This is a genomic window from Lactobacillus sp. (genome assembly GCF_014803895.1).
Window position 1 is genome coordinate 1 of the sequence record NZ_JAAVAU010000014.1, and the last position, 45,983, is coordinate 45,983.

Below are 45,983 nucleotides of genomic sequence, written 5' to 3' on the forward strand. Positions count from 1 at the left end.
CTCTTTACGATTTTTTGATTTGTTATCTCAAATTTATTGCTTGCGAATTGACTTCGCTTCCGTTTGGGGTATTTTTTACCCCGCACACTTTGCGAAACTTTGTTCAGTTTTCAAGGTACGAAAATCGTCACAGACGACTTATTTATTTTACCATACTCTATTCTTCTTTGCAAGAATATTTTTGATATTTTTTATACCTGCCTTCTCTCTTATTGAAGACAGCTTATTTATTATATCATCACTTTTTTAGTATTGCAAGAAAAAGTTTTTCTTTTTCTTTACCTCCTCAAGCGACGTACATTACTTTACAGGATTTTTTTATTCTAGTCAACCTTTTTTGTAAAAAAATTATTTATTTGCTTTTTTAATTCGTCTTCACATATCTCAAAGCCTAATTTAGCACGCTTTGAAGTCCAAAAATGTAGATGCTTTTTTCTTGCTTCCTTTACAGGTGGGAGAACAGCTCGATGAGACAAACTAATTTGACCATTATATGGATCAATATCTAAAATCATAACTTTAATCTTTTCTCCCACTTTAAATTCATGACCAATATCTTCTACGTAACCACCATGAACTTCGGAAATATGAACCAGTCCTTCTTTTTCCGAATTAAGTTTTACAAAAATACCGTATTGTTGAATACCGTTTATTTTTCCCTCAACAATATCTCCAATTTTTAACGCCATTAATTTCCCTTCTTTAGTAGTCTTTATAAAAAATAACCTGAAATTGTGTAATAATAAATACAAATAAAACTGAGGAGCGATTTAATGAATAATTATGATCTTGCTATTATCGGCGCAGGACCTGTAGGTCTATTTGCCAGTTCATTTGCTAAATTACACGGTTTAAAAACAATAACCTTTGAAGCATTATCCAAAGTTGGGGGACAAGTTCAATGGCTTTATCCCCAAAAAAATATCCACGATATTGCCGGTTATAACACCATCACCGGCTCAAGCTTGATAGATAATCTTAACCAACAAGCTAGTGACGAAACTTTCATTACTAATCATAAAGTTAAAACTATTGAAAGAAAAGAAAATGATACTTTTTTAATCGACGACACTTATTTAGTAAAAAGTATTATCATAGCTTCTGGGCTTGGTGCTTTTCGTCCTAAAAAATTTCCACTTCAGCTAGATGAAAAGACTCAAAAACATTTTCACTACTTTATGACCAATCCAGATAATTTTTCTAATAAAAATATTGCAATATTTGGTGGTGGAGATTCTGCACTTGATTGGGCCATCCAACTTTCTAAAAAATCAAATGTCAGTATTATTCATCGGCGTGATAAATTCCGCGGATTAGAAACCAGTATCGAAAAGCTAAAAAGTTTAAAAAATATTGAATTTCTCATCCCTTACCTTCCAAAAGAAGCTGCTTTTGAGGATAATCAATTAGTATTAACCTTAAAAGCGGTAGGGGAAGACAAATTAGTTAAAAAAAGATTTGACGAAGCTTTAATTGCTTACGGGTTCCGATCAGATAATCTTCAACTCCGTAAGTGGGGATTGGAACTGGAAAATGGTTTATTAAAAGTTAATCGCACAATGCAAACCAATCTTAAAGGAATTTACGCAATCGGGGATACTACAACTTATCCTGGTCGTGTTCCAATGATTGCTTTAGGATTTGGTGAGGCCCAAATTGCTGTAACTAGTATTATGAATGATCTTTTTCCAGAAAAGAAAATGACTCTTCATTCTACAAGCATCTAAGAAAGGAAAATTAATTGAATTTAATAGATTTTATTTTACACATTGATAAGCATTTAGTAACAATTGTTAATACCTTTGGTAACTGGACCTATCTTATTCTCTTTTTAATTGTTTTTATAGAAACAGGATTAGTAGTATTTCCATTTTTACCTGGCGATTCATTAATTTTTGCAGCGTGCGCTATGGCTGCTATCCCTAAGTATGGACTTAATTTTTGGATATGCTATATTATTTTTCTTTTTGCAGCCGTACTAGGAGACACAATTAATTATGAAATAGGTAATTGGTCAGAACATAGTGGTTCCAAACATTCTTGGTTTAATAAGCTAATTAATGAAAATAAAAGAAAAGCCACAGAAAATTTCTTCGCTACTCATGGCGGAAAAACGATTGTCATTGGCCGATTCATTCCATTCATTAGAACATTCGTCCCATTCGTTTCTGGAGCAAGTAAAATGCACTATAGAACTTTTATTCTATATAATTTTATCGGTGGATTTTTATGGGTAAGTTTATTTGCCTTAGTTGGTTACTTCTTTGGTAATATTCCAGTTGTTCAAAATCACTTCTCATTTATCGTTTTAGGTATTATTTTAGTATCTGTTGTTCCAGTTCTCATTATTTGGTTACGTAAAAAAATTGTACAAAAAAAGGAGCTTTAAAGCTCCTTTTTATTTTGCCAAAATAAAATTGCAAAATATAATTCATAAATTATTGCAGCAGCCACAAAACAGCTAGCAAAAAAGTTTTCTGTTAAAACATTAATAATAGGATCAGTATTAGGATCAAACAACCAATTATTATTGTTAAAAAGTAAATGATGGAAAACAATAAAAAACTGATCAAAATTAGTCATTGCTAACGGCAAAAGCACCAATGGTAGCAACATAAAAATTACTATTTCAATTGACTTTAAGTGAAGATAAGATAACTTTTTGCGTCGATACAAAAAAAGAAAAATTATTATTCCCATTATAAAGGCAATCAAAGCCAAACTAAATAATAACTTGCATTCATAAAAATGCTGGGCTGCCTTAACTGACGTCGGAAAATTTGTCATTTTTAGGATTCTTTTAAACGGCCAAAGCAAATAAAACATCAATTGGTTATAATTTTTCATAATAGTACCTAAGGGTAACTTAACTACGGCATCTGTCTGCTCAAATTTAATCGAGAGAGCTAACAATGGCCAACTCAAAACAATAGCCCCTACTGCAGCCGAAGCAATAGCAAACAAAAAATTATAAATAATTGCAATAATTGATTTTTTTCCTAAACTAGCCATTTACCTAAATTTTCTAAAGTATATGTTGGCTGAGTTCGTTTATTTTTTATTTGTTCTAGTGTACTTACTCCTGTTAAAGTTAATAAAGTATCCATATGACAATTAATACCGGCCATAATATCCGTTTCATAGTTATCACCAACTATTAAAGCTCTATGTTTATCTAACTTCATTAATTCCAAAGCATAGTTCACAATAATTGATGAAGGCTTACCAATAAAAATTGGTTCCACCCCAGTAGCAGCAGCAATCATTGCACATTGGGACCCATTCCCAGGTAGTAGTTCATCTCCAGACGGCAAATTCATATCTTGATTAGTACCAATAAAAACTGCCCCATTTCTAATTGCTCGAGTGGCAATTTTTATTTTTTGATAAGTTAAATCAGTATCCATCCCTACAATTACATATCTTGGATTTCTTTCATCAAGGTAAAAATGATCATTCTGTAAAATTCCTTCTTTCAATCCAGTTTCACCAATAATATAGACAGGAATTTTGTCTACTCCTGGATTTTCCTCCAGTAAATATGAAATAGTAGCTAGTACTGGAGTATAGATATGGTCTATATCAGTCTCAATACCATGGTGTCTTAATTTATCAGCTACCATTTCACGTGTTCTAGTAGTGTTATTAGTCAAAAACAAATATGGTATTTCTTTTTCTTGCAAGCGATGTACAAAATTTACACCGGTTTGAATGGTTTTAGGTCCCCGATAAACCGTCCCATCTAAATCAATGAGATAGCCCTCATATTTATGATTCTTCATATTTAACCCTTTCTCTTCTTAATCACAAATCTTTGCTTACGTTGTCCCGGTTTTTTCTTTTTCATTGCAAAAGTATTCTTTTTGATACGAGAACGATGAACTTTCCGTTCCTTAAAGTGAGGCGTATAATTTTTCTTTTTATTTTTGTTAGAAATATTATTACGTTTTTTGCGATTTTGACGTCCTAGCACAATCTTTTTGACTTCATTTTGCCCTAATAAATGTAACACAAAATACGGACTACCTGGATTACAATATTCTTCCAAATAATCAACAATCGCATTAGCTTTTTTATCAATCGCAGCTCGATCTGTAGCATCATAAAATCCCTTTAATCGCAAATGATCGCTAGACACATCGCCGACTAAATAATCGTATTGATTTAAATAAGGATCATACTTTTCTCTCAAAATTTCAATATCTAAAGCTTCTTTTACATTGTCTAAAATTTCATACTGGCGATTATCAATGGTGACAATATTACCTTCACGATAAACTTTTGCAAGCGAATGATATAATTTCTTCTTATCTTCATCATTTTTTTTCGTATATCTTTTTTCTGTTTGTTTCTCCATACCATCATCAATCTAATTAGTCTAAAGGATATTTTCTTGCTAAGTAATCACCTACTACAGTGCGCAAATAATTTGGGAATAAAAACTCATTCTCACCCATAATTGAAATTGTCGGAAAAAATGGTATCAATACATAATGATCAAGCAAGGCCAAGACATATTCTTGAGTAGGATCAATCTCTTTACCATTAACATAAACGGTACGATTTTCTTTGTCGACAGTAATTCCTTTATAAATAATATCGCCAAAAATCTTACCTCTGAAACTCATCCCTTTAAGTGGGAATTTTCTTAAAAAATGTCGATTCTTCTCCATCTCCATGACCATTCGCCATAAATCGCTTCCTTTTAAGCGTGTTCTAACAACATGCATCGGATGAGGTAAAACATACTGTAACTCTGCTTCAGAAAGCACTCCCGGTTTAAATGAATCTAAAAATAAACCACTATTTAAAACGGCAATATCGGTTCCTGCAAAATTACTAGTTGCATCTAAAGCTGCCTGAATAGTTACCATTTTATCTTCAGCAAATTTTTGGGGTAATTTTGCTATTTTTCTACCTTTCAAAAGATTTGTACCTTGAGTACGCAATGTTTCAATAAAATTTTCATCCCCATAAACCGAAGGTAATTTATTTACAGCAACCGTTGAAGGGGTGATTTTTACAACTTGATGCTGATCATTGAGCTTAACTTGGATATCACCGATATAACGTCCCCATTTACCAGTTTGCGTTATCCAAGTATGGTTTACTTTTTCTCCATTGGGGATTAAATCATGGCTATGTCCGCCAATAATCAAATTAATTTCTGGATAATGCTCTGCCAAATAACGGTCCATTGTCAAACCAATATGACTAATAACCATTAACATATCATATTGCCCTTTTATTTCAGGCAAAACTTTTTCCATTGTCTCTGAAATTAATTTTACATGCCATTTATTTGGCCCATACGTCAGCGGATAAGCAGCTGTTAAACCAATAATAGCAATACGTGTTCCTTTATTTGTTTTAATAATTTTATAGGGTTTACACCAAGTAGGCATACTTTCGTCTTCTTCACGTAAGTTTGCCAATAATACTGGAAACTGTGCCTGATCAAATAACTTCTCTAATACCCAATGGGGATTAGAGATTCCTTCATTATTGCCAATCGTTATAGCATCATAATGAAATTCATTCATCAAAGCAATATTACTCTGTCCTTCTGTAGCATCTGACAAAGGATGGGACCGATCCATAAAATCTCCTGCATCAAATGTGAGTACTTGATCAACACTTTTATCAGCTTGTGCTTGTTTCAGATAACGTCCAATCTTAGGAAATTGTTCAAAATGTGAATGAAGATCATTAGTATGTAGTATTCTTAAATTTTCCATCCCTATTACCTCTCACATTAACCAATTCGATTAGCTTTTAAAATCATCTTATAGGCATCTAAAATTTTTCCTTTTGGTTTATCCCACTCAATCCAAGACGGATGGCGCCAATCATTTTCATCAGTTAAAGTTTCAAGATTGTAATTATCATTGATATATTTTTCATAAGTGATTAAAGCAGTTGTTCGCGGCAAATTTAATTGAAGAATCCGAACTCTTTTAATATCTCCACGATCAACAGCCAATTCCGCAATTCCATTTTGATCAATATTAGAAATCTCATAATATTTACTACCATCATTACGAGTTACTTCTTCAATTAAGTTTAATTGTTGATAAGCTTTTGCCATTTATATCACAACTCTTTCTACTTGATTATGACCTATAGAACTTCAAATATGCTTTTTAAATTACTTTACGTTATTCCCAGCCTTGAGCCAAAAATAGAACCTTGAGTTATTGTATCACAAAACTTTTGGCTTATTTATTAGCTCAGATTAAATAAACTAAATACGAATTTTTTAACTTTTAAGTCCAAAAATGCTGTAATATTTAATCAGATACAAAAAATAAAAAATTAAGGAGTTAATTATTTATGGAATTAGATTACAAAAAATTAGCCCAAGAAAAGAAAGAAGATATTCTTCATGATTTAGAAGAATTGATTGCAATTGATTCTTCCGAAGATTTAGAACATAAGAGTGAAAAGTATCCTGTAGGTCCAGGTGCTGCTAAAGCATTAGAAAAGTTCTTACACTTTGCTCAACGCGATGGATTTGATACTGAAAACTTTGACAACTATGCAGGCCGAATTAATTTTGGTAAAGGCAAGGAACGCTTAGGTATTATCGGTCACGTGGATGTTGTGCCTGGAGGCGATGGTTGGAATACTGATCCATTCAAAATGATCATCAAGGATGGTAAGATTTACGGCCGTGGTAGTGCAGATGATAAAGGTCCATCTCTTGCCGCATACTATGCAATGCTTATTTTGAAAGAAAATGGCTTTAAACCTAACAAGAAGATTGACTTTGTTTTAGGTACTAACGAAGAAACCAACTGGGTTGGGATTGAGTACTACTTAAAACATGAACCAACACCAGATATGGCTTTTTCACCTGATGCAGAATTTCCTATTATTAACGGTGAACAAGGAATTGTAACTTTAAAATTAGACTTCAAAGAAGACTTATCTGAAGGTGATGTAAAACTTTTCGCCTTCAATTCAGGAACTGCAGCTAATGTTATCCCTCATACAGCTCATGCTTTGATTGAAAGTGATAATTTAACTGATATTAAGAAGAAATACGAAGACTTTTTGAAAGACAACAAGCTTGAGGGTAAATTTGAAATGATCAGTGGTCAAGCTGAATTAAGTTTAACTGGTCACGGCGCTCACGCTTCTGCACCTGAAACTGGTAAAAATGCTGCTACTTATCTTGCTAGCTTCTTAGATACTTTGAGCTTTGATGGTCAAGCCAAGAACTTTATTCATTTCTTAGCTAGCGTTGAACACGAAGACTTTAAGGGTAAAAAATTAGGTATCTTCCATCATGATGACTTAATGGGTGATTTAGTAAGTTCTCCATCAGTATTTAAAGTTGATGCCCAAAATGCTTATATCTTAAATAATGTTCGCTTCCCACAAGGTACTAATGCTGAAAAGATGGTCAACCAAATTAATGAAAAGTTTGGTGATATTTTAGTTGCCAGAGTAGATGGTCGCGAAGAAGAACCTCACTATGTGCCTGGCGATGATCCAATTGTTAAAACTTTGCTATCAGTTTATGAAAAACAAACTGGCAAAAAAGGACACGAAACTGTTATTGGTGGCGGTACTTATGGTCGCCTCTTCGAACATGGTGTTGCCTTTGGTGCCCAACCTGAAGATGCACCTTTAGTAATGCACCAACCTAATGAATACATGAAGGTTGACGACTTAATTGATTCGATTGCTATCTATGCAGAAGCAATTTATGAACTCACTAAGTAAAATATTAATAATTTCGTAACAAGAGCAATCAAAAGATTGCTCTTTTTTCTGCTATAATTAATAGAAAAATAAATTTATTTCAAAAAAGGATCTGTATTTGTGCAAAAATTAAAAGAAAAAATACACAACTTTTTATTCTCTGGTCCTAAGGTTTCTAAATTAGAACAAGAGTCCCAAGAAAGTAAAATATCTTTTTATAGTAGTATTACCTATTTAACTTTACATCGTATTTTCCGCTACGTAATAGTTGGAATTGTATTTTTAGTCTTTATTTTAGTAGGCTTTGGTGGAGGTTATGCACTAGGTATTGTTCGTCAGCAATCTGTTCCGACAGTTAAGCAATTATCTCAACAAATAAATCACTCAGCTAGTTCAGCTACACTTTATTATGCAGATAATGAAAAAATTGCTACTGTCACTCCAGATACAAAGGTAACTAAGGCTACAAGTAGTGAATTAACGCCTTTAATTAAAAAGGCAGTTACTGCTACTGAAGATGAAACTTTTTATAAACACCATGGCGTGTTACCTAAGTCTATTGTTAGAGCAGTAATTTCGGAATTATTAGGAATTGGTGTTCAAACTGGTGGATCAACTTTGACTCAACAACTAGTTAAGATGCAGTTTTTGACTAGCCAAACTACTTGGCGGCGTAAAATCACAGAAATGCTTTATGCTCGAAAATTAGAAAATCATTTTTCTAAAGAACAAATCATTACTGCTTATTTAAATGCTGCACCTTATGGTAAAAATAATAGTGGTCAAAATATTACTGGTATCAAAACCGCAAGTGAAGGTATTTTTGGTAAATCACTCAAAGATTTAACTCTTCCCGAAGCAGCGTTTTTAGCTGGTTTACCACAAAGTCCATCCGTTTATACTCCTTATGATTCTAACGGTGAAGTAAAAAAAGATTTAAGTTTAGCTATGCGCCGAAAAGATATTGTTTTATTTAGAATGTATCGAAATGGCGATATTACTAAATCTCAATATCTGAAAGCGAAAAAGTATGATTTACGAAAAGACTTCTTAAAACCTACTGTAGCTCCTGAAGTCAAAAAACAAAGTAGTTATCTCTACAACCTTGCATTCAATAAGGGAATGGAAATATTAACTAACTACCTTATCAAGCAGGATAATCTTAAAGTAGCTGATGTCAAAAAAGATACTAACCGTTATAATCAATATCAAAATAATGCGTATGAACTCTTACACGAAAAGGGCTATAAAATTCATACCACTATTCGTAAGTCACTTTATACTGAATTAAATAAAGTCGTTAAGAATACTAACCTCGGAGAAGATCATACTAGTCGTGATTATAATTCCTCTACTAATAAATGGACTACTACTACAGAGCATGTCCAAAATGGTACTGTCGTCATTGATAACTCGACAGGTAAGGTTTTAGCCTTTAGCGGTGGTGTTGACTTTAATAGTTCTCAAACTAACCACGCTTTTGATACTTATCGTTCACCAGGATCTTCTATTAAGCCATATCTGGTATATGCTCCAGCAATTGAAAATCAAATTATTTCCACTCAAACTGCGCTTGCTGACTTCCCTACTCATTTTGGAAAATATATTCCAACCGATTATGATTCAACAACACAGAATAAATTTGTTTCAGCTCAAGAAGCATTAGCTAAGTCATATAATATTCCAGCTGTTAACCTTTATAGTAGATTACGATCTAGTAAAATTAATGTTAAATCTACTATGAAAAAGCTAGGTTTAAATTTATCTAATAACGAGTACAAGAGTCTGGGTATTGCCTTAGGTGGTACTGATTATGGATTCTCAGTAGCCGAGAATGCTAGTGCCTTTTCTAACTTCTATAACAATGGAAAACGTGCAGATGCATATTATATCGATAAGATTACTGATCCTTCTGGAAAAGTAATTTACAAACACAAGGAAAAGACACAACGTGTATACTCCTCAGGTACAGCTTATATTATGCAAAAGATGCTACGCCAGGTTGTTAAATCCGGTACTGCATCAAGCTTAAGTAGTATGCTTAATTTCGATTCTTCTACTTTAATTGGTAAAACTGGTACAAGTAATGACTATCGTGATATTTGGTTTAATGGTTCTACTCCAGGAATTACTATTTCTAGTTGGATCGGTTATGACAATTATTATGGTCATACATACAACCTTGACTCAAGCTCCAGCACTACTAACCTAACCCTTTGGGCTAATATTGCTAATGCTCTTTACAAGGTTGATCCAAGTATCTTTAAACTAGATGCAGTTAGTGCTCAGCCATCAACAGTTAAACGCTCTACAGTTTTAAAAGAAACTGGTACCCTACCTGGTACTGTTAGTTGGAACGGACAAGAAATCTCACTTGATGGTGATACTACAACTGCTTTAAGTTTGAAGTCAGCTTCCCCAGCAAGTGCAGAATTTGGTATCGGAGCTTCTAATAAAGATTACAACTTGTTCTATAATTACTACTTAGGTAAAAATACTAAGTACGGACAAATACTACTCTACACGGGTAAGACAATTTCTAAGAATACAAAGAATATCAGTAGTCTTTTTGTTAGTGCCAGCAGCTCAAAGAAGACATCTGAAGGATCTACTTCTAATAGCTCTAATAATACCAATACCGATAGTAGCAACCAGCGAACGTCTAGTGAAAACTCTACTAACAGTACAAGTAGTACAAATACTAATTCTCAATCACAGACGACACAAGGAACTAGTTCTACCACTGGCAACTAAAAAAAGTGATGTGCAATGCACATCACTTTTTTATTATCTAAAACTCTATTATTTGTTTAATGTGGTTTGACCATAACGGACAGTGTGACCTAATGATACATGTTTTTCATTAAGTTCTTCCTTATTCATTAACTTAGTTAACATTCTCATTGCTACTGCACCAATATCATAAAGTGGTTGCTGAATTGTAGTTAAATGCGGTCTCACAACTTTAGCAATATTTGTAGAAGAAGCTGAAATAACCTCAAATTCTTCAGGTATTTTTACTCCCTTTTCAGTCAAAGCATTAATTACACCAGCAGCTGGTAAATCTCTACTTACCATTATTCCATCAATATGATCTCTTACTAATCTATCAGCTAGTTCATATCCATCTTCATAACTTACAATATGTTCATATATATTAGCTGGGCCAAGATTATGATCTTGTAAAAACTCTTGATAAGAAACAATTCGATTACCCTTGTTAACAAAAGCATCTTTATCGCCAACTGCGAGAGCTAGCTTTCTTTTACCATCTTTGTAAAATAAATCAAAAACATCTTTTTCAGCTGCTTTATAATCAATTGAAACACTACCAAATTCATTAGTTTCATCAACTGTACCAGCTAAAACAACTGGTGTATTAGTTCTAGCAAATGCTTCCCGCGCTTTATCAGACATTCTGTTAGACATATAAATTACGCCATCAACTTGTTTATTCAAAAGTCCTTGAATAACTTTTTCTTCTGAAAGCAAATTATTCTCAACACTTGATAAAATGATATTATATTTATACATCGCAGCAATATCATCAATACCTTTAGCTAATTCTGTAAAGTGTAAATTTGTTAATCCAGCAACGATCAAACCAACTGTAGTAGTTTTCTTTGAAGCAAGTCCCTGAGCAACAGCATTAGGTTGATAATGCAAGCGCTCAATAACAGCAGAAACTTTTTGCCGAGTTTCTTCTCTAACATTAGTATTACCATTCACAACTCGAGAAACTGTTGCCATTGACACTCCCGCTTCACGAGCGACATCATAAATTGTTACTTCTTGTTTTTGCATGTTTTTATCACACCTTTGTAATTCTTATTATAACTTAACAAGAAAACAATTTTAGTGCAAGCGTTTGCGACTAAAATGGTATTTTCTTGAGCAAATATGTTATACTCACCTATAATTAATTAGATAAGGTTTTATTATACTAGAAAAAGGTGGATTTATGAATTTAGATAAATTAAGTCAATGGTTAATTGACACTGATACCGATGTTGCCTACATCTCTGATCCAATTAGTATTAACTACTTTACAGGTTACAGTATGGAACCTCATGAAAGAATTTTTGCTTTAATCGCTTTTAAGGACAAGCCAGCATTTATTTTTGCTCCAGAACTAAATGTTGAGGAAGCTAAAAATTCCGCTTGGAATGGTGAAGTTTATGGTTACCTTGACCACGAAGATCCATGGGCTAAAATTGCTGAATTAATAAAAAAACGGGTTGATCCTAAAAAAATTGCTGTCGAAAAAGAACATTTACCAGTTGTTCGTCTTGAATATTTACGTGAAGCTTTACCTGATTCTAATTTTAGTGGGAATGTGTCTCCATTCATCGCTAAAAGTCGTTTAATCAAAACAGATGAGGAAGTCGAACAACTAAAGAAAGCTGGTCAGGAAGCTGATTTTGCCTTTCAAATTGGGTTCGATACTTTGAGAACTGGTGTAACTGAACGTTACGTAGCTGGACAAATTGACTATCAATTAAAACTTCAAAAGGGTGTAATGAATACTAGCTTTGAAACTATTGTTCAAGCTGGTAAAAATGCTGCTAATCCTCACTTAGGCCCTACAATGAATACTATTCAACCAAATGAGTTAGTCCTATTTGATTTAGGAACCATGCATGAAGGATATGCTTCGGATTCAAGTAGAACAGTTGCATATGGAGAACCTACTGAAAAGGAAAAAGAAATTTACGAAGTTGATCGTGAAGCTCAACAAGCAGCAATTGAAGCTGCTAAACCTGGTATCACTGCTAGTGAATTAGATGCAGTTGCTCGTGATATTATCACTAAAGCAGGTTACGGTGAATACTTCATTCACCGTTTAGGCCATGGTATCGGAATGGATGTCCACGAATTTCCACAAATTATGGAAGGCAATGATGTAGTTTTAGAAGAAGGTATGTGTTTCTCTATTGAACCAGGGATCTATATTCCAAACGTTGCTGGTGTAAGAATCGAAGACTGTGGTGTAGTTACTAAAAACGGCTTTGAAACTTTCACTAAAACTAGCAAAGAACTTAAATATATTCCAGTTAAAGATTAAAAAACAATAAAAAAGGGAAGTAGGTCAACTACTCCCCTTTTTTTATAATTAATTTATCCAATTAATTATTATATATAAATTTAAATTTATTAATCAGCTGCAGTTTCTGAGCTCTTTAAATCATCAACTGCTTCTTGATTTTCTTTATCATCTTTACCAAGATCTTTATCAGTATCATCAATAACGATATCATCAAAGTCCTTAAGTTCAGAATCATCTTCAATATTATTTGGGAATGAAGATAATTGTGTCTTAATTGCTTCAGTCCCCTTATCATATTTCTTCTTTAAATCTTGAAGCTTATCGTTATCGCGAAGTTTTTCCTTAACTTCCTTAGTCTTTTCTTCAGGAATCAATAAAGATGCAGCAACTAAACCAGCACCTAAACCAATAATACTACCGAAAATAAAACTACCAGCTTTACTCATAATAATATCTTCCTTTCAATTCTTAATTAATCTTGCCCTCTACGGCGCTTACGTCTAGCAAAAAGACGACTAGCTAATGATGTAAAAATGCCAATGCCAGCATTAGTTACACCTAAACTAGAAACTCGACTAGCTACACGTTTTGATGAATCATTAATATCTGAGACAGTCTCACCAAGATCAGCTGCAGCTTTAACTACAGGATCTAATTCTGCAACCTTCTCATTAACATCTCCAAGCAAAACATTACTTTTAGCTAAAAGATCTTGTGTTTCATCCATTAAGACATTAGCCTGTTGAGTCATTAATTCAACAGTCTTGTTAGTGCTCTCAACAGTTGAGTCTAACTTTTTCATAGTCTTATTAGCGCTAATAAGTAGAGGGAGTGTAAACAATACTAAAATTAAGAACGCAATAGCCGCGATCAAGCCTGCTAACGCACCAATAGAAATAGTCATGTTTTTTCCTCCATTTTTACTCTCTTATATGAAGTCTAGCATTAATTATTTTTTCAAGCAATGAATAGCTTTCAATATTTTGGTATAATTTTCTATACAAAACCACGTAAGGAGGGCTTTTTTGAGCAGTATTTCATCAACTTTATTAAAAAATATTCAAAAAAAGAAAATTAAATCTATTGAAATTAATTGGGACGACATTACCCATAATATCGTAAATAAAAGTTTTCAACTTATTATTTTAAGCCTTATCTTTTATATTATTTGGCGACTAGGTCAACGATTAATTGATAAATATATCTTAAAAAATCCTCGCTATAATAAAAAAATTACAGGTAGAACAAGAACTATTTCTGAATTAGTGGTTAATTCTTTTAGATATACAATTTTATTTTTCTACCTCTACGAATTACTTAGTATTTTAGGTTTACCAGTTGGAACTTTATTAGCCAGTGCTGGAATCTTATCACTTGCTTTAGGTATGGGAGCACAAGGATTTGTTAGTGATTTAGTAACTGGTTTAACACTCTTAAGTGAAGGACAATATGACGTTGGTGATATTGTATCAATCAATGACTATACTGGTACTGTTATGGCCTTAGGTCTTAGAACTACTCGTCTAAAAGATTCCAATAATACAATCATTTATATCCCCAATCGACAGATTACTGTTGTCGAAAATATTACCCGTGGAGGAATTGGATTCAATATTGATTTAAAAATTTCTAGTGACACTGACCTTAAAAAGGTTGCCCAGGCGATTACTATCGCTAATCATTCTTTAAAAAATAAATTTGTTCATCAAATAAAAAAAGGCCCTGATATTATTGGATTAACTGAGCAAGATGGAGATAGTTTAACTTATCGAATCCATTTTCAAATTATTTCAGCTCACTCAGAAGCCTCAATAAAGAATGCCTACTTCTCTGCTTATATTAAAGAATTACAAAAATTAGAAGTTACACTTAGTTAAATAAAAAGGGAATGCTTGAGCATTCCCTTTTTATTTTTCAGCTTCCATTTTCTTCCACCAAGCTGGAAGTTCCGCAAGTAACATCCTTAAAGCTTGACCACGATGAGAAATAGCATTCTTTTCATCAACTGTCATCTCCGCAAAGGTCTTCCCTTTATCTGGAACAAAGAACAATGGATCATAACCAAAAGTTCCTTCACCACGAGGACTTGTCAAAATCTCGCCTTTGATTTCACCTTCAGTTACAAGATCTTGGTCAAAATGTCTTGGCCATGAAACTACCATTGTGCTATGAAATGTCGCAGTTCTCTTTTCCTTAGGCACACCGCCTAATTCTACTAACAATTTTGCATTATTTCTAGCGTCGTTGTGAGCTTCGCCACCATAACGAGCAGAATGGACACCAGGAGCGCCGTTTAATTTATCAACACAAAGTCCCGAGTCATCTGCCAAAGTCGGTAAATGGCTAAAATCTGCCATCTCATGAGCTTTTAATTTAGCATTTGCTAAAAAGGTTGTACCTGTTTCTAAAACATGAGGTGGATTATCTAAATCTTGGTTAGTAATAACCTTGATAGGAAAATTTATCTTCTTAAAGGATTCTTCCACTTCTTTAGCTTTATTTTTATTGTTAGTCGCAAATAATAATGTATCCATAATTTTACTTCCTAATCTACGTGTTCAACAGTTAGGGTTGAATCATCCATCCACTCACGCGCTAATTTTTCAAAATGAGCTGCATCCCCAGTAGTATAATACTCATGCTTAACGGGCCCATTACTAAATAGGTCATCTCGTTTTAATACATTATAAGTATATTGTGCTACTTGATCAGCTGGATCAACAATTTTTTTATCTTCACCAACAACCTTTATAATTTCTTTTTGAAGTAATGGATAATGTGTACACCCTAAAACCAAAGTATCATAATCCACTTCTTGTAAGGGAGCTAAACTTTCTGCAACAACTTTCTGCTTTATATCTTCACCTGGATCCTCTTCAGCTAAAGGTGCCAATGCAGGCTCACTAAATTCAGTAACGTCAATATTATTATCTCTAAATTTAATTTCATTTAAATACGCGTGACTTTCAACTGTTGCATGGGTACCAATTACAGCTACTTTAGCCGTTTCAGTAGTTCTAGCTGCTGCTAAAGCACCAGATTGAATGACACCGATAATCTGCATTGGTACTTCTTTTTGGATAACTGACATTGCAGCTGCTGTTGCAGTGTTACAGCCAAAAATAATCAATTTTACATCTTTACTCAATAAAAACTTTACACTATCACGTGTTAAAGAAATAATTTCTTCTTTACTTTTATCCCCATAAGGCATATTTGCCTGATCACCAATAAAAATTGTGGACTCTGTTGGAATTTTTTCAATTACTTTTTTTAAGACAGTCAAACCGCCGGAACCCGAGTCTAATACACCAATAGGACGATTATCCATGATATTCTCCTTCAATATAAAATTAGATTTTTTTAAATTCTCTTTTCTACTGTACTCATTTTAGGTTAAAATACAAAAGAACACAAAAGGAAATGAAAAGCATGACAGAATCAACAGAACATATTTACTTTATCAATTCACTATATCGAGATTTTCTTCTTCCCACAATTTTAGGAAAAGATGACAGTGAAATTCTATACTGGGCAGGGAAGCATATTAGCCGTAAATACGCTCTCTCAACAATTGAAGATCTAATCGACTTCTTCAATATGGCAGAGTTTGGCGAATTAGAATTAATTAAAGACAAGAAACATTATGCTCTCTTTAAATTAACAGGACAATCAGTCTCTGACCGCTTAGATAGTGATAGTCACGAATTCTCATTAGAAAGTGGTATTATCGCTGAATGTCTCCAACGCCACTCTGGTAAAATTACAGAAGCTTCGGCAACAGTGTATCCAAAAGAACATTATGTTGAAATCACTGCCCAATCAGATTAAAGAAAAAGGCTTAGCAAACGCTAAGCCTTTTTTATTACATTAATCAGTATATTGTTCTAAAATGCTTGCTAACTTTTCCTTTGGAGTAAAACCAGTTAGGCGATCAACAATCTTACCATCTTTCTTGATCAGTAAAGTTGGGATAGCCATAATGCCAAGTTCCTTAGCAGTTTCTTGATTCTTATCTACATCCATGGAAGTAAACTTAACGTCATCCATTTCTTCAGATAATTGTTCAACTACTGGAGTTTGCATCTTACATGGACCACACCAAACTGCCCAAAAATCAGTTAAAACAACGCCTTCGCTAGTTTCTTCTTCAAAAGTTGCATCTGTAATTTCATCAATCATAGTAATTACCTCTCAAAAACTCTATTTCAATGTTACCCATAGTTTAATGCTTATACTTACTTTTTGCAAGTAAATTGCTTAATTAAAATGAACAATCGTAGCTCCTGTACCACCTTCATTAGCTGGAGCAAAACCAAAATCTTTCACGTGTCGGTTACGCTTAAGATACTTTTGTACCCCAGTTCTAATGGCCCCAGTTCCAATACCGTGAATAATTGTCACCGTACTTAAACCTGCTAGCAAGGCTGCATCAATATAACGATCAAGATTTGTTAAGGCTTCTTCATAGCGTTGACCACGTAGATCTAATTCACTACGAACATTGTTAGAACGTAACCCACGGGATGAACGAACTGAAACTTGCTCTTTTTTAGGCTTGGCTACTGAAACTTTTTCAATATCACGATCCGAAACTTTAACTTTTAAAATTCCAATTTGAACTTCATAATCATGATCACTTAATTTTTTAGTAATTGTTCCCATTTGGCCATAAGAAAGAACCTTAACATCATCTCCTACTTTAACATTGTGACGACGTTTTTCACGTTGAAGTACTTTATTTTGAGTAAGGTTCTTATTTTCGCGTTCAAGTGCATTTAAGCCACCCTTAGCCTCAATTACCTTATTAGTACGAACTTGCCCTCCAGCGCGTCTTTGTTGCTCTAAGTCACTAATAATTTGATCGGCCTTTTTACGCTTTTTAGCTAACATTTCATCTACTTTTTGTTGAGAAAGTTCAAGTTGTTTTTTAACTTGTTGATTATACCAGTCAAGACCGTCTTGTAATTTCTTCTTTAAACTAGCACTACGATTTAGATTATTAATCATCTCTTGGCGATAATTTTCAGCATCTTTAGTTTGTTGACTCAAGCGTTCAATCATCTTATTGATATCGCTATCTTCATCTTTCATCAAACTCTCCGCATTTTTTACGACAGAATTATTCATCCCCAAGTGACGTACAATTGCAAAGGCATTACTTTGACCGGGAATACCAATATGTAACTTATACGTTGGAGATAAAGTTTTAATATCAAATTCCATTGAAGCATTTGTTGTTCTGGGGCGATTATAGCCATAAAGTTTCAGCTCTGGATAATGAGTCGTAATTGCTATTTTAGCGTCTGTATCGCGCAGATAATCAAGAATAGAGATAGCTAGGCTCGCACCCTCTTCGGGATCCGTACCAGCTCCTAATTCATCCAAAAGAACCAAATCTTGATTATTAACTTTTCTCATAATATTAATAATTTGATCCATATGAGAAGAAAAAGTACTTAATGATTGTTCAATTGACTGTTCATCACCAATATCAGCATAAATTTCGTTAAATACACTTAGCTGACTACCTTCTTGCGCTGTCACAAAAAGGCCAGATTGAGCCATTAATTGTAGCAAACCAAGAGTCTTTAAAGTAATAGTCTTACCACCTGTATTAGGTCCCGTAATCAACATCGTATCAAAATTTATACCAAGTTCAATATCATTAGCTACAACTTTATCGGGATCAATCAAGGGATGCCGAGCTTGAATCATTTTCACTTGATAATTTTCATTTAAAACTGGCTCAGTTGCCTTCATTGCCTTAGCTAATTTACTTTTGGCGCTCAAAAAATCTAACTCAGTCAAAGCTTGTGCATTAGCTAAAATTTCTCCTTGATACTCACGAGCTAAGTTAGATAAATTTTTTAAAATTTTTCGAATTTCTTGATGCTCTTGAGCCAATAAATTCTGCTGTCGATTATTTAAATTTAAGACAGCCTGTGGTTCAACAAATAATGTTTGTCCACTTGCACTTTGATCATGGACTACCCCACCAAATTTATTCTTATATTCCTGCTTAACAGGAATTACATAGCGACCATCTCTGATTGTCACTATATTTTCAGAAAGGTATTGACTTGAACCTCCTTTAACGTAGTTTTCCATTCGATTTTTAATTTCAATTTCATTAGCTTGCATATCATGACGAATTCTAACCAACTCTGATGATGCACTATCTAAAATAGTACCATCAAATTCAAGCGATCTAGTAAGTTGGCGGAGCAAATCTTCTGGTACATCAAGAGCTTCTAAAAACTTTTCAATAGGTTTTATTTCAATTTCACGCTCTTCTAAATCAGCTGTAAAATTACCCACGTCTTTGGCTAAACTCAAAATTAAGAATATATTGCCCAATTCCTTGGCATTCAGATCAGCTTCTACTTTCAAGCGTTTGATGCTTGGACGTACATCCTCAAAATCCGTTAAGGGTAATGGTCCTTTTATACGTAAAATATTTGATAATACCCTAGTCTGAGCTATTGATTGTTTTACAGTTTCATAATCACTACTTGGCATTAAATTAATCGACCGCTTTTTAGCAGGAGCAGTAATTGCATAATTACTAAGTTGTTTTGTAATATTTTTATATTCTAATTTTTCGATAATCTTTGAATTCATTATTTCTACCTTAACAAAAAGGTCCCGCATCCGGGACCTCTTTTTAAACTGATGTTATAAACAAATGTGTAAATAAGCTAGAGATTCCTGGAGAATAACGCAAAATACTATTTGCCAATAAAGAGTGGCCTAATGCATTTTGCAAAGGATCAGAAGGAATCGTTGCTAAAATAAATAATAATAAACATAGTGTAATGGCAGTAACAATTAATGCTACTAGCACACTACCCCACGTATTAATTGCTGGAGCCAAATCAACATATTTAAAGCTGTTAAATGCTGTCATAATTAAGCGCCATATTAAAAAGCAAAACAATAGTACTACAGTAAAGCCAACCGCTGCATAAAATGATTTATCTAAGGTCAAACCTGTTGTTTGATCAAAGAAAGCAAAAGTACTTTTGTCACTAGCAGATGGATATGGTACCCACATACTTAAAAAGTTACCTACGGGATGGTATAAAAAAACTGCAATAATAAAGCTTACTAAATAACCGGCAGCTGTCATTCCTTCATAAATTAAGCCACGTCGATATCCTACATAGCAGCAATAGATAAAAATTAATATTAAGAAAAAAGAAAACATAATTCATCCTTTACGCAAAAAAAGACCAGCTAAGCCAGTCTTTTTTGAAGGTTATTCACCACTCAAGCGATCATCTGACAAAAAAGTATTCAAGACACCTTGAACCATATTCCATTCATCATCATCTTCAATTTCATGCAAATCAGAGCTAGTTACTTCGCCATCTTCATCTGCATCATAACTGAAAGCTTGAACTTCAACATCTTCTCCTTCACCTACTGCATCAGGATAAAGTAAAACATAAGATTTACCATAATCATCAGAGGTAAAGGTAAACAAAATATCAAATAATTCTTCATTGCCATTTTCGTCAATCAAAGTAATTTGACGATCCATTTGATCTGCGTTCATCTTTTCGCTCATTTCTAATCCTTTCGTATTGTTTCTAAATAATTTTGCAAAATTAGCACTGCCGCCATTTGATCAATGACTTTTTTACGATCATGACGATCATGAATACCTGCTTGTTCAACTAAAATTCGATTTGCCTCAATAGTAGTTAATCGCTCATCACTATAATGTACAGGCAACCCAAACTTATCTTCTAAGCGTTTACCATAATCGCGACTTCGTTGAACCGAATGACCATCACTGCCATCCATATTCTTAGGTAGTCCCAATACAAAACCATCTATGCCATATTTTCGAACTAGTTGTCGAATGCGACGCATTCCAAAATTAAACTTTGATTCATCAATTGGAATCGTTTCGACTTCCTGGGCAGTAATACCTAAAGGATCACTCATTGCTACTCCTACAGTCTTACTACCAATATCTAAACCTAATAGTCGCATTACTTATCTTTTCCTAAATAGCTTTTTACTAATTCTTCAATAATCTCATCACGTTCATGCTTCAAGATCAAATTGCGGGCATCATTATGACGAGGAATATATGCTGGGTCGCCGGAAAGTAAGTAGCCAACAATTTGGTTAATTGGGTTATACCCCTTTTCTTCCAATGCGGCATATACATCCTGCAGAGTATCGTATACATTCTTATCCTTATTTTGATTAAAGTCAAAGTGCATTGTCTTATCTAGCGAACTCATAAAAAATTCCTCCTATCCACTTAATTTTACTTGAATTACAAACTTAACTCAATTAATTTTGTTTATCTTCTACTTCTTGTAACACTTTTGCAACAGCATCAGCTAAGCCGGCTGGATTTTTACCACCTGCTTGAGCCATATTTGGACGGCCACCACCGCCACCACCAAAGATAGGAGCAGCAATCTTAATTAAGTCACCTGCTTTAAGACCAGCCTTAACTGCCTTATCATCTAAGCTAATGATCATGTTCGCTTTATCACCAATCTTGGCACCTAAAACTAAAACATCTGACTTATTAGAACTCTTCCAATTATCTGAAAGTTCACGTAAGTCATTCATACCTTCAACATCAGCAATCTTAGCAATTACAGTCAAGTCTTTAACTTGCTTAACATCATTAAACAAGTCACCCGCTTTAGCCTGGTTGATTTGAGCCTTTAATTGTTCAACTTCCTTTTGACTTGCACGTAAATCAGCTTCAATTGAATTAATCTTAGACTCAACATCTTCGACCTTAGTTGCCTTAACGTCTTCTTGAATATCTTTTAAGATATTATCACGTTCAGTTACATAATTATAAGCTTCTGGACCAGTTACTGCAATAATTCTACGTGTACCAGCACCAACAGCTGATTCAGAAACAATCTTTAACATACCGATTTGGTCAGTATTCTCACAGTGAGTACCACCACAAAATTCAGTTGAGAAGTCATCAATTTGAACTACACGCACGCTATCGCCGTACTTTTCACCAAATAAAGCTAAAGCACCCATCTTTAAACCAGTATCTGGGTCAGTTACTGTAGTCTTAACTGGGATTTCTTCCCAAATTTTTTCATTAACGAGTTTTTCAACAGCTGCTATTTCCTTCTTAGTCATTGGCTCCAAACTAGTAAAGTCAAATCTTAAATAGTCAGGTTCAACTAAAGAACCTGCCTGGTGAGTATGAGTACCTAAAACTTCACGAAGAGCAGCATGAAGTAAGTGAGTAGCGGTATGGTTGTGTTTTAAGCCACGACGACGTTTTTGATCAACCTTAAGAATGTATTCTTCACCTTTTTTAAGAGGTAAAACAACATCTACAAAATGTAAGTTTTGATCATTTGGTGCATGTTGCACATCAGTTACGCGCGCAACCAATTCACCATTTTGATTCAAAATTTCACCATGATCTGCTACTTGTCCACCACGTTCTGCATAAAATGGTGTCTTATCAAACACTAAAGTTGCATTTTCACCATCAGCTGTATCAACTAACTTGTCATCAACAACAATATCAATTAATTTAGCATGCTTTTCTTCTAACACACCATATTCAAATTCACTTTTATCTTTGATATTCATCAAAGTTACATCTTGTGAACCCATTGATTGTAAGTTACCGCGAGCATTACGTGCGCGTTCTTTTTGAGCTTTCATTTCTTCATCAAAGCCCTTCTTATCAACCTTTAAACCTGCATCTTGAGCAGCTTCAAAAGTTAATTCATAAGGGAAACCATAAGTATCAAATAACTTAAAGGCATCTTTACCAGAAATTATTTTTTCATCGCTCTTCTTAGCTTCGGCAATTAAGTTATCAAGTAAGTTTAATCCAGATGAAAGAGTAACTTGGAATCTTTCTTCTTCATTCTTAATTACTTTTTGAATAAATGATTGTTGATCAGTAACTTCTGGATAATGACTTTGCATAATTTCACCAACTACTGGTACAAGCTTGTATAAGAATGAACCCTTAATACCCAAGCGTTGACCATTTAAGTCAGCACGTCTAATTAAACGACGAAGAACATACCCACGACCAGAGTTAGATGGTAAAGCTCCATCAGCAATTGCAAAACTTACAGCACGAACATGGTCGGCAATAATCTTAAAGGCAATATCATCTTCTTTATTCTGACCATAAACTTTACCGTCACTCAACTTTTCAGTTGCGCGAATAATTGGCATGAATAAGTCAGTTTCAAAGTTGGTTGGCGCATCTTGAATAATTGAAACAACACGTTCTAAGCCCATACCAGTATCGATATTCTTATGTGGTTGATCAACATATTTACCATTTGGCAAGTGGTTAAATTGTGAGAAAACAATATTCCAAATTTCAAGGTAACGAGCATTTTCTCCACCTGGGAAGTTTTCAGGATCATCCTCAGCCACATCATTATTCTCTTGACCACGATCATAGAAAATTTCTGAATCGGGACCACATGGGCCTTCACCAATATCCCAGAAATTATCTTCTAACTTCACAATATGATCATCTGGTAATCCTACAACATCATGCCACATGTGGTAAGCATCAGTATCCTTTGGATATACAGTTACATAAAGTTTATCTGGATCTAAGCCTAACCATTTTGGACTAGTTAAAAATTCCCATGCCCAAGGGATAACTTCTTTTTTGAAGTAATCACCAACAGAAAAGTTACCAAGCATTTCAAAGAAAGTTTGGTGACGAGCAGTCTTACCAACATTTTCAATATCATTAGTTCTAATTGATTTTTGAGAAGAAGTAATACGATGGTTCTTAGGAACAACTGAACCATCAAAATATTTCTTCATAGTCGCAACACCTGAATTGATCCAAAGTAAAGTTGGGTCATCTTGTGGTATTAAGGATGCACTTTGCATTACCATATGACCTTTTTCTTTAAAAAAGTCTAAAAACATTTGACGAACTTGTGAGCTAGTCAATTTTTTCATTACAATACTCCTAAATAAAATATAAAAAACACCATTGCTAAAACAAGGACGCTTTATGCGCGGTACCACCTTGATTGCAACAGTGTTTGTTACCTCTTAATAATTTATCTCGTTATTTAAGGTTTAGGGAGCATCTTTAAACTAAAACTAGACCTTCTCACCTGTAAGTCCTCTCTTTGAAGTTTTATTATTAAAGACATATCCTAAGCTTCGTTTATTTTACTACAAAAATTTTATTTTTAAAAGTTATTCACTTTCACGAGCACGATCACGTTCACGCTTACGTTTTCGTTTAGCCTTACGCATCTGATGACGTTCTTCAAGCTTACGCTTTTGTTGACGATCTTTTTGAATAGCTTGCTTAATTTTCTTTTTATAGCCTGGCTTACGTTTCTTTTTGGCTTTTTTAACCATACCAACTAAGCGATTATCTAACTTTTGACTACGTACTCGACGATTGTCACGACGGTGATAGTGTGTTCTTTCCACTAATTCACCATTTCTTAACTCTTTAAAGTCAAAATGAATGCCTAATTTTTCCAAGTCTTCAATATCTGACATTTCGTCATCATAAATTAAAGTAATCGCATGTCCTGGTAAATTATTTCTACCAGTTCTACCAATACGGTGGATAACAAATTCTAAATCCTTAGGAATTTCATAGTTAATTACTAAACTTACACCATCAATATCAATTCCACGAGCTGCTAAATCACTCGCCACCACATATTGATACTGCCCTTGTCGAACTTGACGAATAATTCGTTTACGTTCTCTTTCAGTAATACCACCATGAATTTTTGCAACTTTCAATCCTTGATCTTCAAGATAACGAGCTAGTTCATCGACTGTCTTCTTAGTATTGGCAAAAACTAGAGCTAGATAAGGCTGACCCATAGTTAAAAGCTTATAAAGAAGTTGCTTTTTATCCTTTGAACCCACATCAATTAGGTCATTCTGAATTGTAGGAGCAATAACAGCAGGATTATCAATTACAATAAATTCTGGCTTTGCCATGTACTTACGCAAGAAATTCTCTAATTTAACTGGAATGGTTGCAGAAAATGCACCTAATATAGCATCTTTGCCTAATTTTCCAATAATTTCATCCATTTGATGTAAAAAGCCCATATCAAGTGTCATATCAGCTTCATCAATAATAAAGACTTTTACATTTTCTAAATTAATAATTTTTTTAGAAACAAAATCGTGTAAACGTCCTGGCGTAGCAATTACTAATTGAGGAGCATTACTTTCAGCCTTTTCAATTTGACGGTTACGATCATTTCCTCCACCAAGATATTCAATCGAAATCTTCAAACCAGCTGCATCCCGCAATTGACGTGCAACTTTATACAATTGAGTAGCTAATTCTCTACTAGGAGCAGTAACAATTGCTTGAGTTACTGGAACCTTTTCATCGATCATATTCAAAATTGGAATTAAATATGCGTGCGTTTTACCAGAACCAGTAGCAGCTTGAACAACCACACTATCGCCAATTAAAAGCTCTGGAATAACTTTTTCTTGAACTTTGGTTGGTTTTTTAAAATTAATTTTTTCAAGGCCAGATTTTAACTCTGGTCTTAGTTTTTCATTTTCAAAAATATTATTTGTTTGTATCATGTTCTTCTCTATATTTCTTTGTTACTTCAACAAGTTCATTAAAGACTTGCTTAACTTCATCTAAATCTTTGGCATTTGCACCACTAGCTAAAGCATGTCCTCCACCATCATGTTGTTCTGCCAAATGATTAATGACAGGAGCCTTTGAACGATAGTGTACACGATAAGTACCATCTGGCTTTTCTACAAATACATTCCAAGCAATAATATCTTTAATTCTACCTGGTGTAGAAACAGTTACAGAAGCTTGGTCACCAGTTACACCAAGTTCCTTTAAGTCTTTTTGAGTTAAAATTGCATAAGCTGCTCCACTTGGATCAACAACCATTTCATCCATTGCCTTAGCTTGAAGCTTAGCTTGTTCAAAGCTCACATCACTAATATTTCTAGCAATTTCAGTAATATTAATACCTGTTTTAGCTAATTGAGCAGCAATTTCAAAAGTTTTAGCAGAGGTTTCTGGATACATAAAGCGACCAGTATCACCTACCATACCTGCATAAAGTGGATAGGCAATATCAGGAGTGATTTTAATTCCTTCAGCATTTAAAAATTCTGCAATGATTTGGGAAGCAGCTGGTGAATCTGGATCAACATAACTCATATCTGCATATGGATCAACATCTGGATGATGGTCGATTTTAATTAAAAAAGCACCTTTATCATATAATTTATTAGAAATTCTTGGAGTATTTGCAGTATCAGTAGTAATTACAAGTGCCCCCTGGTAATCATCTTCAGTCACTTCATCCATCGTATTAATCCAAGCCAAATCACCTTCATCATTTTCACCAGCACATAAAATTCTTTTTTCTGGAAAAGTTGCCTTAAGTGCCCGTGCAAGACCTGCTTGTGAACCTAAAGCATCAGGATCGGGACTAGTGTGTCTATGTAAAATAATAGTTGGATATTCTTTTATTTTTTCGTATATTTCATCAAAAGTTGCCATAGTATCTCCTTATATCTTCTAAGTTATGCTCCTATTTTAACGTAAATCGTTATCTTGTGTAAAAAGTTCCAAAGTTACTTCTTCGTAATTCTTATTCTTCAAATCTGTCCCAGTCACTCCTAAAAGACGAATGCCATCTTCTAAAAAATTGGGAGTCTTATTATATAATTCTTTTGCTGTTTGAAAAATCTCAATTGCTTGATTGGTAGACTTATCTAATTTTTGCCTTTTAGTAATAGTTTCAAAATTATTACTGCGTATTTTTAACATTATTACATTGGCTGTAAGTTTTTGATCCTGAAGTTTTTTAGACAATTCCTGACTAAACTTTCTAATTGCGGTTAAAGCTTCATTTTGATTATGAATATTTGATTCAAAAGTGCGTTCTATTCCAATTGATTTCCGTTGTCTATCTGATTTCACTGGACTTGTATCAATTCCATGAGCATGAAGAGCAATTGCATAACCCATTTTTTTAAATCTTTTAATTAAAAAACGAACTGACAATTGTTGTAAATCTCCACCATTAAAAATGCCTAATTCATGAAATTGTTCTTGAGTTTTTTTACCAATTCCCGGAAAATTTTCGATTTTTTGCTTAGCTAAAAATGCTTTAGCCTCAGTTGGCAAAATGACCGTTCTACCAAATGGCTTGGCATATTCTGAACCCATTTTAGCCAAAAATTTATTATAAGATACGCCAAAAGAAGAAGTTAAACCTGTTTTTCGATAAATATTTTGTTGCAACTTATTAGCTAAAACTACTGCTGAATCCACATTTAATTTATTTTCAGTTACATCCAAATAAGCTTCATCTAACGCTACAGACTCTACTTGGTCAGTTAATTCATGCATTAAAGTATGGACTTGTTGAGAAACTGCCCGATATTTATCAAAATTAGGTGTGACAAACCTCACTTTATCTTCTGGAACTAACCGTAGTGCTTTAGCTGTAGGCATAGCCGAATGAACTCCATACTGACGAGCAGTATAATTGGCGGTTGCTACAACTCCATGGCCATGATACTTTCGTGGATCATGACCAATAATTAAGGCCTTATTAGCAAGGGCCGGATTATCACGTATTTCTACTGAAGCATAAAATGCATCCATATCTAAATGGATAATCTTACGATGAGTATCATTTTCAGGCAATAATTCTAACATTAATCATAAATCCAGTGTTCTTTTTTACCATCAAAAATTCTATCAGCACTTACCGGTCCAAGTTTGCCTGGCTGATATTGATCTGGCTTTTTACCAGCTTCATTTTGCTTTTCCCAAGCATCTTCTACAGCATCAACAAATTTCCAGTACTGTTTAAGCTCTGTCCAATGAGTAAAATTAAGCCGATTAGCTACAAATACGTCATGTAATAACCTTTCATAACCATCAGGAACCTTAGACATTTCTTCCTGAGAAAAACGATAGTCTAAATTTTCACGTCTTAATCCATCACCTGTGATCTTCTTACCATTGATAGTGAAGTAAATTTCGCTAACTGGGTCAATAATAATTGAGATATTGTTAGAATGTGCCTCTCCATATAAATTACTCATATGCTTTAAGATGATATCGATTCGAGAAACTTTTTCTTGTAAGTTTTTACCAGTTCTAAAATAAATTGGAACACCAGCTAAAGGTCCATTTTTAAATTCAGCTTTACCTGCAACAAACGTTTCAGTATGAGAATCAGCATTAACCTGATCTTCTTCTAAATATTTAGGATGATCTTTACCTTCCAAATATTGGCCACGTACAAAATTCTTTTCAACATCTTCAGGAGTTGGAATAATTAAACTATTAAGTAACTCTTGCTTAGCTTTATGAACCGCATCAGAAGTCAAATCTGTTGGTTCCGGCATCGCTAAAAGAGTAATAATTTGGAAAATATGATTTTGGACCATATCACGCAAAGCACCCGAACCATCATAATAACCACCACGTGTACCTACACCTAGGCTCTCAGCTAAAGTAACTTGAACATTTTGGATAAAATTACTATTCCATATATTTTTCACAATCGGATTGCTCATTCTTAATGGCATAATATTTTGAACCATTTCTTTGCCTAGATAGTGATCAATTCGATACACACAGTCTTCACTAAAACTTGCACGAATTTCACGATTTAATTTTTCAGCTGATTTCAAATCATGACCAAATGGTTTTTCAATTACCAAACGATTAAAACCACTACCAGTTAATTTTTGATCATTAATATGTTGTGCAATTGTACCAAAGAAACGTGGTGCCATTGCCATATAGAAAATACGGTTACCTTCTGCATGATACTTTTTATCTAATTCACTTGCCATCTTTTTCAGTGCAATATAATGATTTATATCAGTTACATCGTGAGACTGGTAATAAAAGTGAGATACAAAATCTTGAACGTCATCCTTCTTAACCTCATGATGACTTTCATAAATAGCATCACTAACTTGTTGACGGAAATATTCATGTGACCATGGTCTTCTTGCTGTTCCAATTACAGCGAAGTGGGTTCTAATAAGACCCTTTTGATAGAGGTTAAATAAAGCTGGGTAAAGCTTACGATGAGCTAAATCGCCGGATCCACCAAAAAGAAGCATAACAACAGGAATATTTTTCATAGGTAACTTCCTCTCTAAAAACTTTTTCATCTTTCATTTTACTATAATAAAAAATAGATAAAATAAAAAAAGCGTCAATTGACGCTTTTTTATTAATTTTCATCTTTTTCATCTGCAGTTGAAGTTTCGTTTGATTCAGACTTTTTATCATCTGCTTTAACATCAGAATTTTCAACATTAGTTTTAGCAGTCTCTTCATTTGCTTCAGAAGCTTCTTCTTGCTTTTCTACGTTCTTATCTTCACTAGCCTTTGCTGGTAAAACTTGACGGATAGCCATACGACTAAAAGTTAAAAAGATACCATTAGCATCGACAACAACTGTATTGTCATCTTTATTAATTGAATCAATCTTACCGTGGAGACCATCAACTAAAACCACACGGTCACCAGCCTTTAATTCGTTCATCATTTCCATACGCTTTTGTTGTTGCTTCTTTTGTGGACGAATCATTGCAAAGTAAGAAAACGCAAATAATGCAATCAAAATAATAATCATCATCATACTATTATTACCACCAGCTGCTTGGGCTAACATAAATATATTCAATCTTCTTCACCTCGTAATACTACATTACAAATATCTAATATACTATTATACCTTACTTATTCTAAAAGAAAAACATTACTCAGACTTATGAGGATTCAAACCTAATTGCAAATATGCTTTATCAGTAACTGCTCGTCCACGTTGCGTTCTAATGATAAAACCTTTTTGAAGTAAATAGGGTTCATATACCTCTTCTATTGTGTCACGATCTTCACCAATATTGGCAGCTAAAGTTTTAATACCTACAGGGCCACCATCATAATTTTCAATCATTACCCGTAAAATTTTGCGGTCAGTTTGATCAAGACCTTCACTATCAACCTCTAACTGTGATAAAGCATGTTTAGTAGTTGGTAACGAAATGGCTTCCTCTTCCTTAACTTCTGCAAAATCACGTACTCGCTTTAATAAACGATTAGCCACACGTGGCGTACCACGAGAGCGACGCGCTAATTCAATTGCAGCTTCAGGGTTTATTTTTGTATTAAAAACATCACTAGAACGTAAGATTATTTTTTCTAAATCAGTAATATTGTAATATTGCATGTGTTCCACAATCCCAAAACGATCTCGCAATGGTGCAGAAAGTTGGCCAGCACGCGTTGTTGCCCCAATCAAGGTAAATGGTGGTAGAGGCACATGAACTGCGTGCGTAGTCTGTCCTTGACCTACAACAATATCAATATAGTAATCCTCCATTGCCGAATAGAGTACTTCTTCTACAGGCTTAGCTAAGCGATGAATTTCATCAATAAATAGAACATCCCCTGGATCTAATTCTGAAAGCAATGCTACTAAATCACCGGCTTTCTCAATTGCTGGTCCCGAAGTACTCTTTAAATGGACTTCCATTTCATTAGCAATTACAAAAGCAAGCGTAGTTTTACCTAGGCCAGGCGGTCCATAAAGCAAAACGTGATCAAGTGCCTCGTCACGTTTTTTAGCAGCCTTAATATAAATACTCATTTCATCTTTAACTTTATCCTGACCAATATATTGACTTAAAGATTGAGGACGTAATGAAAGTTCAACTTCCTCCTCAGTTTGACTGCTTTGAGAATCGACAAGTCTTTCTTCTTCTGACACAAAATCACTTCCTATTTTGACTTAATTTCTACTTCTTTAATAATAAAGACAAGGCCTTTTTAATATACCCATCTGCTGTATCCTCAGGTAATTTGGCTAAATCAGGTGTTACTTTATCAATTTCTTTTTGAGTATATCCCAGTGCTCCTAAAGCTAAAATAGCATCTTGCAAGCTTGCAGATAAACTTTCTTTAACTGCATTCTTTTGAACATAATCACCAAGCTTACCTTTCAAATCAAGTACAATTTGTGAAGCAGTCTTTTTACCAATACCTGGAAACTTAGTTAAATATTTAACTTCACCTTGTTGAATTGCACTCGCTAATGAATCTGTATCTTCTGCAGCCATAATTGCAAGGGCAGACTTAGGTCCTATTCCAGAAACTGAAAGTAATTTTAAAAATAAATCCTTATCTTCATTACTTATAAAACCATACAAAGTAATTCCCGTGTCACGGACAATTTGCTCAACATAAATTGTAGCCTTTTTACCTTCTTCATAACTATATGGGGTAGGTGAATAAATCTTATATCCCACTCCACCAACATCTAAAACAATATAGCCTGGTAAAATTTGAGCAACAATTCCTTTTAAGTATTCGTACATTTTATATCCTTATTCATTCTTTTTAAACATTTTATTTAAATCGTTTTTACTCAAACTAACGATAATTATCTTGCCATCACTATCACGATAGGGGTCGGATGTATACGATAGTTTTTCAATTAAAGCTGTAGCTTCTAGATTAGATAATTTTGAGCTGGAATATGAGTGATCTTTAACTATTACTTGAGCCACTTGAGTCTTTAGCTGATCGAGATCATCATTAGTAGCATTTAAATAAAGTTCAATTAATTGCCGTACGCGTTTTTCAGTATCCTTTTCAATCCAAGTAGGATATGTTCGCATTATCAAGGTATTTTGACCAAAGTCTTCTAATTCAATTCCTATCTTTTGAACTTGTGTCAAATTATCCTTTAACTTTAAGTAATCGATATTAGAAAACGTTAATACAATTGGTGCAAGCAAAGTTTGTTGGTTAGATTTGTTCGCTTGTAATTGCGCTAAAATATCATCAAAAGCAATTCGTCGTTGCGCGGCTACTTGATCAATTAAATACAAACCACCATTATTTTGAGCCAATAAGTAGGCTCCCATTTGTCCAATATAAGTTAATTTAGGCAAACGACTTTCTACAACTTCTTCACCTGGAGACACAACAGTTGTACTTGAGGAACTTTTTGGAAAAGGTTTTAGCATCATTTGCAGAGCAACATTTTTATCCCAAGTATCAGTAATCAGATACTGCTGATCATTGCGAGGATGATTAAGACTTACAAACTCACCCACAGTTTCATTAACTTCCGGAACTGGGTCCTTTTCTTTTTCAGGTTCCAAGATAATCGGTCGAGTTGGATTAACAATATTTTTGTTTAAATTAAACTTTAACTGATCAACCTTAGTTTCATTGGGGCGTGCAGTTAAATTTTCTAATCCTAAACTTTCCTGATGACCATCAAGTAAAACATTACTAATTGTCTCTGTTAATAAACGTTCGAGTTCTTTTTCTTTAGAAAGTCGAACTTCTTGTTTAGTAGGGTGAACATTAACATCCACCAAAACTGGATCTAACTCAATTTTAAGTACAGCAATCGGATAACGTTTTGCCCCCAATTTATTTGCATAACCATTCATGATAGCTTGCGTTAAATGATAATTATGTACATAACGGCCATTCAAAAGTAAGGTAATAAAATTACGATTAGACCTGGTGTCATCTGGGCTAGAAATTAAACCTGAAATTTTAAAATCAGGTGTTTCTCCTTGAATTAATAACATTTTTTCTGCCAAATGTCGGCTATAAATTTTTGCTATATCTTGACGTAAGTTATTACGACCATTCGTCTTCAAAAGTACTTTACCATTATTTGACAAAGTAAAGGCTATCTCTGGATGTCCTAATGCTAAACGATTAACAATATCAACAATTTTTAAAATTTCTGTTCGCTCAGATCGTAAATACTTTAGTCGAGCTGGAGTATTAAAAAATAAATCCTCAACCCTAATCTTAGTTCCTTGTGGTGAAGGTGCATCTTCTTGCAGCTTCTTTTCTCCACCAGCAAAAACAGCTCTCACCCCACCTTGATTATTACTGCTAGTAACAATCTCAACATGAGCAACTGCCGCAATTGAAGCTAAAGCTTCACCTCTAAACCCCAAAGTTCCGATATTAAATAAATCACGCTCATTATTAATCTTGCTAGTGGCATGTCGTCTAAAGGCTAAATCAATCTCATCTCCACTAATTCCTGAACCATTATCCTGCACAATGATTTTTTGCAAACCAGCATTAACAAAATCAATTCTAATTCTTGTACTACCAGCATCAATTGAATTTTCACATAATTCTTTAACTACACTAGCAGGTCTTTCAATAACTTCACCAGCAGCAATTTGATTAGTTAATTCGGTTGAAAGTTCATGAATTTGTGCCATTAATGTTATTCACCCTTATCCTGTTTTAAATCACGTTGCCATTGTGCGACTAATTCCATTACTTGGAGAGGCGTTTTATCAGCTAAGTAAATATTTTGAATATCATCTAAAACATCTTTTTGGTTATCAGAAATTGTCGGTACTTTAGGCTTATTAAACAAATCAAGTTGTTCATTAGCGGATTGTAAATCATTCGCACCTTGAGCTTCAAGACTATGCAACATCGTGGTTGCTTCACGCAAAACCTTATGTGGAAGACCTGCTAATTGAGCTACATGGATACCATAAGATTGATCGGCAGGTCCTGGTAGAATTTTATGTAAGAATATTAACTTACCATTTTCTTCAGTTGCCCCAACGTGAATATTTTTTAAGTGATTTAAAGTTTGATCTAGCTCTGTTAATTCATGATAGTGAGTTGCAAAAAGTGTCTTAGCACCAACTTTATCATGAAGATATTTTACAATTGCTCCGGCCAAAGCCATACCATCGTAAGTAGCAGTACCACGGCCAATTTCATCAAATAAAATTAATGAACGTTTAGTAGCATGTTGTAAAGCTTCATTAGCTTCACTCATTTCAACCATAAATGTACTTTGACCAGAAATCAAATCATCAGCCGCTCCAATACGAGTAAAAATTTGATCAAAAATTGGCAAAATAGCACTATCTGCTGGTACAAAGCAACCAATTTGAGCCATAACAGCAATCAAAGCCATTTGACGCATATAAGTTGACTTACCTGACATGTTAGGACCAGTAATCAAAAATACTTCAGTATTTTTATCCATTTCAACATCATTTGGAATATAACTGCCCGCACTCATTACCTGCTCAACAACTGGATGGCGACCATTTTTAACATCGATTTTCTCACTATCGATTACCATAGTAGGACGAATATAATTATTTTGCTCACTTACACTGGCAAAAGCTGTCAAAATATCTAAACTAGCAAGTTGCTTACCTAATTTTTGCAAAACAGGGATATATTTTTTTACATCCTCGCGCAATTTAACGAAGATATCATATTCTAATCCTGTCGACTTTGCTTCAGACTCTAAAATTAGTGCTTCATGTTCCTTTAATTCAGGTGTAATATAACGCTCTGCATTAGTTAGAGTCTGTTTTCTTGTATAACGATCAGTGGGCACCTTTCCTTTATTAGAATTAGTAACTTCAATATAGTAACCAAAGACTTTGTTATAACCCACCTTTAAATTATTAATGCCCGTACTTTCTCGTTCACTGGCCTGCATTTCAGTAATCCATTTTTTACCATTAGTCATAGCATCACGATAAGTATCTAATTGGCTTGAAACCCCCTGGCGAATAATCCCACCTTCAGTTGTAGAAAGAGGTGGATCATCCACGATCGTCTTTTTAATTAAATCACGTACACCAGTAAGGGGATCGATTTGACTAGCAAAATCAACTAAAACTGGATTAGCTGAATCTTTCAATACATTTAAAATTTCAGGAACGGCTGCTAAAGAGTTAGCAAGTTGCAACATCTCACGCGCATTAACAGAACCAAAAGCAATGCGACCAGTTAAACGTTCTAAATCATAAACGCCTTTGAGATTATCAATAATATTTTCTCTAGTGAAATAATCATCAAAAAGTGCTTGGACCATATCTTGTCGAGCCTTAATCGCACTAGCAGATAAAAGAGGCCGCTCAATCCAAGATTTGAGCAATCTGCCTCCCATTGCAGTACTAGTTTTATCTAGTAACCAAAAAAGGGAACCCATCTTCTTACCAGTCTTGGCAGACTTGATTAATTCCAAATTAGTTTGTACAACGTGAGACATTTGTAAGTATTGGGTAGGTTCATAACTTTGGGCAACTTGTAAGTGAGCTAAGCTTCGCTTTTGAGTAGAAAGTAAATAAGCAACTAATTGGCGAGTTGCTTCAATTTCAGCTTTATTAGTTAAATTTTGTTTTACATAAGAAAGTTCCGCATGTTCACCATCTAATTTAACTGGTTCAGAAACAGTAATATTAGCTTTTTGCAAAAATTCTTTATTTTGTGCCGTCAAAATTCCATTAAAAACTACTTCCTTAGTTTGTAAAGAAAGAAGTTCATTAGCAATAGCTTCCCAATCTTTTAAGTGAGTTGCAAAAATTTCACCAGTTGATACATCACTATAAGCTAAACCAAAACCAGCACTAGTCGAAACCACCGAAGTCAAATAATTATTTTCCTTTGCTTGATTAGGACTAGCATTCATCATAGTACCTGGCGTGATTAATTGTACGATTCCGCGTTTAACCATACCTTTAGCTTGTTTAGGATCTTCAAGTTGATCACAAATTGCTACCTTATAACCTTTTTCAACTAGAGTATTCACATAAGTATCTACTGCTAAGTGAGGCATCCCCGCCATTGGAATCGGATTTTTAGTTTTATTAGAGCGATGTGTCAAAGTAAGTTCTAAAATTTGTGCACCTTTAACTGCATCATCTTCAAAAAGTTCATAAAAGTCGCCCACACGATAAAACAAAAATGCATCAGGATATTGTTCCTTAATTTCGTAATATTGTTGCATCATGGGAGTTGTATCTTTTTTAGCCATTAAGTGATCCTTTCTGCGCAAAAACTACTTACCTATTATAACGTAAAAAAGCTGACTATAAGAAGTCAGCTCAATACATTAATTATTAAAAAGAAAATCCTCAAAGGCGTCTTACTCACCACCTTTAAGGACCTTACTTTTTTATTTTAAAACAATTATTAAATTAATGAAGTTTTAGTTTAAAAACAAAGCTAGTTTTTTAACTACATACCCATGCCCATACCTGGAGCTGGAGCAGGAGTATCATTCTTACCATCATCTGGTTCATCAGCAACTACAGCTTCAGTAGTCAACAATAAAGCAGCGATTGAAGCAGCATTTTGAAGAGCTGAACGAGTTACCTTAGTTGGGTCGATGATACCAGCTTCAACCATGTTTTCCCATTTGTCAGTTGCAGCGTTGTAACCAACTTCTGGTTTTTCATGTTCTAAGTGATCTAAGATAACTGAACCATCTTTACCTGCGTTTTCAGCAATTTGACGTACAGGTGCAGCTAAAGCCTTCATTACAATCTTAACACCAGTTTCAGCATCTTCACTGTCACCCTTTACGCTATCTTGGATAGCCTTCTTAACATCAACTAATGCAGTACCACCACCGGCTACATAACCTTCTTCAACAGCGGCACGAGTTGCATTCAAAGCATCTTCGATTCTGTACTTCTTTTCCTTCAATTCAGTTTCAGTAGCAGCACCGACCTTAATTACAGCAACACCACCTGCAAGTTTTGCAAGACGTTCTTGTAACTTTTCACGATCGAAATCTGAAGTAGTGTCAGCAATTTGCTTCTTAATTTGATCAACACGTTCTGCGATAGCTTCTTTAGAACCAGCACCTTCAACAATAGTAGTTGAATCCTTAGTTACAGTAACTTTACCTGCACTACCTAATTGATCAATCTTAGTATCCTTTAATTCAAGACCTAAGTCTGAAGAAATTACAGTACCACCAGTTAAGATAGCGATGTCTTCAAGCATAGCCTTACGACGATCACCAAAACCAGGAGCCTTAACAGCAACAACATTGAAAGTACCACGGATCTTGTTCAATACAAGAGTTGGAAGAGCTTCACCATCAACATCATCAGCAATAATCAATAAACTCTTACCTTGTTGAACAATTTCTTGTAACAATGGAAGGATATCTTGAATGTTAGAAATCTTCTTATCAGTAATCAAGATATAAGGATTATCTAAATCAGCTTCCATCTTATCGTTATCAGTTACCATGTATTGTGATAAGTAACCACGATCAAATTGCATACCTTCAACTACTGACAATTCAGTGTTGATACCCTTTGATTCTTCGATAGTGATAACACCGTCATTACCAACTTTTTCCATAGCATCTGCAATCAAATTACCAACTTCTTTAGAAGCAGAAGATACAGAAGCTACTTGAGCAATTTCATCTTTAGTAGAAACTTCGTGGCTAATCTTATGTAATTCATCAACAGCAGCCTTAGTTGCAGTTTCAATACCACGACGGATGCCAACTGGGTTTGCACCAGCAGTAACATTCTTCATACCTTCACGAACAATAGCTTGTGCTAAAACAGTAGCAGTAGTAGTACCATCACCAGCAATATCATTAGTCTTTTGAGCAACTTCAGAAACGAGCTTTGCACCCATGTTTTCGAAGTGATCTTTTAATTCAATATTCTTAGCAATAGTTACACCGTCGTTAGTAATGTCAGGAGCACCATAGCTCTTTTCCAAAACAACGTTTCTACCCTTAGGTCCTAAGGTTGTTTTAACAGTATCAGCTAACTTGTCTACACCCTTTAATAATGAGCGTCTTGCATTTTCTGAAAACTTAATTTCTTTTGCCATATTTTAATGCCACCTTTTTATAAAATTTATTACTTAACAACAGCTAAGATATCTTTTTCGTGAAGTACTAAGTACTTTTCACCTTCATAGTTAATGTCAGTGCCAGAGTACTTTTCAAAGAAGACAGTTTCTCCTTTGTTTACTGACATAGGGATAATTTCACCATTAACTGTACGGGCACCTTCACCGACAGCTACGATTTGACCTTCTTGAGGTTTTTCTTTAGCGTTAGAAGCTAGGACAATGCCTCCAACCTTTTCTTCTTCTTCGTCTTTAACTTTAACGATCACGCGATCACCGATTGGTTGTAACACGTTTAGTCCCTCCTATGTTGTATAATCAAATTAAATTCTTTAGCACTTATTTCATTCAAGTGCTAACTTACAATTACGATAGTAACCCGTTTAGAAAATTATTGCAAGTATTTTTACTAAAAAATTAGCACTTTTTTATCTAGAGTGCTAATAGAATTCTAGATTGCCTTTATATCATGGCTTACAACCTGTATTTTTTCACTTTCAAAGTAATCTTTCTCCTAATATTATTCTTGAATTTTTATATAGAGTATTAAAAAAGCACGCAACAACAACTATTACGCGCTATAAGAATTTTTTATAATTTTTTATTTACTTTTTGAACACTATTTTTGATTATAGAAAAAATAATTAGCCAAATAATTCCATATCCAATCCAGTAAACAATTGTAAAAATAAGTAAGACTACTGGTTCAAAATTAATCCAAGAGTTGATACCATATAAAATTAATAAGGTAAAGTAAATTAATAAGGATTGAATTAATGTTGCTTTACCTAAAGAAAGGTTTTCTATTTGAAAGATTGCACCAGTGCTTCCTTCAATAAAAGCAATTAATAAAGTTGAAATAATTGCTAGATTAACTTCACCAACAGAAAGTGTCTCGATTATATTTTGAGAATTCAAGATTGCATATACAATTACTAATACGATTGGGCCAAACCCCATCGCAAGTAATCCTCTCATCAAGAAGTTTTTAACAAAAGCTCTCATGATTTACAGCTCCTTTCTTATCTTGGCAAAACATCTGCGTGATACATAATCTGTTACATTATTTTTCATAATGACATTTATTCCAGCACCCGAATTAACAGTAAACTTCTTAATTTGATGTCGATTAACAATACTTGATTTATTAATTTTCAAAAAATAATCTGGTAACTTTTCAGCTACTTGATAAAGTCGTCGCTTTAACAAATATTGTCGATTATCATTGGTAATCGCATAAGTTTTGCCCTCAATAACCCCAATAATTGCAATATCTACAAAATTTAAATAAACAATTTCTTTATCCGCATCAAAACCAACCAAAGAAGAAATAGAGCCATTACTTACTACGAACTCTTCTAGTTGCTTACTAAATTTACTTACCTCATGCAGTTGCGCTTGAACTATCTCTTCTTTATCTGGCTGAATAAGTAATTTAAACTTCATCCTCATTCTCCTTTCACCTTTAGTATTAGTATAGAAAGAATAAGAGAAAAAATCTGGTTTTTGCTGTTATCGGTTAATTATAGTAACTAATCGGTAAAGAAAAAGCGTCACCTACTAAAATATAAGCAACGCCTAATTTTTAACTATACAAAGTGAATTTCCAAGTCACCAATCTTTTTATTACCACGTAAAATTAATTTAGTACTAGTTCCAGTTGAATGACCAAAATAATTAATATCGCCAAATGACGAATTTAACTCATTAATAACTTCCCAATCGTTTGGTACATATAAATTAACATTACCAATTGTAGTATTAATATTCATAATAACCTTATCACCAGCAGCACTAGCTTGATCAAGATGGATTTCCGCATCCCCGATAACCGAATCAATCGTTACACTACGCAAATTCTGCGAACGAATATAACGCGATGTATCAGAAATTCGTTGATTAATTACTATATCCTCACCAGTTTCAACTTTGCTAGTATCCGACATTATTTCTTGCGAATGCAATGATGCATTATTCTTTACTTTTTTACCATTTACGAAGATTTCAGATTTAACAGGATCTTTTTTTAAAATCATATTCAGCCCGATGGCAATCAATAAAGCTACCCCTAAAATCGTCCAAGGAACTAAGCGAGTTATATGTAGGGGTTTAGCATAAATAATGACCAAAAAGGCAATTGCAAATACTGTACCGAAGACTTCTTTATCAGCAATACAACTGATACCAAATGCTACAAATACTATCGTCCAAATAATACTCCAAAAACCTAAGTCAAAATTTATTACATTCAATTTATCTAAAAGTAAGAATATTCCTGCTGCTAAAAAACCAATCCCCCACAAAATTCTACTAGTATTCTCTTTTTTCATTTTTATCTTTCTTTCTCAATAAAACCGCATTATTTAAAGCCCTTACATGATTAACTTATATTCTAACAAAAAAGACCCTAGAAGTTATCTTCTAAGGTCGTGAATCCTACTTTTTATCTGAATCCAAGAAATAAATCAAGGTCTGCAATTCAGTAGCTAAATCTACATTCTGTACTCTTACATCAGCTGGAGCAGATATCCGCAATGGAGTGAAATTCATAATTCCCTTAATCCCCGCATCAACCATCTCATCAGCAGTCTTTTGTGCCGCACTTTGAGGAACACAAAGAATAGCTATTGTAATTTGCTGTTCACGTAATTGTGTCTTCATGTCACGCATGTCGTATACTGGCACACCACTCATAATGGTACCGGTAATTTCAGGATTAATATCAAAAGCTGCTGAAATCCTAATATTATTTGTTCGCTTAAAATTATAATTAAGCAACGCATGTCCCATATTACCAACACCAACTAAAGCTACATTAGTTAGCGTATCTTGATTAAGAATTTTCTTAAAAAAGTTAAGTAAATTCTGAACATCATATCCATAACCACGCTTACCCAAGGCACCAAAGTAAGAAAAATCGCGACGAATAGAGGCACTATCCACCTGAACAGCTTCAGCTAGTTCAGTTGACGATACCTTCTCTTTACCTTCATCATTTAAGAAAATTAAGTAGCGATAATATAACGGTAATCTTTTAGCGGTTGCCTTAGGAATTTTTATTTCTTCCATCAAAAAACCTTCTAACTATGCTTGTGAATGTGAAATTTTTACTAATCATCATAATAATACGCATCTTATCGGGATAAAATCAAGTTATTTTTTCACAATAATCATATCTATCTCTTTTTTCACAAGAGAGATTATTTTTAGGATCTAAGCCCTATGGTACAATAATTGCTAGGAGAAGATAAATTATGATAATTGCACAAGCACAAAACCTCGAACAACATTTCGGGGCAAATACCATTTTTTCAGGAATTACCTTTTCTATTCCTGATAATGCCAGAATCGGTCTTGTCGGCCCTAATGGCGCTGGTAAGACTACTTTGTTAAAAATTATGACTGGTCAGCAAGAGCCAACTAGTGGTGCTTTTACCATTAATAAAGGAATTGATGTTGGTTACATTGCCCAGGAGAATGATTTAGATGAATCTAAAACTATCTGGGATGAAATGCTCACAGTCTTTACTGATTTAATTGAAAAAAATAAAAAAATCATGCATCTGCAGCAAGAAATTGCTGACCATCCTGAAGATGAGGATTTACTTAAACGCTATGATCAAGTTGCTTATGACTTTGAACAACAAGGTGGTTTTACCTATCAAGCAGAAATCAAGAGCATCTTGAATGGATTTAAGTTTACTGAAGATACTTGGAACAAGGTTATCGGCACTCTTTCTGGTGGTGAAAAGACACGTCTAGCTTTTGTAAAATTACTTTTGCAAAAACCACCACTACTCTTACTTGACGAACCTACTAACTACCTCGATCTTGATACGTTAGATTGGTTGGAAGCCTTTCTAAAAAATTATAAAGGCGCAATTGTAACCGTATCTCACGACCAGTACTTTTTAGATCACCTGGCTAATGAAATCTTTGAATTAAACTTTGGTAAATTAACAACCTTCAAGGGCAACTACACTCAGTATACTAAAGAACGTGAATTATTAAATACACAACAAGAAGCAGCCTACGAAAAACAGCAAGAACAAATTAAGAAAGAAGAAGAATTTATTCAAAAAAACTTGGTCCGAGCCTCAACTACTAAACGAGCCCAAAGTCGTCGTAAACGTCTAGAAAAGATGGAGCGTATCAAGCCACCTAAGCACAAGTCAAAAGTAAAAATTCATTTCAAGAGTGAACGTCCATCGGGTAAGGAAGTTTTAGTCTTAAAAGATTTAGATATCGGTTATCCAGATAAGACGATGGTGTCTGACATTAACTTCCAGGTTAACAAAAATGATCGTGTTGCAATAATTGGACCAAATGGTATTGGTAAATCAACCTTATTGAAAACCCTAATGAAGCAACTTGAGCCAAAAACTGGATCCGTCAAGTATGGTGCAAGTTTAGATATTGGTTACTACGATCAAGAACTTCAAAGTTTGGATCCTTCTAAAACAGTTCTTGATACTATCTGGGACCGTCATAAAACGATGCCTGAACGTGATGTTCGTTCAATCTTGGCAAGTTTCTTATTCACGGCTGAAGATATCGATAAGACTGTTTCTCAACTTTCCGGTGGTCAAAAAGCTCGTTTAACTTTAACAGTTCTTTCACTTGAAAAAGACAACTTCTTACTTATGGATGAACCTACTAACCACTTGGATATCGAAGCTAAGGAAGTTTTGGAACAGGCACTTGATAATTATGATGGTACCCTACTCTTTGTATCACACGACCGTTACTTCATTAACGAACTTGCGAATAAGATTGTTTCTGTCCGTGATGGTCATGCCAAGATCTATGAAGGTAACTATTCATATTATCTGGATGAAAAGGCTAAACAACAAGCTGCGGCTAACCAAGCCAATGAAGTAAGTGAAACTTCCGCAGCTCCTGCAGCTAACCAAAATAAAGGTAAATTATCTTACCAAGAACAAAAAGCACGCGATTCTCAAAAGAGAAAATTAGAACGTGCTATCAAAGATGCTGAAAAGCAAATTGAAGAATTAGAAAATCAAGAAAAAGAAATTCAAACTGAAATGGCCAATCCTGATATTGCAGCTTCCTTTGAAAAATTAGGACCACTACAAGAACAACTATCTACTATTCAAGAAAAACTTGATCAAGCAAATGAAGATTGGGAACAAGCTATTGATGCTTTAGATAATTTTGAATAAACGAAAAAGCTAGGTTTTACACCTAGCTTTTTTATGTGGTCAATTTTATTTAAAGTTAGCAACTTTGACATACATCTTTTTAGTCTTAGTTGCACCTTCAATTCTGTAGTAACGCTTGCCATTCTTAAATTTGTAAGAACTACCATAAGTAGTAATCTTAGTGCCCTTCTTTAAAGTAACTCTATTGGCACGCTTAGTGCTGGTAGCATATACATATGCGTTGTGCTTTAAAGTACGTTTAGTTCCATCTACGTTGGAAGCTTTGATAAAGTCGGGCTTATTTGCAATTTGATAGTATTCAGCACCATTAATAGAAATAGTTTCTTTATTAACTGTCACTTTCGTGTAAGCAGCAATTGTTCTTACTTTAGATGAACCTGAATTATCATAAACTAATGCTTTATGCATAACTGTCTTAGTCACAGTTTCCGGAGCTGGTGTACTGTTGGCTAAAGCCTTAGTCATAACCCATAAACCACCATTATCATTACTTCCATCAGCATCAGATTGAGACGTCATCGATACTTTTGTGTATGATGTTCCATAAACAATCATTGTTTTATTACTTACATAAATCTTAGTTCCTTGCGGTATATAAGTTCCTACTTCTGGATATTAAGTATCACTAAAAATATTATATCCTGGCGTATTATAATTTGGCGTTACATTTAATGTATAACCACCAGTTGCTGGAGTAACAAGTACTTCATATGAAATAGTAGTTTGTTTACCTTTACTATTAGTAGCGGTCAATTTTACTGTAGAAAAACTGCCTGGTTTGCTAGTATCTACGTTATTTTGATCAACAGTAATTTTTGCATCCCCTGCAGTAATCGTGAAAGTATCTCCATTACTACCTAAAATTTTAGTAGGGTCAAACTTCGAACCTACTGCAACTTGAAATATTTGATTATTAGGATCAGCAGTTACATCTTTACCGCCTTGTTTATATGTCACACTAAATTGTGGTTGTTCGCTCACAACTGTGTTGCTATTTTCAGTAGTATTTGTAGCAGCATTGACAAATGGAGCTACACCTATAGGAGCAACTGCTAATAAAGCTGCTACGGCTGCGCCAATTATTTTTGTTTTTCTCATAACCAAGTTCCTCATAAAACAAAAGATAGACTTACACTTTAAAAATAAGTATATCTTTTGTTATTCTTAAAATAAATTTTTGTGCTTATTAACTAAGCGATGATGTCCAAGATACTCTGTATATTCTATTCATAGTAGTTTGATTTACAGGATCCGCATTAGGATTATGGTACGCTACTGTTAAATATAAATCATTGTCATTAATTAACTGAATACCTTCAAATTCGGTTAAATATTTATTTCCATATTCATTTACTGCGTCTAACTCTGAATTATACTTTAAATTCACTTCTTCCCAATCTGATGGATCAGTACTCTTCCACGGAATTTTTACAATTTTTCTAGTTTCTCCATGATCTCCTGAAGTTGGGCTATAAAGGAATTACTGGAAATGCAACAACCATTATGTAAACTCTCCTTTTTTATTTATACTTTTACAGTACAGTAAAATAAGCAATATTTTCTTAAATTCCCACATTGTCAAAAAAATACCTTAGTAAGGCAATATTTTAATATAATTTTCAAAGCCTACTTCTTCCATCGCTTTTCGAAGTTATAAAACTTTATCTTTCTGATCAGTTAACAAATAAAAGTAATATGTAGCTAAAGTTTTATAAAAATACATAATTGGCTTAACTGGCATATTTTCAACTACTTGCAACGATTCATGAGCCCATTCTACAGAGTTATTTTGATAACAATTTTCTAAATAATTAATACAGATTCCCGATATTAATTCTTGGTGATCAGTATCATACTCATTTAAATCTTTTAATCTAGTTAAAAAAGTATGCATCACTATAGCCAAGTCATGAAACTCGAAAATCAGCATTGAATCTGCAAATAATTGCAAATTACTTATATTATCCAACCAATTATCATCATTAAATAAAGTATCGGTTATTTCTTGTTTCAAACTTTTATCTATCTCATAGACCTTCTTCTCTAATACCGCAACAATTAAAATAGCGCGATACTTTAGGTTCTGATTATCTTCCAAAGCCATAATCTTGGCTTTAGTCTCCTTAGCTCCATCCAAATCATGCGAAGTGAAATTCTCGACAATCTTTTGCCTTAACATTTCTACAACATCATTTTGCAATCCCCAATATCTCTTCATGAAAAGAATTGGACTTATATGCCGAGCTGCAAGTAAATCATACAAGTCATCAGCATCAATCTTACGTTCCGCATTTTCAATTCTCGAATAATTAGAAGCGCTAAGTTCAGTTCCAGCAATCATTTCCTTTTGCGTTAGATTTAATCTTTCACGTTCAGCTTTTAATGCATCCCCAATTCTCATTGCCATCCCTCGACTTTCTTACACAAGCATAGCATCTTTATTTGAAGAAAGTTTTAACTTATTACTTTATTTTAACTAATAAAAAAGACCAAGCTGTTCAACTCGATCTTTCATTTTATTCATCCTTCAACTTCTTGCTCTCAGCTTCCTTAGTCTTCTTAATAAGTCCCGTAATCACTGGATCATTTACTTCTTGAATCAATGAATCAGCTACTACCATTTCAATACTTACGTTAGCAACTTGTTCATCAAGTCCGCGCATCCGCCACATCATGGCTGCTTGCACTACTTCGTTATCACTAGACAAACCTTCATTCTTACAAGCTTCCAAAGTAGTCAATGATTGCAAGTTAAACATGTGCTCGTAAATTAATTTAGAAATCAAATTATAATTCCTTTTAGCAATTAAGATTGAAATCTTACCACGATTTTTAATAATATCCATTCTAACTTTTGGCGATAAAAATACGAGTGCTGAATTAGCACGCTCAATTTTAGGAAAATGTCCTTCATCTACTTCGATATTATTATCTTCAATAACCTTATCTAAAAATTTCTCAGTTGTTAACATTGACTTATGAAAGGCTTGGTTAACCTCAGGCGACATCGTTTTCTTATCACTCATCAATACACTGTAATAATGTTCGTTAAGTAACACCTTTAATAAGGCAATCGTATAATCTTCCATAGAAATACTCTTTCTTCTATACTAATAGTCTTCTTCCTTTTAGAATATAAGAAATTTATTTGAGAAACAAGTAACAAGTACAAAAAAAGACTAGTAACTAAAGTTACTAGTCTCACGTGTTATGGAGGATACAGGGTTCGAACCTGTGACCTCCTGCTTGTAAGGCAGATGCTCTCCCAGCTGAGCTAATCCTCCAAAGTGTGACCCGTACGGGATTTGAACCCATGTTACCGCCGTGA

46 protein-coding genes and 1 tRNA gene are annotated in these 45,983 nt (G+C 34.1%); 8 read left to right on the plus strand and 39 right to left on the minus strand.

What is annotated here, in order from left to right; translation table 11 throughout:
- Nucleotides 1-323: 323 nt before the first annotated feature.
- Nucleotides 324-689, minus strand: a complete 366-nt coding sequence (locus tag HDR40_RS05150; protein WP_290627200.1) for a CvfD/Ygs/GSP13 family RNA-binding post-transcriptional regulator — start codon at nucleotides 687-689, stop codon at nucleotides 324-326.
- 84 nt (nucleotides 690-773) lie between these two features.
- Between HDR40_RS05150 and HDR40_RS05155 the strand changes: the two genes are divergently transcribed.
- Entirely contained in the window at nucleotides 774-1,727 is a 954-nt protein-coding gene (locus tag HDR40_RS05155; protein WP_290627202.1) for an NAD(P)/FAD-dependent oxidoreductase, read from the plus strand.
- A 14-nt stretch (nucleotides 1,728-1,741) separates the two neighbouring features.
- Nucleotides 1,742-2,389, plus strand: a complete 648-nt coding sequence (locus tag HDR40_RS05160; protein ID WP_290627204.1) for a VTT domain-containing protein — start codon at nucleotides 1,742-1,744, stop codon at nucleotides 2,387-2,389.
- On the opposite strand, the gene HDR40_RS05165 is transcribed toward HDR40_RS05160, so the two are convergent.
- From HDR40_RS05165 to HDR40_RS05185, 5 genes are read right to left on the minus strand one after another with little or no spacing between them, the layout of a single operon-like run.
- Nucleotides 2,386-3,012, minus strand: coding sequence for a TIGR01906 family membrane protein (locus tag HDR40_RS05165; RefSeq protein WP_290627206.1), 627 nt, complete (start codon nucleotides 3,010-3,012; stop codon nucleotides 2,386-2,388). The two genes, HDR40_RS05160 and HDR40_RS05165, sit on opposite strands and share 4 nt — an antisense overlap.
- Nucleotides 3,000-3,782: a TIGR01457 family HAD-type hydrolase gene (locus HDR40_RS05170; RefSeq protein WP_290627208.1), complete on the minus strand. Its 783-nt coding sequence runs from the start codon at nucleotides 3,780-3,782 to the stop codon at nucleotides 3,000-3,002. Before HDR40_RS05170 ends, HDR40_RS05165 begins: the two co-directional genes overlap by 13 nt.
- 2 nt (nucleotides 3,783-3,784) lie before the next feature.
- A complete protein-coding gene (locus tag HDR40_RS05175; protein ID WP_290627210.1) occupies nucleotides 3,785-4,357 on the minus strand; it encodes a YutD family protein in 573 nt (190 codons plus the stop codon).
- Nucleotides 4,358-4,373: 16 nt separating this feature from the next.
- Complete coding sequence (locus HDR40_RS05180) at nucleotides 4,374-5,738, minus strand: bifunctional UDP-sugar hydrolase/5'-nucleotidase (protein ID WP_290627212.1); 1,365 nt, start codon at nucleotides 5,736-5,738, stop codon at nucleotides 4,374-4,376.
- Between the two features lie 17 nt (nucleotides 5,739-5,755).
- On the minus strand, nucleotides 5,756-6,088 hold the full coding sequence (locus HDR40_RS05185) for a hypothetical protein (protein WP_290627214.1): 333 nt from the start codon (nucleotides 6,086-6,088) through the stop codon (nucleotides 5,756-5,758).
- Nucleotides 6,089-6,333: 245 nt separating this feature from the next.
- On the opposite strand from HDR40_RS05185, the gene pepV reads away from it, so the two are divergent.
- Entirely contained in the window at nucleotides 6,334-7,731 is a 1,398-nt protein-coding gene (pepV, locus tag HDR40_RS05190; protein WP_290627216.1) for a dipeptidase PepV, read from the plus strand.
- Between the two features lie 99 nt (nucleotides 7,732-7,830).
- Complete coding sequence (locus HDR40_RS05195; RefSeq protein ID WP_290627218.1) at nucleotides 7,831-10,464, plus strand: transglycosylase domain-containing protein; 2,634 nt, start codon at nucleotides 7,831-7,833, stop codon at nucleotides 10,462-10,464.
- A gap of 48 nt (nucleotides 10,465-10,512) precedes the next feature.
- On the opposite strand, the gene HDR40_RS05200 is transcribed toward HDR40_RS05195, so the two are convergent.
- Nucleotides 10,513-11,514: a substrate-binding domain-containing protein gene (locus tag HDR40_RS05200; protein ID WP_290627220.1), complete on the minus strand. Its 1,002-nt coding sequence runs from the start codon at nucleotides 11,512-11,514 to the stop codon at nucleotides 10,513-10,515.
- A gap of 157 nt (nucleotides 11,515-11,671) precedes the next feature.
- On the opposite strand from HDR40_RS05200, the gene HDR40_RS05205 reads away from it, so the two are divergent.
- Nucleotides 11,672-12,775: a Xaa-Pro peptidase family protein gene (locus HDR40_RS05205; RefSeq protein ID WP_290627222.1), complete on the plus strand. Its 1,104-nt coding sequence runs from the start codon at nucleotides 11,672-11,674 to the stop codon at nucleotides 12,773-12,775.
- Nucleotides 12,776-12,864: 89 nt separating this feature from the next.
- Here HDR40_RS05205 and HDR40_RS05210 read toward each other — a convergent pair whose 3' ends face one another.
- Nucleotides 12,865-13,203: a DUF1269 domain-containing family protein gene (locus HDR40_RS05210; RefSeq protein WP_290627224.1), complete on the minus strand. Its 339-nt coding sequence runs from the start codon at nucleotides 13,201-13,203 to the stop codon at nucleotides 12,865-12,867.
- 26 nt (nucleotides 13,204-13,229) lie between these two features.
- Nucleotides 13,230-13,661, minus strand: a complete 432-nt coding sequence (locus tag HDR40_RS05215; protein WP_290627226.1) for a DUF948 domain-containing protein — start codon at nucleotides 13,659-13,661, stop codon at nucleotides 13,230-13,232.
- Nucleotides 13,662-13,782: 121 nt separating this feature from the next.
- Here HDR40_RS05215 and HDR40_RS05220 point away from each other — a divergent pair, with 121 nt between their 5' ends.
- Complete coding sequence (locus HDR40_RS05220) at nucleotides 13,783-14,634, plus strand: mechanosensitive ion channel family protein (protein ID WP_290627228.1); 852 nt, start codon at nucleotides 13,783-13,785, stop codon at nucleotides 14,632-14,634.
- Between the two features lie 30 nt (nucleotides 14,635-14,664).
- Here the strand turns inward: HDR40_RS05220 and HDR40_RS05225 are convergent, their stop codons facing one another.
- Both HDR40_RS05225 and murI read right to left on the minus strand, forming a co-directional pair.
- A complete protein-coding gene (locus HDR40_RS05225; protein WP_290627230.1) occupies nucleotides 14,665-15,291 on the minus strand; it encodes an XTP/dITP diphosphatase in 627 nt (208 codons plus the stop codon).
- 11 nt (nucleotides 15,292-15,302) lie between these two features.
- On the minus strand, nucleotides 15,303-16,088 hold the full coding sequence (murI, locus tag HDR40_RS05230; protein WP_290627232.1) for a glutamate racemase: 786 nt from the start codon (nucleotides 16,086-16,088) through the stop codon (nucleotides 15,303-15,305).
- Nucleotides 16,089-16,189: 101 nt separating this feature from the next.
- Between murI and HDR40_RS05235 the strand changes: the two genes are divergently transcribed.
- On the plus strand, nucleotides 16,190-16,588 hold the full coding sequence (locus tag HDR40_RS05235) for a YslB family protein (protein ID WP_290627233.1): 399 nt from the start codon (nucleotides 16,190-16,192) through the stop codon (nucleotides 16,586-16,588).
- Nucleotides 16,589-16,627: 39 nt separating this feature from the next.
- Here HDR40_RS05235 and trxA read toward each other — a convergent pair whose 3' ends face one another.
- The 22 genes from trxA to HDR40_RS05345 all read right to left on the minus strand — a co-directional run bounded on the left by trxA (nucleotide 16,628) and on the right by HDR40_RS05345 (nucleotide 40,541).
- Nucleotides 16,628-16,939, minus strand: a complete 312-nt coding sequence (trxA, locus tag HDR40_RS05240) for a thioredoxin (RefSeq protein ID WP_290627235.1) — start codon at nucleotides 16,937-16,939, stop codon at nucleotides 16,628-16,630.
- Between the two features lie 78 nt (nucleotides 16,940-17,017).
- On the minus strand, nucleotides 17,018-19,381 hold the full coding sequence (locus HDR40_RS05245; protein WP_290627237.1) for an endonuclease MutS2: 2,364 nt from the start codon (nucleotides 19,379-19,381) through the stop codon (nucleotides 17,018-17,020).
- Nucleotides 19,382-19,424: 43 nt separating this feature from the next.
- Nucleotides 19,425-19,967: a CvpA family protein gene (locus tag HDR40_RS05250; protein ID WP_290627239.1), complete on the minus strand. Its 543-nt coding sequence runs from the start codon at nucleotides 19,965-19,967 to the stop codon at nucleotides 19,425-19,427.
- A 51-nt stretch (nucleotides 19,968-20,018) separates the two neighbouring features.
- On the minus strand, nucleotides 20,019-20,330 hold the full coding sequence (locus tag HDR40_RS05255; RefSeq protein ID WP_290627240.1) for a DUF1292 domain-containing protein: 312 nt from the start codon (nucleotides 20,328-20,330) through the stop codon (nucleotides 20,019-20,021).
- Between the two features lie 2 nt (nucleotides 20,331-20,332).
- Nucleotides 20,333-20,761 carry a Holliday junction resolvase RuvX gene (ruvX, locus tag HDR40_RS05260; RefSeq protein ID WP_290627242.1) on the minus strand — a complete coding sequence of 143 codons (429 nt, stop codon included), beginning with the start codon at nucleotides 20,759-20,761 and terminating at the stop codon, nucleotides 20,333-20,335.
- On the minus strand, nucleotides 20,761-21,018 hold the full coding sequence (locus HDR40_RS05265) for an IreB family regulatory phosphoprotein (protein ID WP_290627262.1): 258 nt from the start codon (nucleotides 21,016-21,018) through the stop codon (nucleotides 20,761-20,763). The genes ruvX and HDR40_RS05265 overlap by 1 nt, the downstream gene beginning before the upstream one ends.
- Nucleotides 21,019-21,070: 52 nt before the next feature.
- A complete protein-coding gene (gene alaS, locus HDR40_RS05270; RefSeq protein ID WP_290627264.1) occupies nucleotides 21,071-23,719 on the minus strand; it encodes an alanine--tRNA ligase in 2,649 nt (882 codons plus the stop codon).
- 246 nt (nucleotides 23,720-23,965) lie between these two features.
- Nucleotides 23,966-25,345 (minus strand): DEAD/DEAH box helicase, encoded by a 1,380-nt coding sequence (locus HDR40_RS05275; protein WP_290627266.1) that lies wholly within the window; start codon nucleotides 25,343-25,345, stop codon nucleotides 23,966-23,968.
- Entirely contained in the window at nucleotides 25,329-26,294 is a 966-nt protein-coding gene (locus HDR40_RS05280) for a bifunctional oligoribonuclease/PAP phosphatase NrnA (protein WP_290627268.1), read from the minus strand. Before HDR40_RS05280 ends, HDR40_RS05275 begins: the two co-directional genes overlap by 17 nt.
- 36 nt (nucleotides 26,295-26,330) lie before the next feature.
- Nucleotides 26,331-27,461: a DNA polymerase IV gene (gene dinB, locus HDR40_RS05285; protein WP_290627270.1), complete on the minus strand. Its 1,131-nt coding sequence runs from the start codon at nucleotides 27,459-27,461 to the stop codon at nucleotides 26,331-26,333.
- Nucleotides 27,461-28,909 (minus strand): glucose-6-phosphate dehydrogenase, encoded by a 1,449-nt coding sequence (gene zwf, locus HDR40_RS05290; RefSeq protein ID WP_290627272.1) that lies wholly within the window; start codon nucleotides 28,907-28,909, stop codon nucleotides 27,461-27,463. Before zwf ends, dinB begins: the two co-directional genes overlap by 1 nt.
- A gap of 92 nt (nucleotides 28,910-29,001) precedes the next feature.
- Complete coding sequence (gene yajC / locus HDR40_RS05295) at nucleotides 29,002-29,457, minus strand: preprotein translocase subunit YajC (protein ID WP_290627274.1); 456 nt, start codon at nucleotides 29,455-29,457, stop codon at nucleotides 29,002-29,004.
- A 75-nt stretch (nucleotides 29,458-29,532) separates the two neighbouring features.
- On the minus strand, nucleotides 29,533-30,543 hold the full coding sequence (gene ruvB / locus HDR40_RS05300; protein WP_290627276.1) for a Holliday junction branch migration DNA helicase RuvB: 1,011 nt from the start codon (nucleotides 30,541-30,543) through the stop codon (nucleotides 29,533-29,535).
- Nucleotides 30,544-30,571: 28 nt separating this feature from the next.
- Entirely contained in the window at nucleotides 30,572-31,150 is a 579-nt protein-coding gene (ruvA, locus tag HDR40_RS05305) for a Holliday junction branch migration protein RuvA (RefSeq protein ID WP_290627278.1), read from the minus strand.
- Between the two features lie 9 nt (nucleotides 31,151-31,159).
- Nucleotides 31,160-33,040, minus strand: a complete 1,881-nt coding sequence (gene mutL / locus HDR40_RS05310) for a DNA mismatch repair endonuclease MutL (RefSeq protein ID WP_290627280.1) — start codon at nucleotides 33,038-33,040, stop codon at nucleotides 31,160-31,162.
- A gap of 5 nt (nucleotides 33,041-33,045) precedes the next feature.
- Nucleotides 33,046-35,619, minus strand: coding sequence for a DNA mismatch repair protein MutS (gene mutS / locus HDR40_RS05315; protein WP_290627282.1), 2,574 nt, complete (start codon nucleotides 35,617-35,619; stop codon nucleotides 33,046-33,048).
- Between the two features lie 203 nt (nucleotides 35,620-35,822).
- Nucleotides 35,823-37,451: a chaperonin GroEL gene (groL, locus tag HDR40_RS05320; RefSeq protein ID WP_290627284.1), complete on the minus strand. Its 1,629-nt coding sequence runs from the start codon at nucleotides 37,449-37,451 to the stop codon at nucleotides 35,823-35,825.
- 29 nt (nucleotides 37,452-37,480) lie between these two features.
- Nucleotides 37,481-37,765: a co-chaperone GroES gene (gene groES, locus HDR40_RS05325; protein ID WP_290627286.1), complete on the minus strand. Its 285-nt coding sequence runs from the start codon at nucleotides 37,763-37,765 to the stop codon at nucleotides 37,481-37,483.
- Between the two features lie 298 nt (nucleotides 37,766-38,063).
- Entirely contained in the window at nucleotides 38,064-38,477 is a 414-nt protein-coding gene (locus HDR40_RS05330) for a DUF3021 domain-containing protein (protein ID WP_290627288.1), read from the minus strand.
- Between the two features lie 3 nt (nucleotides 38,478-38,480).
- On the minus strand, nucleotides 38,481-38,918 hold the full coding sequence (locus HDR40_RS05335) for a LytTR family DNA-binding domain-containing protein (RefSeq protein WP_290627290.1): 438 nt from the start codon (nucleotides 38,916-38,918) through the stop codon (nucleotides 38,481-38,483).
- A 143-nt stretch (nucleotides 38,919-39,061) separates the two neighbouring features.
- Nucleotides 39,062-39,802, minus strand: coding sequence for a LiaF domain-containing protein (locus tag HDR40_RS05340; RefSeq protein ID WP_290627292.1), 741 nt, complete (start codon nucleotides 39,800-39,802; stop codon nucleotides 39,062-39,064).
- Between the two features lie 106 nt (nucleotides 39,803-39,908).
- Nucleotides 39,909-40,541 (minus strand): redox-sensing transcriptional repressor Rex, encoded by a 633-nt coding sequence (locus HDR40_RS05345; RefSeq protein WP_290627294.1) that lies wholly within the window; start codon nucleotides 40,539-40,541, stop codon nucleotides 39,909-39,911.
- 185 nt (nucleotides 40,542-40,726) lie between these two features.
- On the opposite strand from HDR40_RS05345, the gene HDR40_RS05350 reads away from it, so the two are divergent.
- On the plus strand, nucleotides 40,727-42,655 hold the full coding sequence (locus HDR40_RS05350; protein ID WP_290627296.1) for an ABC-F family ATP-binding cassette domain-containing protein: 1,929 nt from the start codon (nucleotides 40,727-40,729) through the stop codon (nucleotides 42,653-42,655).
- Between the two features lie 45 nt (nucleotides 42,656-42,700).
- On the opposite strand, the gene HDR40_RS05355 is transcribed toward HDR40_RS05350, so the two are convergent.
- The 6 genes from HDR40_RS05355 to HDR40_RS05380 all read right to left on the minus strand — a co-directional run bounded on the left by HDR40_RS05355 (nucleotide 42,701) and on the right by HDR40_RS05380 (nucleotide 45,939).
- Complete coding sequence (locus tag HDR40_RS05355; RefSeq protein WP_290627298.1) at nucleotides 42,701-43,210, minus strand: SLAP domain-containing protein; 510 nt, start codon at nucleotides 43,208-43,210, stop codon at nucleotides 42,701-42,703.
- Between the two features lie 60 nt (nucleotides 43,211-43,270).
- Nucleotides 43,271-43,753 carry a hypothetical protein gene (locus tag HDR40_RS05360; protein ID WP_290627300.1) on the minus strand — a complete coding sequence of 161 codons (483 nt, stop codon included), beginning with the start codon at nucleotides 43,751-43,753 and terminating at the stop codon, nucleotides 43,271-43,273.
- 88 nt (nucleotides 43,754-43,841) lie between these two features.
- Nucleotides 43,842-44,090: a helveticin J family class III bacteriocin gene (locus HDR40_RS05365; RefSeq protein ID WP_365936786.1), complete on the minus strand. Its 249-nt coding sequence runs from the start codon at nucleotides 44,088-44,090 to the stop codon at nucleotides 43,842-43,844.
- Nucleotides 44,091-44,306: 216 nt separating this feature from the next.
- Nucleotides 44,307-45,062, minus strand: a complete 756-nt coding sequence (locus tag HDR40_RS05370) for a helix-turn-helix domain-containing protein (protein ID WP_290627302.1) — start codon at nucleotides 45,060-45,062, stop codon at nucleotides 44,307-44,309.
- Between the two features lie 109 nt (nucleotides 45,063-45,171).
- A complete protein-coding gene (locus HDR40_RS05375) occupies nucleotides 45,172-45,744 on the minus strand; it encodes a hypothetical protein (protein WP_290627304.1) in 573 nt (190 codons plus the stop codon).
- 122 nt (nucleotides 45,745-45,866) lie between these two features.
- Nucleotides 45,867-45,939, minus strand: a tRNA-Val gene (locus tag HDR40_RS05380).
- Nucleotides 45,940-45,983 lie beyond the last annotated feature (44 nt).

What these genes read in the sequence shown, in the direction of transcription:
- HDR40_RS05150 (WP_290627200.1), bottom strand. Translation starts at nt 689, where the DNA reads ATGGCGTTAAAAATTGGAGATATTGTTGAGGGAAAAATAAACGGTATT.
- HDR40_RS05155 (WP_290627202.1), top strand. Translation starts at nt 774, where the DNA reads ATGAATAATTATGATCTTGCTATTATCGGCGCAGGACCTGTAGGTCTA.
- HDR40_RS05165 (WP_290627206.1), bottom strand. Translation starts at nt 3,012, where the DNA reads ATGGCTAGTTTAGGAAAAAAATCAATTATTGCAATTATTTATAATTTT.
- HDR40_RS05170 (WP_290627208.1), bottom strand. Translation starts at nt 3,782, where the DNA reads ATGAAGAATCATAAATATGAGGGCTATCTCATTGATTTAGATGGGACG.
- HDR40_RS05175 (WP_290627210.1), bottom strand. Translation starts at nt 4,357, where the DNA reads ATGGAGAAACAAACAGAAAAAAGATATACGAAAAAAAATGATGAAGAT.
- HDR40_RS05180 (WP_290627212.1), bottom strand. Translation starts at nt 5,738, where the DNA reads ATGGAAAATTTAAGAATACTACATACTAATGATCTTCATTCACATTTT.
- HDR40_RS05185 (WP_290627214.1), bottom strand. Translation starts at nt 6,088, where the DNA reads ATGGCAAAAGCTTATCAACAATTAAACTTAATTGAAGAAGTAACTCGT.
- pepV (WP_290627216.1), top strand. Translation starts at nt 6,334, where the DNA reads ATGGAATTAGATTACAAAAAATTAGCCCAAGAAAAGAAAGAAGATATT.
- HDR40_RS05200 (WP_290627220.1), bottom strand. Translation starts at nt 11,514, where the DNA reads ATGCAAAAACAAGAAGTAACAATTTATGATGTCGCTCGTGAAGCGGGA.
- HDR40_RS05205 (WP_290627222.1), top strand. Translation starts at nt 11,672, where the DNA reads ATGAATTTAGATAAATTAAGTCAATGGTTAATTGACACTGATACCGAT.
- HDR40_RS05210 (WP_290627224.1), bottom strand. Translation starts at nt 13,203, where the DNA reads ATGAGTAAAGCTGGTAGTTTTATTTTCGGTAGTATTATTGGTTTAGGT.
- HDR40_RS05215 (WP_290627226.1), bottom strand. Translation starts at nt 13,661, where the DNA reads ATGACTATTTCTATTGGTGCGTTAGCAGGCTTGATCGCGGCTATTGCG.
- HDR40_RS05225 (WP_290627230.1), bottom strand. Translation starts at nt 15,291, where the DNA reads ATGGATACATTATTATTTGCGACTAACAATAAAAATAAAGCTAAAGAA.
- murI (WP_290627232.1), bottom strand. Translation starts at nt 16,088, where the DNA reads ATGGATAATCGTCCTATTGGTGTATTAGACTCGGGTTCCGGCGGTTTG.
- HDR40_RS05235 (WP_290627233.1), top strand. Translation starts at nt 16,190, where the DNA reads ATGACAGAATCAACAGAACATATTTACTTTATCAATTCACTATATCGA.
- trxA (WP_290627235.1), bottom strand. Translation starts at nt 16,939, where the DNA reads ATGATTGATGAAATTACAGATGCAACTTTTGAAGAAGAAACTAGCGAA.
- HDR40_RS05245 (WP_290627237.1), bottom strand. Translation starts at nt 19,381, where the DNA reads ATGAATTCAAAGATTATCGAAAAATTAGAATATAAAAATATTACAAAA.
- HDR40_RS05250 (WP_290627239.1), bottom strand. Translation starts at nt 19,967, where the DNA reads ATGTTTTCTTTTTTCTTAATATTAATTTTTATCTATTGCTGCTATGTA.
- HDR40_RS05255 (WP_290627240.1), bottom strand. Translation starts at nt 20,330, where the DNA reads ATGAGCGAAAAGATGAACGCAGATCAAATGGATCGTCAAATTACTTTG.
- ruvX (WP_290627242.1), bottom strand. Translation starts at nt 20,761, where the DNA reads ATGCGACTATTAGGTTTAGATATTGGTAGTAAGACTGTAGGAGTAGCA.
- HDR40_RS05265 (WP_290627262.1), bottom strand. Translation starts at nt 21,018, where the DNA reads ATGAGTTCGCTAGATAAGACAATGCACTTTGACTTTAATCAAAATAAG.
- alaS (WP_290627264.1), bottom strand. Translation starts at nt 23,719, where the DNA reads ATGAAAAAATTGACTAGCTCACAAGTTCGTCAAATGTTTTTAGACTTT.
- HDR40_RS05275 (WP_290627266.1), bottom strand. Translation starts at nt 25,345, where the DNA reads ATGATACAAACAAATAATATTTTTGAAAATGAAAAACTAAGACCAGAG.
- HDR40_RS05280 (WP_290627268.1), bottom strand. Translation starts at nt 26,294, where the DNA reads ATGGCAACTTTTGATGAAATATACGAAAAAATAAAAGAATATCCAACT.
- dinB (WP_290627270.1), bottom strand. Translation starts at nt 27,461, where the DNA reads ATGTTAGAATTATTGCCTGAAAATGATACTCATCGTAAGATTATCCAT.
- zwf (WP_290627272.1), bottom strand. Translation starts at nt 28,909, where the DNA reads ATGAAAAATATTCCTGTTGTTATGCTTCTTTTTGGTGGATCCGGCGAT.
- ruvA (WP_290627278.1), bottom strand. Translation starts at nt 31,150, where the DNA reads ATGTACGAATACTTAAAAGGAATTGTTGCTCAAATTTTACCAGGCTAT.
- mutL (WP_290627280.1), bottom strand. Translation starts at nt 33,040, where the DNA reads ATGGCACAAATTCATGAACTTTCAACCGAATTAACTAATCAAATTGCT.
- mutS (WP_290627282.1), bottom strand. Translation starts at nt 35,619, where the DNA reads ATGGCTAAAAAAGATACAACTCCCATGATGCAACAATATTACGAAATT.
- groL (WP_290627284.1), bottom strand. Translation starts at nt 37,451, where the DNA reads ATGGCAAAAGAAATTAAGTTTTCAGAAAATGCAAGACGCTCATTATTA.
- HDR40_RS05330 (WP_290627288.1), bottom strand. Translation starts at nt 38,477, where the DNA reads ATGAGAGCTTTTGTTAAAAACTTCTTGATGAGAGGATTACTTGCGATG.
- HDR40_RS05335 (WP_290627290.1), bottom strand. Translation starts at nt 38,918, where the DNA reads ATGAAGTTTAAATTACTTATTCAGCCAGATAAAGAAGAGATAGTTCAA.
- HDR40_RS05340 (WP_290627292.1), bottom strand. Translation starts at nt 39,802, where the DNA reads ATGAAAAAAGAGAATACTAGTAGAATTTTGTGGGGGATTGGTTTTTTA.
- HDR40_RS05345 (WP_290627294.1), bottom strand. Translation starts at nt 40,541, where the DNA reads ATGGAAGAAATAAAAATTCCTAAGGCAACCGCTAAAAGATTACCGTTA.
- HDR40_RS05350 (WP_290627296.1), top strand. Translation starts at nt 40,727, where the DNA reads ATGATAATTGCACAAGCACAAAACCTCGAACAACATTTCGGGGCAAAT.
- HDR40_RS05355 (WP_290627298.1), bottom strand. Translation starts at nt 43,210, where the DNA reads ATGATTGTTTATGGAACATCATACACAAAAGTATCGATGACGTCTCAA.
- HDR40_RS05360 (WP_290627300.1), bottom strand. Translation starts at nt 43,753, where the DNA reads ATGAGAAAAACAAAAATAATTGGCGCAGCCGTAGCAGCTTTATTAGCA.
- HDR40_RS05370 (WP_290627302.1), bottom strand. Translation starts at nt 45,062, where the DNA reads ATGGCAATGAGAATTGGGGATGCATTAAAAGCTGAACGTGAAAGATTA.
- HDR40_RS05375 (WP_290627304.1), bottom strand. Translation starts at nt 45,744, where the DNA reads ATGGAAGATTATACGATTGCCTTATTAAAGGTGTTACTTAACGAACAT.